The following is a 54,077-nucleotide window of genomic DNA, read 5'->3' on the forward strand; positions in this document are numbered from 1 at the left end:
CCCTTTCTGTGTCGTGCGGCGTTGTTATCGTCTGTCCGTCGCCCCCCCCTCACTTTTACCTTTTACCTTTCACCTTTCACCTTTTTCTGTCGGGTTGCGGCAAAAAAAGAGCAGGTCCTCCGCATGGAGAACCTGCTCTTTGTCATCGGTCGTCCCGGGATCAGTATCCCATGGACTTGGAAGCCGCGTAGGAGATCTTCAGGGCGTTCGCACGACGAAGCTCCTGCTTGACGTCGGTTACGATACCCATCTTCGTGCTCTGATCGGCCTTGAGGCAGATCGTCATCGAGGCACGGTCCGACTCGTTGAGCTTGTCGCGCTCGGCGGCGACGAAGTCACCGATGTCCCTTGCGGTTTTGTATGAATCGTTCAGCTGGATGCGCGGCGCGGTACCGAACTTTGCCTGCATGGCCAGCGACGGCTGTCCGATGTGGATGTAGCTGACGAGCGATTTCTTCTCCAGCTTCTGCACCTCGGTAGCCTCCGGGAGTTTGTATCTCACGAGCAGTTCCTGATCGCGCATGGTCGTCGACACCATGAAGAAGAAGAGGATCATGAAGATCACGTCAGGAAGCGATGCGGTCGAGATAGGGGGCAGACTCTTGTCGCCCTTCTTTTTCATTACTGCCATGGCTCTACTTCTTGATGTTACGCGGTTCGGCCTCCGAAATCTTCATCGGCACTGCTTTGGACACTGCATCGCGCTCGTCGGCGTTGAGTTCCGAGAACTTCGCGCCGAATTTGCGGACGGCTACTTCGTCGCGCACTTCGTTGAAGGCGCGGGTGAGTTCGTTCTGAACCATGATGTACGACTGGTAGTTCGTATCACGGGTCGTCTGGAGGGAGATTACGCCCTGGCTTTCGGGATACACCCATGTACCGCCATCTGCGAGCTGGATCTCCTTGTCCACCTTTTCGGGCAGGTTTTCGTCGTCCATCGGGTTGAGGATGAACTCCTTGGCCTTGTCCTTGAGCTGGCGGAGACCAATCACCTCCTGCTGAGTGGGGGTTCCTGCCATGATATTGCCGCTACCCGACACGAGCACCAGGAAGAGGTTGCGCTCCTTGACCTTGACATCCTCCTGTTTCTGGTCCTCGGGGGGCAGAGGAGGAAGCATACGCGCCAGTCCGGTGTCGGTATTCATGGTAGTGGCCACCAGGAAGAAGATCAGCAGCAGGAAGGCAATGTCGGCTTGTGAACCCGCATTGATATCCGGAGTTTTTCTTTTGTTGATTGCCATTGCCTGTCTGTGTTTCTACTTGAAAGCTCTCCAAATTTCGGTACCGATGGCTGTCAGGAAAGCTGCAGCCATGGCTACATAGGTTACGATGATGCTGGCCTCGGTCAGCACGGTTTCGCTGTGACCGAAGAAGTCGTTGTTGGCCAGGTCGGGGATCTGTACCGTGTGGCTGGCCGAGATGAAGTACGCGGCGCCGATGATGACAACGACCAGCACAAGGGAGAGGATGGTCCCCTTGATGCCTGCCGGGTTTTTGGCCATTCCGTAGACGGCGCATCCGAGGGCTGCAACGATGGCGAGCGCAAAGAGGATGTATCCCCAGATCAGATTTGCGCTGATCGCGGCGTTGAGCGTAGCCTCGGTCCCGTTTGCACCAGCGACAATTGCATAGATTAGCAAGACTACGGTGATGACCATCAGAACACCCAGCAATATGTTCAATATCTTTTTCATGTTTGCTTGTGACTTTTCTGCGTTGGATTATTTCTTGTTGTAAGCCGTCAGGATATCCATCAGCGTGATGGACGAATCCTCCATATCGTTTACGAGCGAGTCGATCTTCGAAACGATATAGTTGTAGAACAGCTGAAGAATAACCGCAGCGATAAGACCCAAGAGGGTCGTCAGAAGGGCCACCTTGATACCACCTGCAACGAGCGTCGGGCTGATGTCACCGGCTGCCTGGATGGCGTCGAATGCATCGATCATACCTACTACGGTACCCATGAATCCGAGCATCGGGCTGAGGGCGATGAACAGGCCGATCCACGGCAGACCCGACTCCATCTGGCCGGTCTGAACCGAACCGTAGGATACGACTGCCTTCTCAACGGCGTCCAGACCCTGGTCGTAGCGGTCCAGACCCTGATAGTAGATCGAGGCGATCGGGCCGCGCGTGTTGCGGCAAACCTCCTTGGCAGCCTCGATGCCGCCCTGCTTCAGAGCCTCCTCGACCTTGTTGACGAGCTTCTTCGAGTTGATCGTCGAGAGCGCCAGGTAGAGAATGCGCTCGATGGCTACGGCCAGACCGATCACCAAGCAGAGCAGGATCGGGAGCATCCAGCCCCAGCCGCCCTCGAGGAACTTCTGCATCAGGATGTGGTGCATGCTTTCACCTGCGATTTCGGTTTCTGCAACGACAGCGGTCTCAGCTACGGCAGCAGCCTCCTGTGCGAATGCACCTACGGCGCCCAACAGAGCAACCGACATTAAAAAAGTTTTTTTCATAGTTGTGTTAGATAAAATTAGATTTTGACAGTTGTTTTTTATTAGTTTGTGTTTTGGTTTTGCTCAACTTTTTTTGAAAAAAAATCTTTTTTTCTTGTCATTTTTCCCTCTTTTCCTGCGTTTCCCGCATCGGAGCCGTTCGCTGCAAGAGTTCCCGACACGTGTGTGCGAATCCGGAAAAGGGGTTCTCGGATTCATTTAATTCTCTGTCTGTCAATGTGTTTTACTCAGCATCTCACTCCGATGGCCGTCCGGTGGCAGGCCGTAGGGGTACATTTGCAGTGCGAAATATAGAAAAAAAAATCCATCCGTGCAACGTATCAGGCCGTAAATTCTCCGCGCAACGGGCTTCGCAGCAGATCGCGGGTCGTTTGCCCGTCGAGTTCCAGTCCGAGCACGTACATGAGTTTCGTCACGGCCGCTTCGGTGGTCATGTCGTGTCCGCTCAGCACGCCGATCTTCTGCAGCTTCAGCCCCGTTTCGTAAATCTCCATCGAGACGCGTCCGCCGCGGCACTGCGTGACGTTGAGGAGGATGATCCCGCGGTCGATGGCCTCGCGCAGCACGCGCAGGAACCATTCGCTCGTCGGGGCGTTGCCCGCGCCGTAGGTCTCGAGCACCACGGCCCGCAGTCCCGGTGCCGAGAGCATGGCCCGCAGGATGCCTTCGTTCAGCCCCGGGAAGAGCTTGATGACGGCGATGCCGTCGGCCAGGCGGGTGGCGATGCGCAGCTCGGGCGACGTCTCCGCCGGCTGCAGGATGGCCGGCAGGTTGTAGGCGATGTTGACGCCCACCTCGGCCAGCGGCGGGTAGTTGTACGAACGGAAGGCGTTGAGCGCCTCGGCGCTCCCCTTCGTCGTGCGGTTGGCGCGGAACAGGCGGTTCTGGAAGTAGAGCGACACTTCGGGTACCTCGGGGCGTCCGCCGATGCGTGCCCCGGCGATCTCGATCGCCGTAATGAGGTTCTCGCGCCCGTCCGTGCGCAGCACGCCGATCGGGATCTGGCTGCCGGTGAAGACCACCGGTTTGGAGAGGTTCTCGAGCAGGAAGCTGATCGCCGAGGCGGTGTAGGACATCGTGTCGGTGCCGTGCAGCACGACGAACCCGTCGTAGCGCGCGTAGTTGTCGCGGATTAGGCGGGCCAGCGCGAGCCAGTTCTCGGGCGAGACGTTCGAGGAGTCGATCACGGGGTCCATCGTGTAGACGTCGATGTCGACGTTCAGCCGCTTGAGCGAGGGGAACTCCTCGTAGATGCCGCTGAAGTCGAAGGGTACGAGCGCGCCGGTCTCGGCATCGGTCTTCATGCCGATGGTGCCGCCCGTGTAGATGATCAGAATGGAGGATCGCATATCGTTTCGTTTGCAGTTCGTTTGCAGTGTTTTTTTGCTTGTCAGTCGTCGAGCGCCTCGATGAGGAAGCTCACGGGGCGGAATCCGTCGTTGCAGGAGAGCATCGCCGAGGCGGGATTCTTCATCCAGCCGTCGTAGAGGTCCGTGGCGCCGTGCGCCAGCGCCATGACGAAGGGCGAGAGGGTCTGCCAGGCGCTTTCGCACAGCCCCTCGGGCTTCTGCCACCCCTCCGAGACGAAGACCTGCCCCTCGCAAAGGTCGCAGGCGTGCTCGATCGGATTTTCGTAGCGTGCGATAAGGTCCCGGTGGCAGGCCTTGCGCACGACGGTGATGCGTACCCGTTTCATGGCCGGAATGGATTGTTCGGTTCGTGATCCGTTCCCTGCCGCGTGCCGGATGCGGAGGCGTCGTCGCAGCCGGTTGCCCGCGCCGTTCCGGCGGCGGGGGCGGAGGAGCTTCCGGCGGTCCGGCCGAACATCCGCATGGCGTTGGCCGTCGTCGCCGCGGCGACCTCTTCGGGGTCGATCCCCTTGATCTGGGCGATCTTCTCGCAGACCAGACGCGCGTAGGCCGATTCGTTGCGCTCGCCCCGGTGCGGCACGGGCGTCAGGTAGGGGCAGTCGGTCTCCAGCACGATCTCGTCGAGCGCCATCTCGCGGACCGTCTCGGCCACCTTGCTCTTCTTGAAGGTCACCACGCCGCCGATGCCGAAGAGAAAGTCCCCTGCGGACCGCAGCGCGCGATAGGTGTCGGCATCCTCCGAAAAGGCATGGAAGACACCCCGCAGCCGTTCGCCGCGCGCCCGGGCGGTTTCCGCTTCCTCCCTGACGATCCGGCGCATGTCGTCCCACGCCGCACGGGTGTGGATCGCCACCGGAAGGTCACGTGCCGCGGCTAGGCGGCACTGCACCGTGAAAGCCTCGATCTGTTCGGCGGTGAAGCGGTCGTCCCAGTAGTAGTCCAGTCCGATCTCGCCCACGGCGCAGAAGGGCGGCACCCCTTCGGGCGGGTTGTCGAGGCTGCGGGCCACGCGGCCGAGCTCCTCGCGCCAGCGCGGGTTGTCGTTGACCGACGTGGGGTGGAGCCCCATCATCGGACGGCAGCGGTCGGGATGGCGGCGGCACAGCGCGAAGAGCCGCTCGTCGCTCGCCGCATCGATGGCCGGGAGGAGCAGCAGCCCGACCCCGGCGTCGAGCGCCCGGGCGAGGGCCTCCCCGCGGTCGGCGTCGAACTCCGGTTCGTAGAGGTGTGAGTGTGTATCGATCAGATTCATAGCGTCTTCATGTAACGGTTTTCGGGCAGTTGCCGCACGGCGCCCGAGAGCTCCAGCCCGATGAGCAGCGTCGCCAGCTCCCCGGTGCCTAGGCCCGTGAGCGAGGTCAGCTCCTCGACCGACAGCGGATCGGAGGTGCGGAAGCAGGCGAGCAGTCCCGCCTCGTCCTTCGTCAGCTCCGGGGTCGGTGCTCCGGCCCGCAGCGTGGCCGGATCGGTTCCGAGGTCCCACATCAGGGCGTCGATGACGTCCCCGGCCGAGAGGACGAGCTGCGCCCGACGGTTGCGGATCAGGTGGTTCGTCCCGGCCGACGTGCGGTCCGTCGCACGCCCCGGCACGGCCATGACCGTGCGGTCGTAGCTGTCGGCCTGGTGCGCCGTGACGAGCGAGCCGCCGTTGTCGGGCGACTCGACGACGATGCACCCGGCGCTCAATCCGGCGATGATGCGGTTGCGCGCGAGGTAGAAATTGCCGTTCTGCTTCGACTGCGAGTGCAGTTCGGTGACGAGGGCGCCGCCTTGCGCGAGGATGTCGCGGGCGACGCCGGCATGCTGTGCGGGGGTCACCTCCGGCAGGGCGTTGGCCAGCACGGCGACGGTCGGTACACCGGCCGCGAGAGCTGCACGGTGGGCCGCCGTGTCGATGCCGAAGGCCAGGCCGCTGACGATGCAGAGCCCCGGCACCCGTTCGGCAAGCCCCTCCACGAGGCGGTTGCACATCGTCTGTCCGTAGGGAGTGGCGCTGCGGGTCCCGACGATCGAGAGACAGCGGGCCGTGAGCGCCCCGGCATCGCCCATGAGGTAGAGGACATGCGGCCGGTCGGGAATTTCGCGCAGCAGCGGCGGGTAGGCCTCGTCGGTGGCGGCAACGGGGGTGATGCCGTGGCGGCGGCAGTAGGCCATCTCGCGCTCCGCATCGGCGAAGGCGCGCCGGCGGACGATCTGCCGGGCCGGTTCGGGCCGCAGTCCGGCGCGGGCTGTCAGCTCCTCTTCCGAGGCGGCGAAGACGTGCTGCGCATCACCGAACGTGTCGGTCAGGTGCGCGGCGCCCTTGACGCCGATTCCGGGTGTCATCTGCAAGGCGATATCCTCGATGGTCATGGCCGCAAAATGTCGTTTCGATCGTATAAAGATAGTGAATTTTGCGCAAAGACGAGGTCGCGGAGCAAAAAACCGCGAACAAAAAGAGGAAAGTAGGGCTTAAGTTTTGGATTTATGGGAAATGTTCGTATATTTGCACTCCCGAAGAGCCCCGGATGATTCTTTTTCTTCCCGTGCCGGCCGTGAGGATTTGGCCTTGTTGGCGATGCGTGTGAACGTGTCCGTACCGGCGGGAGGAGGATGAAAGGTTGGGTTAGTGTTGCAGGGGTTCGGGATGATGATACTGGTCTGATGGCCGAGTGGCTAGGCAAAGGTCTGCAAAACCTTGTACAGCGGTTCGAATCCGCTTCAGACCTCAAAAAAGGCTTCTAATCAGCTAATTATTAGCGATTAAGAGGCCTTCTTTCATTTACGGGGGCGCAGATGGGGGCGCAAGCGGTCCGAATTTTCAATATACAGTTAATCACCGCACTATTGAATAATCGAGGATTGAAAGGATTTTCGGTCTCTTATTCACGGAACAGTTCATAGACCATCCTCCCGAATTCCCGCCGCCCACTAATAACTGACAAGGCCAGCGGCCAATCATCACTCCGCTATTATCCCCGATTCCCCGGCATTCCTTGAATAGCAGACGGACTTATTCCCGATCCAATCGTATTGCCGGTTTCGACGACATCCCGTTTCAACGGAAAAAGCGCCGATATCCAAGCATTATTGACGGGAGATAGGCGCATATTCGTCCGACGGAAGCGGAATCCGGAAATCGGTCCCGCCATAAGAATAATCGGGACAGGTCGAATTCGGCCGAACAGCGGCACGCCGAACTCCCCCGGTCAATCGGTCGAACAGGATTTCGATTTTCGCCTATTAGAATATCTTCGTAATAACTAATTTACTTCTCGTTATTATAAGCTATCTATTATCTACCCTTTTAGGTATATAGCTTACTTATTCCTCTTATTATTAGAGGCAGGACGGCCGATAAAGAGCTCCCGGAGGGTTTCAGTCAGGTTCAGCGCAGGATCGTGCTTACTTATTCTTACGAGATTCCGCCCGAGGTCGATTCGGAACTGACGGCTTCCGTAATCTCCCGTATCGTAGCGGTCGATCACGCGGATTAAATCCTTCCGAACTTTATAGCGTGCGGATTTCAATCCCTTAACCGTTCGTGAGCGACACGTCTCCCGGCATCTTTCAAGATATTCCGTATATCCGTATTCGTTCAGTCCTTCGGCGATTAGACGCTCTTTCGGGGTCATTCGCTCCGTAATTCCGATTCGTTCGAACAGCACGAAATTCCGGGCTTCGCGTGCCAGAAACCGGTAGAGTTCTTCGTATCCGGCTACGAGGTCGGAGACGGTACGGATATCGAGGCCGTTTTGAGAAAGGGCCTGACGGTCGGCGAGTTTGAATTCATACCGCGGGAAGAAGTAACCGTGCCGGGCCAGCACCTCAAAAATCTCCTCTTGACGGAAACGCTTCCGAAGAGGCATCCTGGCAACAATCTCGGCGGTTTTATCGTAAAGCATCACCTTCTTATAGCCTACGCCGCGGGTTCGATCTCCGAAGTAGAGGGTTTCATTCTTAATCGAGTTTCGCGGGCGGGTCTTATATCCGGCTATCAGACCGAATAACCGCTGACACGAGATTCGCGTGCGTAGATTCAGCCCGGCCTCGACCTGGGTAACACGGCCGCGGCTCAATTCTTCGTAGGAGATCTTCAAGCGTCCGGCCAACAGCTTAAAGGCGTGAAGAAGCGTTCCGGAGGTAAAGTCGAGCAGGGAAGCTCTTCCATAATACCACTTCCGGAGGCTATTTACGATATAGAGAGTTCCCGACCGTTTCGCCAAAATCAAGGTAAGCGGGTGCGGAGTGGTCAAGGAGAGGCCTTTCAGTCGATATATCGCGATATTACCGTTCTCCTTGACACGCTCGCAGTTCTCAAAGGAGCCCGAAAATCCTTCCAAACGAATCGTTAAATTATCTATCATAACACAAATAGCTTTTCTACAAAGATAACGATTCTATACCTCTTATTTTCTATTTCTCAACCGTTTAAGAGGAAAATCGGACTCCTTCGCTTACAGAATCCCTATGAATAGCTGGTTTTCGAGGCCTATTATATTTTCTTATATAAAACCGGAAAACCATTAACTATTCGCGCGATTATATTTTGGGAAGAGAGGCGCAAACGGGCAGCGGGCATTATACCTCTTTCAAATCCGCTTCCGATACGTTCATATAATCGTTATCCTCATCCATCTCCTTTCGGGCCATCCTTTTCTGGGTTTCCATCCACTCCCACTCTTCAAACCTCTTTTCGAGCGTCTTACCCAGGGCCGCCAACCCGATAATGGCAACTATCGGCGAGAAGAAAATCGCGATCAGCAGCCATTCGGCTACCGAGCGACCGTAGTTTTTAGCCATTCGGCAGACAATACTTATACAAACGAGTATCCCAATGATACACCAAGCGATAAAAAAGCCTCCGAAGAGATCAACCAAAGCGTAGTAGTTCATCGTTTTATAAAGATTAGTTTATAGAAATTAGTCGGTTCTTTTTCTTATATATATACGTCCCGAAGCCTTATCCCGGAGGTTATTCGGGCGGTCGCAGCGAGATCGGAAATATCCTATTCTTTCAGCGCTTTTATGACAGCATCGAATCCGTCATCCGCGCAATTATTCGGTGAAAGATAGGGCCGTCGGTAATTATTCAGGAGCACCAGATTCGCATAGTTCTCCAACCCTTCAACGGCAGCAAACCATCTTTTTTTACTTCGGCAAATCACGATCAGCACCCCCTTATTCATCAGATACCGAACCAGCCTTACGGCAAACTCCTGGGTGGGGAGCAGCCCCGATTCCGAGTGAATCCGTCGTTTCCCGATATCCTTATATTTTTTAGAGTGATACCCAAGGTATTGAATAATCGTCAGGTAGTTCGGAGCATCGGGGCATCTATTCAGTACTTCGTTAAGCAGTTTATTCCAATAGTCGGTATCAATGGCACGCAGCGTTTTATTTTTAGTCGGGAAGGGACGCCCTTTCAACAACATCGCTTCGGCCTTCTGTTGCAGGAAATACCGTCGGTCTTCGGAGGTCATTTCTTTCAACGTGCCATCGTTTCCGGATTGCTTATCGGTGCATTCCACCCACCCGGGATTCAGTGTCAGAAGGGCCACTTTCGCGTCAAAGAAATTACCTTGTACAGGTTCGGGAACCCCTTCGAGCCGGATTTTATGCAGTTCGTCGGCCGTTTCGTTAAAGGCTTCGATCGCGGTCCGGTCGCCGCTGCAAACGAGAACATCCGGAGATCCGCGGTAATCGCTATTCTTCAAATTTTCAGCCAGTTCGAGCCAAGGGTTCTCCTTCAATAAGGTCTCTTTCGTTTCCATAGTAAAAGGTTTTATAGTCAGGTTCCCAAAGATAAGAAATTCACGGCCTCGCTCCACACCCAAAGCCATCGCCTTCTCCATCATCCTTTTTTCGCCTTCGTAGTCGATCCGCACCGTCCAAGCACGGTTCGCCGCACCGTCCCATCGGAAAAACTCCTCCAGCCGTTCGTGTAACTCGGCGGAGAGCAGAGCCGCCAACCGCTGCTCGGGAAGAGCAACGCCTCTCCATAGAAAATCATTCAACACGGAGATCGCACGGCCCGTCCGCAGGTAGCTGATATAATACGCCAACGAGAAGGGAACCCGGTCGGCGTAATCGGGGTGGCTCGCTTTATAGCGGGTCAAAACGGCCTCCAAATCCCCACCGTAGTAAAGATACAAGGCCAGGTTCCGCAGTTTCTCCTCCCAGCCGATCCGTCCGAACTCACTGCACAGATCGTCCCAATAGGCTCGTCGCGCGATTCGGTCGTCGTCAATTTCCCGCTTCTCGACGCCCGGTATCGTCGGATCGCCAACGGGTTCCGGAGCCGGGGCCGATTCTTCCCGGTATTTTTTAACGGTCAGGTCGTCCTCGCTGACAGAAGCGGCCTTCATCCAATCCCGCAGCCACCTCGACTTCTCCACCTCGTTCCACGTTTCGAAATCGTCCCCCGTTACTTCGTATCTCGACAGGTAGTGGCGGAAATCTTCCTCCAGCCGCGCTATCCGACTCCCTTCGGCGGCGGCATACCGCAGTTTCTGCGGCAGCTCCTCGATCCACATCGTCGAACGGATCGCCTCCCGGAATCGCTTCGTCTCGATCGTATCCAGCAGGGGGAATTCTCCCCGGAAAGGGATCAGCCGGGAGGGGACTTCCCGGTCTATAAACCATCGGGCCATTCCACCGGCCACGGAACACATCCGGTCCCTCGTCGAAAGTTCACTCTTTTTCATCATTCGATCCCGGTTACAGTCTCTTTCCGGCAAAATTATCAGTCACTTCCGCCAACTCCCGGCGCAAGGTCCGCCTATTTTTGCCATCGAACCATTCCTGCCCAACGCCCGAACCGGCAGGGGATTAAACAAAGAAAGCGTGGCGCTGAAGGCTTATTTCATACGGCAGGTTCTGGAATACCCGAATACTAAAATAAGCAACAGCCCACGCCCTTTTTCAAGGACACGGGAATAACCGCGCTTATTCTCGTATTCGTAGGAATTTTCCAGATTCGCCGTAGAGAATAAACTTACGCTTTCGCGTCTATCGATATGTCATAGACAAAAGTACGAAGATTTCGCGGATTTCCAACAAAAAAGGCTTCGAACAAATCGAAGCCCCTTCAAAGTCCATTCATCGTCTCTAAATAATAGATCGTTTCAGTTTTATGGCATTCTGCAGGTGTCTTGATCCGTATTAATTTATCTCCCCAATCGCATCCCTTTTCAGGGAACATGTGCCATAAAACAAAAACTATTAAATTCAAGTCTTTCGCCATTTTCATCACCTCTGAATAGAAATTTTCATCTTTTCTCTTTTTCAAAAGGAAATTCGGCAAAGTCCAGTCATCAAGAGAAATTATAATCGCTTTCATGCCATTTATAACGGCAAGGTTTCGCATCCCGTATAATCCTATAACATAGTTTTTTATAGCACGATGACCCATTCTAGCGAACGGATAGCCGCAGTCCCAATGGAACAGCCCCGCAGATATTCTATTTTTCTCTAACAAGGAATATAACATGGGGCCTAATATCGGCGGTGTCCTTTCATCATCATAATCATAAAGCTGTATCCTTTCATCATCATAAATTGGTTTAGGCGTACAAATCGTGATTACCTCCGAATATTTACAGACAATAGAACGAATATTTCCCGCATCAAAAGTTAGATAGACTCCTTTCCTACACGAGCGAACAGATATATTTTCTATATTTTCGGGTCTTAATTTTACAGTAATTTTTTTACTCATATCTATCCCTCATTTTCGTAACCACATTTTTCACCTCTTCCCGAAACCACGCGGGCTGCAGTACCTCCACGTCAGCACCGTGCGAGAGCAGTTCCATCCGGAAATCATAGGTCGGGGCCAGCCGGTATTCGAATACCGAATATTCCGCGGTCCGTTCCATCTCCCGCTGGGTAGGATGCAGTGGCAGGGCCCGAACATAGTTCGCCTGCTTCCCATAGACCCGAATTTCAATCCGTTCGGCGGATTGCCCCGGAATCCGGATAATTCCGAAGGCGTCGGCATAGAACTCCGCACAATCAAAATCCAAGGGGATTTCAGCCTCTTTCGCCGTCGGAGTTATATCAACTACCCGATCGAGGGCAAACGCATAAATTCCGCCCATCTCCACGCTTTCGGCGATCAGATACCAGCGCCGTCGAAAGGCCTTCAACCCGTAAGGTTCAACCTCGTAGCGCTTTTCCCGCTTTTCATCGTAGGTATGACGATAGATGATTTCCAGGCATCGGTTCTCTTCCATCGCCCGGAGGACGGTCGTCAGGTAGGTGTAGCCCGAGGGAATCGGTTCCAATGCGATCCGTCGGCGCAGGCGTTTACTATTTACCAAGAGATCGTTTACAGCGAAGGTTTCCAACAACCAGCGTCGCAGATCGTCCCGTTCGAGGTCATCGCCGTATTCGATAAAGTATTCGTTCGTCCGGCGGTCGCAGGCGATATTGACATCGAAGAGCGTTTCGACGGCTTTCCGGTGATTCTCGAAGGTCTTTCGAGGAAGTTCCTCTCCGCCCGACCATTCGTTCCGGAGCCAGCGGCGGCGGATTTCATCCAGCGTGATTCTTCCCGCGGAATAGATCGTCTCCAGGAGCCACAGGTAGCGGCGCAGCAACATCGCCGTATTATTCGTCAAGGCATTCATCGTCCAAAGTTTTTTCACAAAGATAAAAATAGCTTCCGCCAGAATTCGGCGGAAGCTTCGATTTATTTCTTTTTTTTCGTCCGGTGTACGATCTTCTTTATATCAATCAAGTGGTTTTTCTCCGCCGATTCAAGAGCCAATTGCTTACTCCATTTCATATAGCGTTCAGACATCGTTACGCTCGAGTGTCCCAAATAGTTCTTAATCGTATAGGTATCCGCACCCTCCGCTGCAGTTAAGGTCGCAAAGGTTCTTCGGGAGGCGTGATAAGTCAGGTTCTTATCTATCCCTGCCATTTTCGCCAGCTTTTTCAACGTCGGATTTACCGTCGACGCCGATGAGATTCGGAACATTCGGTTTTCACGTTCGACCTGACTTAAAGGGATTCCGTCATCATCAGCGGCAATCCACTCGATCATTCTTTCGCCGAAGGTCGATAGAGGAATATGAACTTCGCGGTTCCGTTTCCACGGCTTATCACCCTTTTTAGGAATCAAGTGTACGATAATCGTTTCTTGCGTTACGTCCAGCGCACCCCAAGTTATACAAAGCGCATCACTCAATCGGATTCCTACGGCACAAGAAAACAGGAACATGACCAATACCCGGAACTCGGTCGATCCGATTTCGGCATCGAGTCCCAAAAGCTGGTACATTCTTTTCAGTTCGTCATATTCGAGGAACGTATCGTTTTCGGCAGCTTTGGGAACCTCGCATTCACGGGTCCGGTACGGATTCTTTATCGGAATACCACGCCGTTCAATATCAAGAACAATCGTCCGGACGTGCTTCAACCGGTTCGCTCTCGTTCCCAAAACATCTCCAAGGCCGTGTTCACGACCCCGCTTTACCAAAAAGCGTTCGAAATCATTGATAAACTTCGCGTCAATATCCTTTATCCGGATTTTTTCGCGAAACTCTTTCAAGGCTCGCCGGGTCGTATCATACCCCTTTTCCGTCGAGCGGGTCATCTTTCCGGCCTGTCTCCGCTCCAAGACGTATTTATCGAAATATTCGTAGAATGACGCATCGCCCGGATCTTTCGGTTCTTCATTCGCTACAATCTCGCGCAGGTACGTTTTCGTCAACTTCTCGCCATTTACCAGAACATTATATATCCGGGTTCTAATTCGCGTCAACTCCTTCTCGATAATCAGTTTCAGCGCGTCGTCGATCGGTTCCTTCGTCTTATCATCCCACTCTTCGGGCAATAAGTCGATACCCATCGGATATTTCGGCTCTTCGCCATCAATTCGAGGGAATCGGATATATAACGGCATTCGGCCGTTCTTTTTTCGTTTATCGCTCCGAAGATATAAAGTCGGGGTCGGCAGTTTAATCATTTCGGTAGAATTTTCTCACAAGATAGCTTTTTTTATCCTTTTCTACCAGAGAACGTTTTGATATTCTTCGCCGATTCCTTGGCTATCGAGAGGTCGTATTTCAGATAGCGCTGGGTCATATTCACGGACTTATGACCCAAATACTTCGAAATCATATATATATCCACTTTATCCAGCACCAACAGCGTAGCAAAGGTGTGGCGGGAGGAGTGGTAGGTTACGTGCTTATCGATTCCGGCCCGTTTCACGTGTTCACGAAGCGTTCGATTTACGGTCGGTTCGGTATAGGGATAGAAGATTTTATCACCGCTTCCCACCAAACGCCCGTTTTCGGATTTTTCTTCCAATATCTCCCGCGCCATCGGGAAAAGCGGGGTTATCACCTCGGATTTCGTCTTAATCATCCGCTTTTTTATCAATCCATTCGAAAAATCCACGTCTTTCCAACATAAATCGCGTACGTCGGAGAAGCGGAGACCGCAGAAGCACGAGAATTGATACATTTTCAAAATCCGGTACTCTTTCGTATCTCTTGCAAACTTATCGGAGTAGTCGATCAAATGCAGGAGTTCGTCTTTCTCCAAATAGACCTCTTTTACCGCGGAATTCGGCATCTTGAACCACTTATACGGGTTTTCAACCGGGATATTCCGTTTAAGCATATCGAGAATCACCGTCCGCAGATTTTTATGCTTCGGGTTCCGACCTCCGGCCGAATTCCCGTTTACTTCGCGCATATAGTTATCAAAATCTTCGATAAACGGGAGCGAAATATCGGAGATGCGGAGCTCCGATCGAAACTCTTTCAAGACGTGAAAGGTCGTCATATAGACCCGGATCGTTTCGGGATTCAAGCCCTCTTTTCGTTTTCGTTCTACAAAGTCGAGGTAATAGTCGTAGAATGATCTATTTTCGGGTTTCACACGTCGTTTCCCGTCGTAGAACTCTTTTACCAGATCCATCGACAACTCCGTACCGTCGGCCAACAGCCGATTGATATAGAGATCGAGCTCCATAATTTTCCGGTTCAACTGGATAGCGAGGGTTTTATCCTTCGGTTCCATCCGTTTAGCATCCCAGCGACCGTCCCATACCTCCAAGCCCGTCGGAATTTTCGTACTTCGGTCTCCGACTCTTATTCGCAGGTAAATCGGATACTTTCCGTTCCGTTTCAAGGGCTTATCATTTCGGATACATTTACAAATCGAGTAGTTCGCCATTTAAATCCCCAAAACAAGTGTAATATTCAGGGACTAAATAAGTTACAAAACATCAGATTATAAAGAATTTACAATAAATAATTATCTTTTTCTTAAAAAGACGAGCAGAAGGCCAATCGAGGAGATATAGACCGATTTAAGATTCGGGGGGCGCAAATAGGGGCGCACCGGTATAAATAGCTCTATTTTTCAGTGTATCTTTACTTTACAATAGTCTTTATATTCAACTATCCAACAGGGTAAAATATCGTAAGTATCATATAATCAACGAATAGTGAGCTTCGCTTCAGACCTCACAGAAACCGCGTTGTAGATGTCTGCAACGCGGTTTTCGTTTTGTTATATGGTTATGCGGTCGGCCTCTCCTTGTTGTTCGGAACATGAGCCTGCAGTTGGCAGAATACATTGGTGTGTTCGGAATGGAATCCGCCAATCCGAATGCCTTGTTGCAAGCCTGTGCTGCATGGCTTGTGTTTGTCGGTATTGCTTCCTTGTCGTGTGATATTTCCCCTCCCCTGTTGCCGTAAGTTCTGGGAAATATCGGGAGATGTATGTGTTGACTCGTCTATTACAAATTGATTTGCATCAATAATTTGATTGTTGGGATTTTATAATTTTGTCTTGGGATTTGTGATGTCGGCATTGTTCCGCTTCCGGTATCGTTAATTGGTTGGATTGCGTCCGGCGTGTATCTCTAAAACAGTGAAAAAATGAAAACGGTAGTTTCTGCTATTATTTTGTCGACGGCAATGACCTTGAATCTGTCGGCTCAACATTTTACAATCAAGGGCCATTTTACCGATATGGCCAATGATACGTTGTCGATCGAGTATGTCCGGCGTGACCCTGAAAAGCGAGTCGTGGATGTCGGTGTTCCGGTTGATGCGAGCGGATACTTCACTTACAGCTGCGATATAGGGCAGGCTTGCCAGGCGGAATTGACCATTGGGTCCAAAGGCAAAAAGGCGCATCTTTTTTTTGTCCCTGACGAATGTATGGAGATCGAGGGGCCGTCTGCCTCAATGAACGATTGGAACATCAGCGGTACGTCATTTTACCAGAGACAGGACAGCGTCCGACAGATGCTGCTGCCTTTCTACCGGGAGTTCGACGCTGTACGAGCCAAGTATGACAAGGGGATGGCCGACGGACTTGACCGCGGAAGGCTTGACAGCATCCGGGAGGCTGTCTCGTTGACAGGATTTGTCGACCGGGCTCTTTCGTGACGACCGTTTCTTGTGTCGGCACTCTGTAGTCACAGCCAATCCGTTTCTGCCGGCATTCCGGTCGATGTGCGGCTCAACTCTTCTCCGACGGCATTTCGGTGCTTTCATGGAGTTTCCTGTCTTATGTGGATATTGATTTTTTTCGTATCTTTACCCGACCGTTGTCCCGGCAGCGCCGGGCGAAACCCGATCCGAACAATGAAAACCAAGGATATCTTCACCTTCCGCGACGCCGAGAAGCAGGCGGGCCCCGTGGCCTTTGCGACGATGCTCAAGCCGGCGGGATCGACCTGCAACCTCGACTGCCACTACTGCTACTACCTCGACAAGGCGGTGCAGTACGGCGGACGGCAGGCCGTGATGAGCGACGAACTGCTCGAACGCTACATCAAACAATACATCACGGCCAACGAGGTGTCGACGGTGCAGTTCTGCTGGCACGGCGGCGAGCCGCTGCTGCTGGGGTTGGACTTCTACCGCCGGGCGATGGAGCTCCAGAAGAAGTATGCCGACGGCAAGCGCATTGAGAACACGCTCCAGACCAACGGCACGCTGGTCGACGAGGCGTGGTGCGACCTTTTCGCCTCGAACAACTTTCTGGTGGGCGTCTCGCTCGACGGACCGGAGGATATTCACGACGCCTTCCGCGTGACGAAGGGCGGGCAGCCGACCTTCGCGCGCGTGATGCGGACGATCGAGCTCTTCCGGCACGGCGGCGTCGAGTACAACACGTTGAGCGTCGTAAACCGGCGCTGCGAAGGGCGCGGCGCGGAGATCTATCGCTTCTTCCGCGATACGGTGCACAGCCGCTACATGCAGTTCCTGCCCGCCGTGGAGCACGTCATCGACAAGCCCGGCTTCCACCGCCCGCTCATCGTCTCGCCCGAGCACGAGGGGGCGCGACTGGCCGAGTGGTCGGTCTCGGCCGAGGGGTACGGCAACTTCCTCTGCGATGTCTTCGACGAGTGGGTCGTGCGCGACGTGGGGCAATACTTCGTCCAGATGTTCGACGCGACGCTGGCCCAGTGGTGCGGCGTGCAGCCGGGCGTCTGCTCGATGGGCGAGACGTGCGGTGACGCGCTGGTCGTCGAGCACAACGGCGACGTCTACTCGTGCGACCACTTCGTCTACCCCGAATACAAGCTGGGCAACATCCGCGAAACCACCCTTGCGGAGATCTACCGCTCGAAAAAGCGTGTCGACTTCGGCCTTGCCAAGCGCAATGCCCTGCCGGCCGAGTGCCTGCGCTGCAAATACTACTTCGCCTGCCGCGGCGAGTGCCCCAAGCACCGCTTCGAGACCGGGGCGGACGGCTGCCGCAAGAATTCGCTCTGCGAGGGGCTGAAACACTACTTCCGACACGCCGAACCCTACATGGACTACATGCGCGAGCTGCTCTCCAAGGAGCAGTCCCCGGCCTGGGTCGTGCCCTTCGCCCGCCGCCGCATGGGGCTGATGTAGGGACCGGGGCTCCGTACCCGCAGCGCGCAGCGGATTCGGGCGTGCGGCAAAACGGAAAGACGCCCGGGGAGCGGCGGCGAAGCGTCCGGGTGTCCGGCATGGTCCGATGCGACATGAAAAAAAGGGGTGTCCCAATTTGGGACACCCCTTTGCACGTGCAGGCCCTGTAAGCCGGGTTCTGTTCCCGGAGCGGACTCCGGACCCCTGTCATTTATCTACGACGGCAGTCACCTGCCGCCTCAAGCAACCTACCCCCCGGCATCGGACGAGCAACCCTTGATTGCCGGTATACATGGTCTTGCAACCCACGGGACGTACTGCCGGGCGACATCACTGCCCCCGCGGTGGGCTCTTACCCCGCCTTTTCACCCTTACCTGCCGGCGTTCCTTCGGGGACCCGGCGGGCGGTTATTCTCTGTTACGCTCCCATACCCTCACGGATATCAAGTCGTTGGCTTGCGTGGCGCTCTGCGTTGCCCGGACTTTCCTCCCCCGGCCGACGGCCGGCAGCGACAGGGCGGGCCTGCGTTGCAAAGGTACGCAATCGGAAGCAGAAATCAAAACCCCGCCGCGCGTCAGAGGATTTTTTTCACCCAGCGGAACATCCGGTAGGGCATGTAGCGGAACGGCGGGTCCGCCCACGTCGGGGTCGAGACGACGGCCCGGCGGTGCGTGAAGGCGTCGAAGCTCTCGCGGCCGTGGTAGCGTCCCATGCCCGAGTTGCCCACGCCGCCGAAGGGCAGCGCCTCGTTGGCGATGTGCATGATCGTGTCGTTGAGGCACGCGCCGCCCGAGAGGGTGCGTCCGAGCATCCCGGCGGCCTCCTTTTCGGGCCCGAAGCTGTAGAGGGCCAGCGGGTGTTCGCGGCTGTTGATCAGGCGCACGGCCTCCTCCCGCTCGTCGAAGAGCAGCACGGGGAGCACGGGCCCGAAAATCTCCTCCTGCATGACCGGCGACGAGGGGTCCACGCCGCCCAGCAGCGTGGGTTCGATGTAGCGCTCCGCAGCGTCGGTGCGCCCGCCCGTGAGGACGGTGCCCTGCGTGAGGTAGCTGCTGACACGGGCGAAGGCGCGGTCGTCGACCAACCGCACGTAGTGGGGGCTTTGCTGCGGATCGTCGCCCAGCATCTCCCGCACGGCGCGGGCGAAGGCCCCGACAAAGGGCTCCAGCAGCGGGCGGTGCAGCAGCAGGTAGTCCGGGGCGATGCAGGTCTGCCCGGCGTTGAGGACCTTGCCCCAGGCGATGCGGCGCGCGGCGATGCGGATGTCGGCCCCGCGGTCCACGATGACGGGGCTCTTTCCGCCGAGCTCCAGCACGACGGGCGTGAGGTGCCGTGCGGCGGCCTCCATGACGACGCGCCCCACGGCCGGGCTGCCCGTGAAGAAGATGACGCCCCAGTGTTCGGCAAGCAGCACCGCGTTGACGTCGCGGTGCCCCTGCACCACGGCGACGTACTCCTCGTCGTAGATTTCGGCGATCATCCGCGCCAGCGTCTGCGAGACGTGCGGCGTGGCGGGCGAGGGCTTCAGCATCGCCGTGCAGCCCGCCGAGATGGCCCCGACAAGGGGGTTGAGCAGCAGCTGCACGGGGTAGTTCCACGGTGCGATGACGAGCGCCGGGCCGAGCGGCTGCTTGAGGATGCGGCTCGTCGAGGGCCAGAGCTTGAGCGGCGTCGGCCGCCGCTCGGGTCGCATCCACTGCCGGAGATGGCGCAGGTGGTTGCGGATTTCGCCCCGCACGATGCTCAACTCCGTGAGAAAGGCCTCTTCGGGTGATTTGTGCAGGTCCTGCCACAGCGCCTCGCAGAGGGGCTGCTCCCACTGGCGCAGCGCCTGGTCGAGACGCCGCAGCATCGTGCGGCGGAAAGCGGCCGTGAGGGTCTCGCCGCGGTTGAAAAAGTCGCGTTGGGCGGCCGCAAGGGCCCGGATGCGTGCGGCAGGGGTGCTTTCGGAGATCATGGCGGTATGGGGTTGTCGGTGGGGCACCGCAGTCCGGCCCCGCGGAGCGGCCCGGATTCCCGGCCTGCGGAGGGCCGGTCAGCGGTGCGGGTGCGGGGCGGATTACGCCCCGGCCGGGTCATTGCTTTTCGCGAAAGATGTTCAGGTGCGCCAGCAGCGGGTTGCGGCGTCCGAGCAGGAAGAACTCGGCGACGAGCAGCACGAGGGCCGCGATGAGCAGGTACTGGTACTGCTCGTTGAACTCCTCGAAGCGCACGGTCGAGAGCTCGCTCTGCTCCATCTCGTTGATGCTGCGCACGATCTCGCCCAGACCGATGTCCTGCTTCGTGGCGCGGACGTAGGCGCCGCCCGTCACGTCGGCGATCTGTGCAAGCATCTCCTCGTTGAGCTTCGAGACGACCATTTCGCCCTGCTCGTCGCGGATGAACTCGCCGTCGATCTCGATCGGGGCGCCCTCGGGCGTGCCGATGCCGATCGTGTAGATGCGGACCCCCTGCTCGGCGGCCCGCTTCGCCACGGCCAGGGCGTCGTCATCGTGGTTCTCGCCGTCGGTGATGAGGATGATCGCGCGGCTGCGCTGCTCGTCCGTCTGGCTCGAGAAGGCGAGCAGCGCCTGTTCGAGCGCCTTGCCGATGGCCGTGCCCTGCACGGAGACCAGTGACGGGTCGATGCGGCGCGCGAAGGCCTTGGCCATGCGGTAGTCCGACGTGATGGGCAGCTGCACGCGGGGTTCGCCGGCGAAGACGATCAGCCCCACGCGGTCCTGCTTCAGCCCGTCGAAGAGTTTGTTGATGGCATATTTGGTCCGTTCGAGGCGGTTGGGCTCGAAATCCTCGGCCAGCATCGAGTTCGAGACGTCCACGGCGAGCATCATCTCGATGCCCTGGGCCTTCTCCTCGCGGAGCTTCGAGCCGAACTGCGGGCGGGCGGCGGCCAGCACGACGAGCGCCACGGCGCAGCAGAAGAGGATGAACTTCAGCGCGACGCGCCCGTTCGACACTTCGGGCATCAGCTCCGCGAGCGTCTCGGGGTTGCCGAAGCGGGCGAGGCGGCGGCGACGCTGCGCCGCCGCGGCGGCGAAGAGCGCAACGAAGAGCGGAATGAGCGTCAGCAGCCAGAGGTATTGCGGATTTGCGAATCGGAACATGTCGGATGGAAATTTAGGGGATACGTTTCAGCACGAGGCTCGAGAGCAGCAGCTCGGCCGTGAGCAGCGCCAGCGCCGCGAGCACCCACGCAAGGAACAGTTCGTGGTAGGTGATGCGTTCGGTGACCTCGACCTTGCTCTTCTCCAGCTGGTTGATCTCGTCGTAGATCGCCTTGAGCTTCTCCTTGTCCGTGGCGCGGAAGTATCGGCCGCCCGTCAGGCGGGCGATCTCGGTGAGGGTCTTCTCGTCGATCTCGACCTGCTGGTTGATGAAGGTCGTGTTGCCGAACATGTCCACGGCCGGGTAGGGGGCCGTGCCGCGCGTGCCGACGCCGATTGTGTAGACGCGGATACCCTGCGCCCGGGCGATCTCGGCGGCCGTCATCGGAGTGATCTCGCCCCGGTTGTTGATGCCGTCGGTCAGCAGGATGATGACCTTCGACTTGGCTTCGCTCTCGCGCAGGCGGTTGATCGCCGTGGCCAGCCCGTTGCCGATGGCCGTGCCGTCCTCGATCAGGCCGCTGCGGATGCGGGCCAGCAGCGTCTGCAACGTACTCTGGTCGGTGGTCAGCGGGCTCTGCGTGAAGGCTTCGCCGGCGAAGACCACCAGTCCGAGCCGGTCGCCGACGCGGTCGCTGATGAACGACGCCGCGACCTCCTTGGCGGCGGTGATGCGGTCGGGCTTGAAGTCCCGGGCCAGCATCGAGCCGGAGACGTCGATCGAGAGCATGATGTCGATGCCCTCGGTCGAGGTGCGGACGTTCTGTTCGATGCCCTGCGGACGGGCCAGCGCCACGACTAACAGCGCATAGGCCGCCGTGCGCAGCACGAAGGGCAGGTGCCGCAGGTAGTAGCGCACGCTCTTCGGGGCGCGCAGCACCCCTTCGACGGTTGAAATCTGAATGGCTGCGCCGCCCTGCCTTACGCGCCAGACGTAGTAGGCGATCATCGGGACGATGAGCGCGAGCAGCCACAGGTAGTATGGTGATGCGAAGTGCATGGTTGTATGTGTTTACCAGTTTTTCCGGCCCCGGACGACGACGCCCTGCTTCTCCTTGAGCTTCTCCTGCGTGCGGTCCTCCTGTGCCTGGATGGCGTCGAGGATCTGCTGCTGCTCCTGCTCCGAGATGCCGCTCTCGACGGGCTGCTCCCCGCCCTCGCCCTGCTGCGGGTCCTGTTGCGGGTTCTGCTGTCCGTCACCCTGCTGCGGGTCCTGCTGGCCGTCCTTGTCCTGATCCTGGTTCTGATCCTGATTTTGATCCTTGTTCTTGTCCTGATCCTGCTGTCCCTGCTGGTTCTGGTTCTGGTCCTGCCGGTTCTGCTGATCCTGGTCCTGCTGGTCGTCTCCGCCGCCACCGCCCTGGTTGTCCTTGTCGAGCAGCCGCTTGGTGTAGGCGTAGTTGTACTTGGCCTCCATGTCGTCGGGGTTCAGCCGCAGCGACTGGCGGTAGCTTTCGAGCGCCTCCTGGTACTTCTGCTGCTTGAACCGCGCATTGCCCAGGTTGTACCACGCCTCGGCCCGTTCGGCATCCGAACGCAGCGTGTCGGCCGCGGCCTGCATCATCGTCTGCTCGGCGCGGTCGTACATCTCGGCCTTGTAGAGGGCATTGCCCAGGTCGTAGGTCGCCTCGAACTGTCCCGGGACGAGCGTCAGGGCCGATTCGTAGCGCTTGATGGCCTCCTCGTAGTTACCCTTGTGGTATTCGCGCGTGCCCTTGCGCACCTGCGCGCGTTCGGGCATGCGCTGCGCCACGGCTCCGGTCGCCACGAAGAGCATCAGCAGCAGGATATGTAACGCTTTGTACATGGCCGTCTAATTTTTCATGATTTCTTCTCCCTCCGACTCCTCGACCTGCTCGCTCGCGGGCTTGGTCTCCTCGACGAAGTAGTAGGCCTTCAGGTAGTCGTTCTCGTTCTGCTCGGCATCGGGTGCCATCTTGGCGAATTTTGCCAGGTCGGCCGTGCGCAGCAGCGCCGTGAGGTCCATGCGGGCCTTGTCGGGCAGCTCGATGCCGCGCATCGCGGCGATGATCTCGTCGGAGGTCATCTCCATGGCCCCGACGCCCCAGCGGCCCGCGATGTAGGTGCGCAGGATGTCCGTCAGCCCCGAGTAGTACTGCTTGTGACGGTTGTTCTGCCAGAGCTTCTGGTTGTGGAGCGTCTCCAGCGCGCGGATCGCCTCGACGTGCGGCGGCAGCGGGGGTGTCGGCCGGAAGAGGTCGCCGAGCCGCTTGCCGCGGCTGCGCAGGTAGCGGATCACGCCCCAGAGCCCCACGATCAGTATCCACAGGATTGCCGCGATCCACCAGAGATACCCGCTGATCTCGCCGAAGCGGAACGGCAGGGTCTTCTGCGGCTTGAGGTCGTAGATCGACTGCGACGTCGAGTCGATCTGGAAGGTGTTGACACGCAGGTAGACCGGGTCGCGGCTGCGCAGCGTGTCGAGGATGTTCTTGTCGGCGTAGAGCACCTTGGCCGTCCCGAGGTTGAAGTCTCCCTCCTCGAAGGCCGCCATGCGGTAGCGCTTGCGCAGCTTCAGGAAGCGGCCGTCGCGCAGGAGCGTGTCGACGGGAAACTCCTCGACGAGCTCGAAGTCGCCGTCCGGCGAGCCGGTGAACGAGGGGAACTCCACGACCTGCACGAGGTCCTTCTCCACGTCGATGATGTAGTCGAAGCGGTCGCCGATCATCACGCTGTCGGGCTCGACGTGCGAGCGCACGACCGGCTCCTGCGCCGCACAGGGGAGTGCGGCGAGGGTAAGTGCTGCGGCGGCGATTGCGGAAGTGATGCGTGTCATCGTTGTCTGAAGAGTTTGATGAGCTCGGCCACGTAGTCGCCGTCCGTGGGGATGAGGACCGAGTCGATGCGGTTGTGCTTGAGTGTGGCGTCGATCTCGTCGCTGCGCCGCCGCCACGTGGCGGCGTAGTGCTCGCGCACGGCGCGCGAGGAGGTGTCGACCCACACCTTGCGGCCCGTCTCGGCGTCGCGCAGCTCGATGATGCCCACGTCGGGCAGCTCCGCCTCGCGCGGGTCGCAGACGCGGATGCCCACCAGGTCGTGCTTGCCCTGCGCGATCTTGAGCGCATCGTCGAGGGCCTCGCGGTCGGCGGACGAATCCATGAAGTCCGAGAGGATGAAGGTCGTGCAGCGCTTCTTGTTGACGTTCGTCAGGAAGCGGATAGGCTCCGAGAGCTTCGTGCCCCGCGATTCGGGCCGGAAGCCCACCAGCTCGCGGATGATCGTCAGGATGTGGCTGCGCCCCTTCTTCGGGGGGATGAACTTCTCGATGCGGTCCGAGAAGAAGATGCAGCCCACCTTGTCGTTGTTCTGCGACGCCGAGAAGGCCAGCACGGCGGCGATCTCGGTGATGATGTTCTTCTTGAGCCGCTCCGTCGTGCCGAACATGCGCGATGCCGAGACGTCGACGACGAGCATCATCGTCAGCTCGCGCTCCTCCTCGTAGACCTTGATGTGGGGCTTGCGCGAACGGGCCGTGACGTTCCAGTCGATGTCGCGCACGTCGTCGCCGGCCCGGTACTCCCTCACTTCGGAAAACGACATGCCCCTGCCGCGGAAGGCCGTGTGGTACTTTCCGGCGAAAATCTCGTTGGAAAGGCCGCGGGTCTTGATCTCGATCTTGCGGACACGTTTCAGAATATCGTTTTCGGTCTGCTGCATCTTTAGGGAACGATTACGTTGTTGAGGATGTCGGTGATGATCTCCTCGGTGGAGATGTTCTCGGCCTCGGCCTCGTAGGTGAGCCCGATGCGGTGGCGCAGCACGTCGTGGCAGACGGCGCGCACGTCCTCCGGAATGACGTAGCCGCGGCGGCGGATGAAGGCGTAGGTGCGGGCGGCCTTGGCCAGCGAGATCGACGCACGCGGCGATCCGCCGTAGGCGATCAGGTTCTGCAGCCGCTGGAGGTTGTATTCGGCCGGCTCGCGCGTGGCGAAGATGATGTCGACGATGTACTTCTCGATCTTCTCGTCCATGTAGACGTCCTCGACCACCTTGCGGGCCTTGACGATGTCCTCGGGCGTGATGACCTTGGCCACCTGCGGCATGCCGGCGCCCGAGATGTTCATGCGCACGATGTCGCGCTCCTCCTGCTTCTTGGGGTAGGAGATGCGCACCTTGAGCATGAAACGGTCGACCTGCGCCTCGGGCAGCGGGTAGGTGCCCTCCTGCTCGAGGGGGTTCTGCGTGGCCAGCACCAGGAAGGGCTGCGGCAGCGGGTAGGTGTTGTCGCCGATGGTCACCTGACGCTCCTGCATCGCCTCGAGCAGTGCCGACTGCACCTTGGCCGGCGAACGGTTGATCTCGTCCGCCAGCACGAAGTTGGCGAAGATCGGGCCCTTGCGGACGATGAAGTCCTCGCTCTTCTGCGAGTAGATCAGCGTACCCAACAGGTCGGCCGGCAGCAGGTCGGGCGTGAACTGGATGCGCGAGAAGTCGGCGTCGACGGCCTTGGCCAGCGTCGTGATGGCCAGCGTCTTGGCCAGGCCCGGCACACCCTCGAGCAGGATGTGCCCGTTCGACAGCAGGCCGATCAGCAGGGTGTCGACCAGGTGGCTCTGGCCGACGATGACCTTGCCCATTTCGGTGCGCAGCGTATCCACGAAGACCGATTCGCGTTCGATGCGCTCGTTGAGTTCCTTGATGTTGATGACTTCACTCATTGTTTTGTATCGTATGTTGTTGTTCTGTCGCCGAATGTAATCCAATAAACGATTCAACGTGCAAAGATATTATTTATTCGCCAAAAAATCTTCCTCAAATCTTATTAACTTTGCGGGCATGGAAACCAATGAATCACCCATTCTTGCGGGGCTCAATCCCGCGCAGCGCGACGCCGTCGTGCACTACGACGTCCCCTCGCTCATCATTGCCGGGGCCGGCTCGGGCAAGACGCGCGTGCTCACCTCGCGCATCGCCTACATGATCGAGCAGGGCGTGGCGCCCGAGCGCATCCTCGCGCTGACCTTCACGAACAAGGCCGCCGAGCAGATGCGCACGCGCATCGCGCAGATGCTCCCCGACAACCGCGCGCGCCGCATCCGCATGGGCACGTTCCACTCGGTCTTCTCGCGCATCCTGCGCGAAAACGCCGAGCTGATCGGCTTTCCGCAGTCGTTCACGATCTACGAGCCGGCCGACAGCCGCAACCTCCTCAAGACGATTGTCCGCGAGCTGAACCTTGCCGACGAGAAGTACAAGCCCAACATGCTCGCCTCGCGCATATCCTATGCCAAAAACTGCCTGGTGACGCCCGGGGCCTACCTCGCCGCGGCGAACTACGCCGCCGAGGACCGGCAGGCGCAGATTCCCGAGTTCGGCAACATCTACAACATCTACTGCCAGCGCTGCAAGCGCAACGGCGCCATGGACTTCGACGACCTGCTGCTGCAGACCAACATCCTGCTGCGCGACTTCCCGGAGGTGCTCCGCCGCTACCAGGAGCAGTTCGAGTACATCCTCGTCGACGAGTACCAGGACACGAACTACGCGCAGTACATCATCATCCGGCGCCTTTCGCAGCTCCACTCGCGGGTCTGCGTCGTGGGCGACGACGCGCAGTCGATCTACTCGTTCCGCGGGGCCAAGATCGAGAACATCCTCTCCTTCAAGAAGGACTACCCCTCGGCGATGGTCTTCAAGCTCGAGCAGAACTACCGCTCGACGCGCACGATCGTCGAGGCGGCCAACTCGGTGATCGCCCGCAACAGCAAGCGCATGGAGAAGCACTGCTTTTCGGAGGGCGACGTGGGCGAGAAAATACGCATCCTGAAGGCCTACACCGACCGCGAGGAGGCCGAGATGGTCGTCACGGACCTGCGCGACAAGGTCCGCGAGACGGGCGACCGCTGGTCGGACGTCGTGATCCTCTACCGCACGAACAACCAGTCGGCTGTGCTGGAGGACAATCTGCGGCGCTGCGGCGTCCCCTACCGCATCTACAAGGGGTCGTCGTTCTACGACCACAAGGAGATCAAGGACCTGCTGGCCTACATCCGGCTGGTCATCAACCCGCGCGACGACGAGGCCTTCCGGCGCATCGTCAACTACCCGGCGCGCGGCATCGGCGATACGACCGTGCAGCGCATCGCGCAGCTGGCCGCCGCGCAGGGCTGTTCGATGTGGGAGGCGGTCGACACGCTGGTCGCCGAGCCCGCGGCGGACCCCGTGCAGCGGACCATCGCCCGCAAGGTCGCCGAGTTCGTGGCGATGATCCGCGCGCTGTCGCTCGCCCGCAACGAGAAGGGCCTCTACGACTTCGGTCTGGAGATCGCCTCGCGCTCGGGCATCCTGGCGGCCTACCGCACGGAGAACACCCCCGAGGCGGCGTCGGCGCTGGATAACATCGAGGAGCTGCTCAACTCGATGCAGCTCTTCAAGGAGCAGCGCGACGCCGAAATCCGCGGCGGCGAGCGGCAGGCCGACGAGGAGGCCACGATCGAGGAGTGGCTGCAGCAGGTGATGCTCCTGACCGACATGGACAAGGACGACCCCGAGGACGACGACAAGGTGACGCTCATGACCGTCCACTCGGCCAAGGGGCTGGAGTACAAATACGTCTACATCGTGGGGCTCGAGGAGAACCTCTTTCCCTCGCAGCGGGCCGTCGAGTCGCCCGACGGCATCGAGGAGGAGCGGCGCCTCTTCTACGTCGCCCTCACGCGGGCCAAGGTGCAGGCGACGATCTCCTATGCCGAGATGCGCTTCAAGTGGGGTAACATGGAGTTCTCGCGCCCGAGCTGCTTCCTGCGCGAGATCGACCCGCGCTACGTCGAGGCCGATTTCGATACGCAGGAGCTGCGCACGCAGCGGCCGCAGGAGCCCGGCGGCCCCTCGGCCATCGAGGAGCTGCGTCGCCGCTTCGACTACCGCTACCAGCAGCAGGGCGCGGGCCGCACGGGCGGCGCTCCGGCGGGCGGATACGGCGCGCGCGGAGGTTACGGCCCTTCGGGTGGCTTCGGGCGCCCGGCGGACGGCGAATCGGACACGGCACGGCGTTATGCCCGCACGGCGGCCGAAGACCCCGGACACGTCGTGTCGCAGCGTCAGGCGTCGCGTCCCGCCGCGCCCGATCCGGCCCTCGTACAGCCGCCGCGCCCCTCGACCGCAGGGATGCGCCGGCTGGGTATCCGCCCGGCGCAGGGCGACGTCCCGGCCGCCGCGGGCGGCTATGCCGTGGGCGACCGCGTCGAGCACGCCACGTTCGGCGTCGGCATCATCCGGCGCATCGAGCAGCTTGCGGGAGACCAGAAACTCGTCGTGGCCTTCGACAATGCCGGGGAGAAGACCCTGCTGGCGAAGTTCGCGCGGCTGACCAGATGCTGATCCGATGCAGACGCCCCTCGTTTCGGTCGTAATGACCACCTACAACCACGCCCCCTACCTGCGGCAGGCGATCGAAGGGGTGCTGGCGCAGCAGACCCCCTTCGGCGTGGAGCTGGTGCTGGGCGAGGATTGCAGCACGGATGCCACGCCCGCGATCTGCCGCGAATATGCCGCGCGGTATCCCGGTCGGGTGCGGCTGGTGACGGGCCCCGCAAACGTGGGGTGGCGGGCCAACTACCGCCGCACGTTCGAGGCGTGCCGCGGCCGCTACGTCGCCTACTGCGACGGCGACGACTGGTGGGAGGACCTGCACAAGCTCCGCCGGCAGGTCGAACGGCTCGAGGCCGATCCCTCCTGCGGGCTCTGCTACACGCGCACGGAGCGCTGCGACCAGGCGACCGGCACCCGCACCCCCTTCCCGGCGGAGTGTTCGACCGATTTCGGCCGCATGGTCTTCCGCAATCCCGTGGACAACTGTTGCGCCGTGGCGCGCCGCGAACTGGTGGCCCGCTACTACGCCGAGGTGCGGCCCGAGGAGCATCCCGAATGGCTGACCGACGACCAGCCCATGTGGCTCTGGTGCGCGCTCCATGCCGGGGTCTGCTTCGTCGACGCCGTGACGGCCGTGCACCGCGTGCTGCCCGCCAGCGTGAGCCACAGCGAGCTCTACCGCCGGCGGATCGCCTTCGTCGACTCGCTCTGCGACATCGGGCTGTGGATGGATGCCCGCTACCACGGCGGGCGGTGCCGCCGCGGGCTGCTGCGCAAACGTTCGTCCGATGCCCTGTGGGTGCTGTCGTACCACGGCGGGGTCGGCGAGTACCTCGCGCGCTGGTGGCGCGACGTGCGGCGCACGCCGTGGCTGCTGCTCTGCCCCGAGGGGTACGGGCTGCTGGTGAAGAAACTGCTGTTCAGACGCAATACCGACACACGATGACAACCAAACAACGTTACGAGGGCGTGATCGCCTGGTTCTCGGAGCACATGCCCGTGGCCGAGAGCGAACTGCACTACGAAAATCCCTACCAGCTGCTCGTCGCGGTGGCTCTCTCGGCGCAGTGTACCGACAAGCGGGTCAACATGACGACGCCGGCCTTTTTCGAGCGCTTCCCGACCCCCTTTGCGCTGGCGGAGGCCACGGCCGAGGAGATCTATCCCTACATCCGGAGCATCTCCTATCCCAACAACAAGGCCCGCAACCTCGCACGCATGGCCCGCATGCTGTGCGACGAGTTCGGCGGTGAGGTGCCCGACGATCTGGAGCAGCTGCAGCGCCTGCCGGGCGTGGGCCGCAAGACGGCCAACGTGCTCGGAGCGGTGCTCTGGCAGCGTGAGGTGATGCCCGTCGACACGCATGTCTTCCGTGTCTCGAACCGCATCGGCCTGACGACCAACTCGAAGACGCCGCTCCAGACCGAGCGGACGCTCGAAAGCAACATCCCCTCGCACCTGCTGCCCGTGGCCCATCACTGGCTGATCCTGCACGGGCGCTACGTCTGCACGGCCCGCGCCCCGAAGTGCGGCACGTGCGGCATCGCCCCGTGGTGCCGCAAGCACGCCGCCGACCTCAAGCGTGCGGCGGGTGCCTCCTCCGCGGAGGCTTCCTCCCCGGCGGCATCCGGCAGAAGCCGGGCCGCGGCCGCGAAATCCGCTGCGGGGAAGCGCTGACCCCTCCCCGATCCCCTTTTCCGATACGGATGCGGTGCGTTGTCACCCTCTCTCCGGGCAGGGCGGCGGAGTGCTGTGATACGGGCCCTTTTTCTATGCCAAACGGCCGCAGAGGACACTTTGCGGCCGTTTGGTTTTGCCGGGTGGGAATTTTGTGCTATCTTGCCGGAAAAAGCAATACGATGGAACCGCAACTGCAATTCATTCCGCTCCGTTCACGCACGGATGCCTTGTGGGCCGAGGCGTGGCACCTGTATCAGAACTCGTTTCCTGCCTGCGAATGCTGGCGCGAGGAGAGCTACGACCGAGCTTTCGGCGACCCGGCGTTCGAGGCCGATGCCGTCTGCTGCGACGGCCAGTTTGTCGGGCTGCTTTTCCATTGGAATGCCGGAAGTTACCGCTACGTCGAGCATCTGGCCGTCTCGCCCGCGCTGCGGGGGCGGCGTATGGGTTCGCATATCCTTTCGTCCTTCTGCGCGGAGGCCGGGCGCGTGGTTCTCGAGATCGACCCGCCCGTCGACGACATCTCGGTCCGGCGTCAGCACTTCTACGAGCGGCTGGGGTTCGTCACGAACGCCTACGACTACATCCACCCCTCCTTCTCGCGGCCGTTCCATGCCCACCAGCTGGTGCTCATGAGCCGTCCCGATCCCCTGACAAAAGAAGAAGCCCGCGTTTTCGCGGACTTCGTGCGCGAGCATGTGCTGCGCTATTCGGATCACCTGCAGCCGGAACTTCCCCGCATCCTCTGACGCCCGATTCACTCTTTCACCTGCCGGTGCGGGGCGCTGCAAGGACCCTTACATCGTTCCGACAAGGTATTTCGTCAGGAAATATCCGCCCGCGACCAGCCAGACGTAGAGCAGCCCCGCCAGCACGAAGGGCCTGGCTCCCGCCTGCCGGAACTTGTCGAGACTGGTCTCGGTGCCGAGGGCCGTCATGGCCATCGTGAGCAGGAAGGTGTCGATGTATTCGATCGCGCCGTTGAGCGGGATCTCACGCACGCTGGCGGCGCCGCACAGGTGCTGGAGCAGCGAGTTTAGGCAGATCACGCCGATGAATCCGAAGGCGAACCACGGAATCGTGATGCGGCTCTTCTGCGTCTGTCCGGCGGCTTCGGCGGCATTTGCATCGGCTCCGGCAGCGGCCGCACGGCGGCGCCGTCCGGCCAGCGCGAAGCTCATCACGACGAGCACCGGGGCCAGCAGCATGACGCGGATCATCTTCGTGATGGTCGCCGTGCCGGCGATGCCCAGCGCATCGGTCGGGTCCATGGCGTTGCCCGCCCCGGCCACGTGGGCCACCTCGTGGAGCGTGCTGCCCGTGTAGATCGCCACACCCGTGTCCGTGAGCCCGTCGAGCATCCCCGTGCGGTACATCACCGGATAGAGGAACATCGAGAGCGTGCCGAAGATCACGACCGTCGAGACGGCGATGGCGGTCTTGTACCCCTCGCACTTGACGACCGGTTCGGCGCCCAGCACAGCCGCGGCGCCGCAGATGGCGCTGCCCGTGGAGGTCATCAGCGCCGTGTCGGCGTCGATGCGCAGCAGGCGGCCCAGCGCGACGCCGCCCAGGATGGTCACCGTCACGACGATCAGGTCGACGGCCAGTGCCGGGAGCCCGACGGCCGCCACCTGGGCCAGCGTCAGGCGGAATCCGTAGAGGATGATGCCCCAGCGGAGAATCTGCTTCGTGCAGAACTTGATGCCCGGAACCCACGTTTCGGGCAGTTTGTTGCGTAGGCTGTTGGCATAGAGCATGCCCAGGATGATGCCGACGATCAGCGGGCTGAACGAGAGCCGCCTGACGACGGGCTGTTCGGCGATGTAGAATGCCGCGAATGAGAAGAGTGCGATCAGCAGGATGCCGTGCAGGGCGTTTGCCCGGTTGCCTTTTTCCAACATGCGATAACTTTTTTTAATTCGGCCGCAAAGATCGCACCTTTTATCGAGTTGTGAAATAGGCTTTTTGTTATCCGGAATAACCTTCGGTTATGGATGCGCTTCCGCATTTCGCGCTGCCGCCCGGGTCGGATTCGGCGTGCGGGCCTGCGCAGCCGGCCCTCTTCCGGGATTCTCTCCGGGGATGTCCTTCGGAACGGTCTTCTGCTGCATGGCCGTGCAGCCGTCGGCGGCTGTCAGAGGTTGGCGCGGGCGAAGTCGATGAACTGCCCGGCAAGGGGTGCGGGCGTGGCTTCGGCGTGCACGAACGAGAAGTCGCGCCGCATGGCGAGGTCCTCGATGTCCACGATCCGCAGCGTGCCGCTGCGCAGGCTGTCGACGACCGAGATGACCGAGACGATGGCCATCGCGTCGCTGTTGCGGACGAAGGACTTGATCCCCTCGGTCGTGCCGAGCCGCATGACGACGTGCAGCTGCGAAAGGCGGATGCCCGCCGCGGCGAGGGCCGCGGCGATGACCTCGAGCGTGCCGGACCCCTCCTCGCGCAGGACGAGCGGGATGTGCCGCAGGGCGTCGGCCGTGAGCGATTCGGTGCGGGCGTATTTGCCGCCCGTGCGGGTGATGAGGACCAGTTCGTCGTGTGCGAAGAGCGTGTAGTGGAGTCCCTGCCGGCGGCTCACGCTCTCGACGATGCCCAGGTCGATGGCGTGCTCCTCGAGGGCGCGTTCAACCTGTCCGCTGTTGCCCGAGAGCACGGAGACGCGGATGCCCGGGAAGCGGGCGGTGAAGCGGGCGAGGATCGGCGGCAGCAGGTATTGGGCGACGGTCGTGCTGGCGCCGAGGCGCAGCTCGCCCTCGGTCTGGCCCGTGCAGAGACTCACCTCGTACTCCATGCGGCGGTAGTCGTCGAGGATGCGCTCCGCGGCGTCGAGCAGCGTGCGCCCCGCGTCGGTGAGTTCGAGGCGGCTGCCGCGCCGGTTGAAGAGCTGGACCCGGTAACGGTTCTCCAGCTCGCCGATGTGTTTGCTGACCGCCGGCTGCGAGATGCACAGCTGTTCGGCGGTCCGGGTGAAGCTCAACGTCCGGGCCGCCGCGATGAAGACCTTGAGGCGGAAGTCGTCCATGGCGTCAGCCGAGGTGTCCCTCCTCGGCGAACTCCTTGACCGAGCGGATGTAGTGGGCGATCGTCTCCTCCATCGAGACGAACGACTTGCCGCCCGCGGCGTTCTTGTGGCCGCCGCCGTTGAAGTATTTGCGGGCGAAGAGGTTGACGTCCACGTCGCCGCGCGAGCGCAGCGACACGCGGATGAACCTGCGGTGGGCGAGGAACATGGCCGACATCTTCATCTTCTTGATCGTCAGCGCGTAGTTCACGAACCCCTCGCTGTCGCCCTGCTGGAACTGGAAACGCCGCATCTCGCTCTCGAGCAGCGACATGTAGGCCACCGTGCCGTCCTGGATGATCTCCATCTTGCGGTTGATGGCGTAGCCGAAGAGCCGTGCGCGCCCCTCGGTATAGGCGTTGTAGACGTTGTTGTGGATCGTCGGGATCGAGATGCCCCGCTCGACGAGCACTGCGACGGCGCGGAACAGCCCGGGCGTGAGGAACGAGAAGGCGAAGTTGCCCGTGTCGGTCATCATGCCCACGTAGAGTGCCTCGGCCATGCGCCGCGTGATGGCCTCGGTGCCGCAGAGCGCCTCGATGACGGAGTAGACCACGTAGCAGGTCGACGAGGAGTCGGGGAATGAGAGCGCGAGGTCGAACCCGCCGTCGGGCGAGAGGTGGTGGTCGATCAGGATGCGGCGCGCCGTGGTGTTGGCCTCGATCGTCTCGCTGAGAATCTCCAGACGCGACACGGCGTTGAAGTCGAGGCAGAAGATCGCGTCGGCCTCCTCGATGGCCCGCACGGCGCGCCCTTCGGTGTCGGTCTTGAAGACGACGATCTCGTCGATGCCCTCCATCCAGTCGAGAAAGTAGGGGTATTTGTTCGGCACGATGCAGGTCACCTCGTGGCCCATGCCGCGCAGAATCTCGGCCCAGGCGAGCGACGAACCCACGGCGTCGCCGTCGGGATTGGTGTGCGACACGATGACGAACCGTTGTCCGGGCCGTGCCAGCAGAGTGCGCAGTTTCTCGATATGTTCTCCGGTGATCTTCATGTTCGGGACGATTTATTGGACAAAGATAAAAAATAATCGGCAAACGCCAACGTCCGGGGCCCAAAACGACGCAAGGATGACCCGTCGGTCATCCTTGCCTGTGTCATTCGCCTTTCTGTGCCTGGAGCCGCACTGCGAGCCACTCCGTGACGGCCTGCTGCCACTGCGCCCGGTAGCGGAACGTGTCGCGGATGCCCCAGCCGTGGCCGCCCGAGGGGTAGACGTGCAGCGAGGCGGGGATGCCGTGCTGCTTGAGCGCCATGTAGTAGCGCGTGCCGTTGGTCGGGGGGACCGAGCGGTCGTCGTCCGAGAGCAGCAGCAGCGTCGGCGGAGTAGCGGGCGTGACGCGCCGCTCGAGCGAATAGGCCGCGTCGCGCTCCGGCGTGCGCTCGCCCAGCAGGTTGTCGAACGACCCTTCGTGCGCCTCGCCCGGTGCGGCGGTGATGACCGGGTAGAAGAGGATCGCGAAGGCGGGACGCACGGCCCCGAGCGTCGAGGCCATGGCCGCGAGGTGTCCGCCCGCCGAGCAGCCGACGATTCCGACGCGCTCGGGCTGCGGCAGCAGCTCGTGCGGCAGCCCCGGCACGTCGCCGCGCAGCAGCCGCAGCGCCTGTTCGGCATCCTCGAGCGGCACCTCGGGATGGTGGTTCGGCATGCGGTACTTGAGCACCGCCGCCGTGATGCCCTGCGAGGCGAACCAGCGGGCCAGGAGGAACCCTTCGTGGTCCATGGCCAGCCGCGTGTAGCCCCCGCCCGGGCAGATGACGACCCCCTGTCCGGTGGCTTTCGACGCCTCGGCCGGGAAGAGGTAGAGCTCGGCCTCGGAGGTCCGGGCGATGCGGTAGGGCTCCTGCTCCTCTTCGGGGGCGGTGATGCCGTTGCTGTGGGGCGCCGTGGCGTTGTCCCAGATGCGGACGGTGGCGGCCTGCCCGTAGTCGGGCGTCCGGGCCGCGGCGGAGGCTGTCGTGAGCAGCATGGCAAATGCGATGGCGAGGTGGCGTTTCATGTCGGTTCGGTCGGGTGTAGGGCGATGGGGACGGCAGGTGGCCGGGTTGCGGCCGGTGTTTCGGCAGTGTTTCAGCGTTTCGGCGGCGTTTCGGCGAAGCGGGCCCTGCGCAGGCAGGGCCCGTCTCCGAATGCCTGGGGCAGGGTCAGATCACGATGTTGATGATCTTGCCCGGCACGACGATCACCTTCTTCGGGGCCTTGCCGTCGAGCCACTTCTGCGCCTCGGGCGCCGTGACGACGGCCGCCTGAATCTCCGCCGGGGTCATCGCCGTGGCGTACTCCTTCCTGAAGCGGAGCTTGCCGTTGACCGAAACGGGGTATTCGAACGTGCTCTGCGCGAGGTGTTTCTCGTCGCAGACCGGATACGTGGCGTCGCATACCGAGGTCGTGTGTCCGGCCTGCGCCCAGAGCTCCTCGGCGATGTGCGGGGCGAAGGGGGCCAGCAGCACGACGAGCGGCTCGAGCACCTCGCGCTTGGAGCAGTCGCCCAGCTCGTTCAGGCAGATCATGAAGGCCGCCACGGAGGTGTTGAACGAGAAGTTCTCGATATCCTCGGTGACCTTCCTGATCGTCTTGTGCAGCGTGCGCAGCTCCTTTTCGGTCGCCGGCTCGTCCGTCAGGCGGAACCGCCCGTCGCGGTCGAAGAAGAGGCGCCAGAAGCGGCGCAGGAACTTGTGCACGCCGTCGATGCCGTTCGTGTCCCAGGGTTTCGACTGTTCGAGCGGCCCGAGGAACATCTCGTACATGCGCAGCGTGTCGGCGCCGTAGTTCTCGACGATGTAGTCGGGGTTGACGACGTTGTACATCGACTTGGACATTTTCTCGATGGCCCAGCCGCAGATGTACTTGCCCTCCTCGAGGATGAACTCCGCGTCGCGGAACTCCGGACGCCACGCCCGGAAGGCCTCCAGGTCGAGCACGTCGTTGCGGACGATGTTGACGTCGACGTGTATCTCCTGCGTCTCATACCGGTCGCGCAGCCCCAGCGAGACGAACTTGTTGGTGCCGACGACGCGGTAGACGAAGTTCGAGCGGCCCTGGATCATGCCCTGGTTGACGAGCTTGCGGAAGGGCTCCTCCTCGCAGACATACCCCAGGTCGTAGAGAAACATGTTCCAGAAGCGCGAATACATGAGGTGGCCCGTGGCGTGCTCGATGCCGCCGACGTAGAGGTCCACCGAACGCCAGTACTCGTCGGCTTCGCGGCCGACCAGCGCGCGGTCGTTGTGCGGGTCCATGTAGCGCAGGTAGTAGGCCGACGACCCGGCAAAGCCCGGCATCGTCGAGAGCTCGTAGGGGTATCCTTCGGCCGTGCACCACCCCTTGACGCGGGCCAGGGGCGGCTCGCCCTCCGCCGTGGGGCCGAAGTCGGCGACGGGCGGCAGTTCGAGCGGCAGCTGTTCCTCCCCGAGCGGACAGGCCGTGTCGTCCTTGTAGTAGATCGGGAAGGGCTCGCCCCAGTAGCGCTGGCGCGAGAAGATGGCGTCGCGCAGGCGGTAGTTCACCAGCCGCCTGCCCAGGCCGCGACGTTCGATCTCGGCGAACATCGTCGGGATCGCCTCCTTGACGTCCAGTCCGTTGAGGAAGTCCGAGTTGATGAGCTTGCCCGACTTGGCGTCGTAGGACTCCTTCTCGACGTCGCCGCCCTCGACCACCGGGATGACCTCCAGCCCGAAGTGGCGGGCGAAGGCCCAGTCGCGCGAGTCGTGGGCCGGAACGGCCATGATGGCCCCCGTGCCGTAGCCGGCGAGCACGTAGTCGGAGATGTAGATCGGAATGGCCCGGCCCGTGAAGGGGTTGATCGCACAGGAGCCCGTCGCCACGCCGCTCACGCGCTTCGTGTCGGCGATGCGGTCACGCTCCGAACGCTTCTTCGTCTGTTCGATATAGGCGGCCACGGCGGCGCGGTTCTCTTCGGTCGTCAGGTAGTCGACCCACTCGTGCTCGGGGGCGATGACCATGAACGTCACGCCGAAGATCGTGTCGGGACGCGTCGTGAAAATCTCCAGCCTGCGGTCCGAACCCTCGATGTCGAAGAAGACCTGCGCACCCTCCGAGCGGCCGATCCAGTTGCGCTGGATCTCCTTGAGCGAGTCGCTCCATTCGAGCTTCTCGAGCCCGTCGAGCATCCGCTGTGCGTAGGCCGTCACGCGCAGCAGCCACTGCTTCATGCGCTTCTGCTCCACGGGGTAGCCGCCGCGCACCGACAGCCCGTCGTGCACCTCGTCGTTGGCCAGCACCGTGCCCAGCTTCGGGCACCAGTTGACCATCGTGTCGGCGCGGAAGGCCAGCCGGTAGTTCTGCAGCACCTGCTCGCGGCGCTTCGTGTCCCAGGCGTTCCACTCGTCGGCCGTGAAGTGCAGCTCCTGCGTCGAGGCGGCGTCGATCCCCTCGGTGCCCGAAGCGGCGAAGGCGGCCACGAGCTCCCCGATCGGCCGGGCCTGCTGCCGGCGGTTGTCGTAGTAGTGCGAGAACATCTTGAGGAAGGCCCACTGCGTCCACTTGTAGTAGGCGGGGTCGCACGTGCGCACCTCGCGGTCCCAGTCGAACGAGAAGCCGATCTTGTCGAGCTGCTCGCGGTAGCGGGCGATGTTCTGCTCGGTCGTCACGGCCGGGTGCTGCCCCGTCTGGATGGCGTACTGCTCGGCCGGCAGGCCGAAGGCGTCGTAGCCCATCGGGTGCAGGACGTTGAAACCCTTGAGGCGCTTGTAGCGCGAGTAGATGTCCGAGGCGATGTATCCCAGCGGATGCCCCACATGCAGGCCTGCGCCCGACGGATAGGGGAACATGTCGAGCACGTAGAACTTCGGCCGCGCGGGGTCGATCTCGACGTGGTAGGTCTTCTCGTCGCGCCAGCGCTGCTGCCAGCGGGCTTCGATCTCCTTGAAATTGTAGTCCATATCTGATATGTTGATTGTCGAATTTCCTGCAAAAATAAGCAAAACTTTCCGTTTCCGGACCGCCTTTCCGATTTCTTTCGAAAAAACCGCTCCGGCGGACGCAGTAATTCGGCTTTTTTCTCATTTATTCAATGGAATAACGGGTGAAAGACGGCTGCCCGCGCAATCCGAAGTCGACAACCACCAAAACCGATAGAGCCTATGAAAAATCGAATGACACGTTGTGGAAAACGGCTGGCGGTGTTTGCTGCCGCCGTGCTGTCGCTGGCCGGATGCTCCGATGACAGGAAGTCGGAACATCCCGCGATCTGGGATTTTGTCAACCCGTCGGTCCGCTTTGTCGTGACCGATGCCGAAACGGGTGAGAACCTGCTCGATCCGGCTTCGGAGAACTTCATCGGGGAAGAGTCCGTTGCGGTTTCCTACAAGGGCGAACGCTATGGGATCGTCACGGAGCCTTCCGCTCCCGCCAGCCGCTTTAACATGCCGCGTCCGCTGGCCCTGCGGCTGGAGCGCGACCCCTATTATTCGTCCCTGGAGGAGCTTCAGGGGTGGCATCTCTCCTTCGGCGAGTTCTCCCCGACGGACAACTATCGCAATCAGCGGTTTACCGTCGAGTGGGAGGACGGATCGACGACCGAGGTGGAGTTCGACCTCTACATCGTCTGGCATGGCGACGAGCCCGACGTGAAGAGCTTTGTCCGGGTTGACGGCGTCGACCACGGATCGGGCTACGATAACGGCTGGGTAGTCCGCATATCTCGTTGATGTACAGTGTATACGGAACGGCAGGGCCGCGGGAGGACTCTCTCCTGCGGCCCGCTTTTTCGTCTCCGCGCCGCACGCCGTTTAACAGGCTTGCTGACAGCGTATTCCGAAAACATATATAAGTGTTTTCTTATATGTTTGCTAAATATATAGGCAAAAAGTATCCACAAGAGGCTAAATCGCTGAAAAAGGCAAAAAAAGATGGAGGGAATTATTGGATTTCCAAAAAAATGCGTACCTTTGCAGTCCATTTTGGACAATGGAGATAGATTTTTTAACACTTAAAGGACAGTTTTAAAATGCCAACTATTCAACAGTTAGTGAGAAACGGCCGCGTGTCGCTGGAGGACAAGTCGAAGTCTCCCGCACTGGCCGCGTGTCCCCAGCGCCGAGGCGTTTGTACGCGTGTGTACACGACGACCCCGAAGAAGCCTAACTCGGCCATGCGTAAGGTGGCACGTGTACGTCTGACCAACGGCAAGGAGGTCAACGCCTACATCCCCGGAGAGGGCCACAACCTGCAGGAGCACTCGATCGTGCTCGTCCGCGGCGGTCGTGTCAAGGACCTCCCCGGTGTACGTTACCACCTCGTGCGCGGTGCGCTCGACTCGGCAGGTGTCGACGGACGCCGCCAGCGCCGCTCGAAGTACGGTGCAAAACGCCCCAAGGCAGGCAAATAGTTTTAGGGAAGCCAAGAAACAACATTTAATCTGAACATTTTTCAATAGCAATGAGAAAAGCTAAGCCAAAAAAGCGAATTCTACTTCCGGATCCGAAGTTCGGTGACGTGGCTGTGACCCGTTTCGTGAACAACCTCATGCTGGATGGTAAGAAGAGTATTGCCTACTCGATTTTCTACGACTCGCTCGAAATCGTGGGCAAGAAGATGAAGGATGCTGATAAATCTCCGCTGGAAATCTGGAAACAGGCTCTGGAGAACATCACGCCCCAAGTCGAAGTGAAATCGAAGCGTATCGGTGGCGCGACTTTCCAGGTTCCTATGGAGGTTCGTCCGGAGCGCAAGATTTCTATTTCCATGAAAAACCTTGTCCTCTATTCCCGCAAGCGCGCCGGCAAGACGATGGCTGATAAGCTCGCAGCAGAGATCGTGGACGCCTACAACCAGCAGGGTGCCGCCTTCAAGCGCAAGGAGGAGATGCACCGCATGGCAGAGGCCAACAAGGCATTCGCACACTTCAGATTCTAAAACACGGACTCAACGATGGCAACCAGAGATTTACACTATACTCGTAACATCGGTATCATGGCCCACATCGATGCCGGTAAGACCACCACGTCCGAGCGAATCCTTTTCTACACGGGTAAGACCCACAAGATCGGCGAGGTGCACGAAGGCGGCGCTACGATGGACTGGATGGTCCAGGAGCAGGAGCGCGGCATCACGATCACCTCGGCTGCAACCACTGCTTTCTGGAACTACAAGGACCACCAGTATCAGATCAACCTGATCGACACCCCGGGACACGTCGACTTCACCGTCGAGGTGGAGCGTTCGCTGCGCGTGCTCGACGGCGCAATCGCCACGTTCTGCGCCGTGGGCGGTGTGGAGCCCCAGTCGGAGACCGTATGGCGTCAGGCCGACAAGTACAACGTTCCCCGTATCGGCTACGTCAACAAGATGGACCGCACGGGTGCCGACTTCTTCTCGGTCTGCGCACAGATCAAGGAGCACTTCGGCGCTACGGCCCTGCCGGTCGTCCTGCCCATCGGTGCCGAGGACAAGTTCGAGGGACTGGTAGACCTTATATATAATAATGCGATCTACTACTTCGACGACAAGACCGTCCGCGACAACTTCGAGCTACGCGAGATTCCCGAGTCGATGAAGGCCGAGGCCGCCGAGTGGCGCGCCAAGCTCATCGAGGAGGTCGCCGCTACGGACGATGCCCTGATGGAGAAGTTCTTTGAGGACCCCGATTCGATCACGCCCGACGAACTGCTGGCCGCCATCCGCAAGGCCACGATCTCGATGCAGATCGTGCCGATGCTCTGCGGCTCGTCGTTCCACAACAAGGGCGTGCAGAAGCTGCTCGACTACGTGATGGCCTTCCTCCCCTCGCCGCTGGATGTTCCCGCCGTAACCGGTACGAACCCCAAGACCGATGCCGAGGAGGTGCGCCACGCTTCGGAGGACGAGCCCTTCTGCGGCCTGGCCTTCAAGATCGCTACCGACCCGTTCGTCGGCCGTCTGGCATTCGTGCGCGTCTACTCGGGCAAGCTCGATGCCGGTTCGTATGTGCTGAACGCACGCAGCGGCAAGCGCGAGCGCATCAGCCGCATCTACCAGATGCACGCCAACAAGCAGAACCCCATGGAGAGCGTTACGGCCGGTGACATCTGCGCAGCCGTCGGCTTCAAGGAGATCCGCACGGGCGATACGCTCTGCGCCGAGAACGCCCCGATCGTGCTGGAGCAGATGACCTTCCCCGAGCCGGTGATCGGTCTGGCCGTCGAGCCCAAGACGCAGAAGGACCTCGACAAACTCGGCATCGCACTGGCGAAGCTCGCCGAGGAGGACCCCACCTTCACGGTACACACCGACGAGGATTCGGGTCAGACGGTCATCAGCGGTATGGGTGAGCTGCACCTCGACATCATCGTCGACCGTCTGCGCCGCGAGTTCGGTGTGGAGATCAACCAGGGTGCCCCGCAGGTCAACTACAAGGAGACGCTTACCAAGACGATTCAGCACCGCGAGGTCTTCAAGAAGCAGACCGGTGGTCGTGGTAAGTTCGCCGACATCATCTTCGAGATCGGTCCTGCCGAGGACGGCAAGATGGGCCTTACGTTCGTCGATGAGGTGAAGGGCGGCAACATTCCCAAGGAGTTCATCCCCTCGGTTCAGAAGGGCTTTGAGTCGGCCATGGCCAACGGTGCACTGGCAGGCTATCCGATGGACTCGATGAAGATCACGCTCAAGGACGGTTCGTTCCACCCCGTGGACTCGGACCAGCTGTCGTTCGAAATCGCCGCCCGCAACGGTTACCGCAACGCTGCGCCCAAGGCCGGTTCGGTGATCCTCGAGCCCGTGATGTCCGTGGAGGTCGTAACCCCCGAGGAGAACATGGGCGACATCATCGGCGACCTGAACAAGCGCCGCGGCCAGATCACCGGCATGGAGTCGAAGGGTACGGCCCGCGTCGTGAAGGCCAAGGTGCCGCTGTCGGAGATGTTCGGCTACGTCACCGTGCTGCGTACCATTTCGTCGGGTCGCGCAACCTCGTCCATGGAGTTCTCGCACTTCGAGGAGGTTCCCGCAAACCTGGCCAAGGAGATCATCGAGAAAGCGAGTGGTAAACGTAAGGATATAGAATAAGCAAACATATGAACCAGAAGATTAGAATCAAGTTAAAGTCATTCGATCACAATCTCGTGGACAAGTCGGCCGAGAAGATTGTGAAGACCGTGAAGAGCACGGGCGCCGTCGTGAGCGGCCCTGTGCCCCTCCCCACGCACAAGCAGATTTTCACGGTGAACCGCTCGACTTTCGTCAACAAGAAAGCCCGCGAGCAGTTCCAGCTCTGCACCTTCAAGCGCATCCTCGACATCTACTCGTCGACGCCCAAGACGATCGACGCGCTGATGAAGCTCGAGCTCCCCTCGGGCGTCGAGGTCGAGATCAAGGTGTGATAGGGAGGCTTCAGCAGCAGAATAGCACTCAATCACTTTATTCATAACAAACAAACGACAACAAATGTCAGGACTTATTGGAAAGAAAATCGGAATGACTTCCGTTTACAGTGCCGAGGGTAAGAACATACCATGCACTGTCATTGAGGCTGGTCCGTGCGTTGTTACGCAAATCAAGACCGTGGAGAAGGACTCCTACGAAGCGGTCCAGATTGCCTATGACGAGAAGAGTGAAAAGCACACCAGCAGCAGTTTGTTAGGTCACTTCAAGAAAGCCGGCACGACCCCGAAACGCAAGTTGGCGGAGTTCAAGGGCATGCCCGAAGTGAATCTCGGCGACACGCTGACCGTGGACATCTTCACCGAAGAGGACTGGGTCGACGTGACCGGGATATCGAAAGGTAAAGGCTTCCAGGGCGTTGTGAAACGCCACGGCTTCGGCGGCGTGGGCGGTCAGACCCACGGCCAGCACAACCGTCAGCGCAAGCCCGGTTCGCTGGGTGCGTCGTCGTATCCTTCGCGCGTCTTCAAGGGCAAGCGTCTGCCCGGCCAGATGGGCGGTGAGCAGGTCAAGGTACTGAACCTGCGTGTATTGAAGGTAATTCCCGAGAGCAACCTCATCCTCGTGAAGGGTTCGATTCCGGGTGCAAAAGGTGCTTATTTAACAATTGAGAAGTAGTATGGAATTAGCTGTATTGAACACACAGGGACAGGAAACGGGTCGTAAGGTAGTTCTTTCCGATGCCGTCTTCGGCGTGGAGGCTAATGACCACGCTATCTACCTCGACGTGAAGCAGTATCTCGCTGACCAGCGTCAGGGTACGCACAAGTCGAAGCAGCGCAACGAGGTTGCCGGTTCGACGCGCAAGCTCAAGCGTCAGAAGGGCACCGGCGGCGCACGCTGCGGCAGCATCCTCTCGCCCCTCTTCCCGGGTGGCGGCCGCGTATTCGGTCCGGTACCGCGCGACTACAGCTTCAAGCTCAACAAGAAGCTCAAGCAGCTGGCCCGTCGCAGCGCCCTGACCTACAAGGCTCAGGCCGGCGCTATCTGCGTGCTGGAGAGCGTGAAGATGGATGCTCCGAAGACCAAGTCGGTCGTAGCGCTCACCGAGGCGCTGAAGGTTGCGGACAAGAAGGTCCTGCTCGTACTCCCCGAGACGAACGTCAACCTGCAGCTCTCGTGCCGCAACATCCCCAACGTACTCCCCGTACTGGCGCAGAACGTCTGCGCGTATGACGTGATGAACGCATCGGCCATCGTGATGGTGGAGGGTGCCGAGAACGTGTTGAACACTTTGTTAGCTTAAAATACGCAAGTTACCATGGAAATTATTATTAAGCCGGTTTTGACCGAGAAAATGACGATTCAGGGCGAAAAGTTGAATCGCTACGGTTTTATCGTTGACGTGCGGGCTAACAAGCTGCAGATTCGCAATGCCGTAGAGCAGATGTACAACGTCGTCGTAACGGACGTGAACACCGTGAACTACATGGGCAAGCTCAAGAGCCGTTATACGAAGGCAGGTCTTCTCGAGGGCCGCGCCAACAACTTCAAGAAGGCGATCGTCACCTTGAAGGACGGAGACAAGATCGATTTTTACAGTAATATCTAACGAAGATGGCAGTAAAAAAATTCAAGCCTGTTACCGCAGGTACAAGACATAAGATTATCGGCACGTTCGACGAGATTACCAAGTCGACGCCTGAAAAGTCGTTGTTGAGCCCCAAGAAGAGCACGGGCGGCCGTAACAGCTCCGGTAAGATGACGGTCCGCTACATCGGCGGAGGCCACAAGCAGATGTACCGCAACGTGGACTTCAAGCGCTCGAAGGACGGTATCGCCGCAACTGTGAAATCGATCGAGTACGACCCGAATCGTACTGCACGCATTGCACTCCTGGTATATGCCGACGGTGTGAAGAGCTACATCATCGCACCCAACGGACTCCAGGTGGGTCAGACCGTGATGAGCGGCGCAGGTGTCGCTCCCGAGGTCGGAAACACGCTCTTCCTGAGCGAAATCCCCCTGGGTACGGTGATCCACAACATCGAACTCTACCCCGGTCAGGGTGCCGCGATGGCACGTTCGGCCGGTTCCTACGCCCAGCTGCTGGCTCGTGAGGGCAAGTTCGCCGTCATCAAGCTGCCTTCGGGCGAGACTCGTATGGTACTCGTAACTTGCCGCGCTACGGTGGGTGTCGTGTCGAACCTCGACCACAGCCTCGAGAGCTCGGGCAAGGCCGGCCGCGAGCGCTGGCTCGGCCGTCGTCCCCGCAACCGCGGTGTCGTAATGAACCCGGTTGATCACCCGATGGGTGGTGGCGAAGGTCGTGCGTCGGGTGGTCACCCGCGTTCGCGCAAGGGTCTTCTGGCCAAGGGTTACAAGACCCGCAACCCGAAGAAGACTACTTCGAAATTCATTATCTCCAAGAAGAAAAAGTAATTAAAAAGAGTACATAATGAGCCGTTCATTAAAAAAAGGACCGTTTATCGACCCCAAGCTTGAGGCCAAGGTGGTAGCTCAGGCCGAAGGCAACAAGAAGTCGGTAATCAAGACATGGTCACGAGCAAGCATGATCTCCCCTGACTTCGTAGGTCAGACGATCGCCGTACACAACGGAAACAAGTTCATTCCGGTGTACGTTACCGAGAACATGGTAGGACACAAACTCGGCGAGTTCGCTCCTACGCGCAACTTCCGTGGTCACGCAGGTAACAAGAAAAAATAGGTAGAAAATGGGTGCAAGAAAAGCAATAAGAGCCGAAAAAATGAAGGCTGAAAAGAAGCAGAAGGCCATTGCCATTATGCGTGATTGCCCGACCTCTCCCCGTAAGATGCGCCTGGTGGCCGACATCATCCGCGGCGTGGAGATCAACAAGGCACTGGGCATCCTCCGTTACTCGAAGAAGGAGGCCTCGATCCGTATGGAGAAGCTCCTCAAGTCGGCGATCGCCAACTGGGAGGCCAAGAACGAAGGCGAGCGCCTCGAGGATACGAAGCTCTGCGTCAAGGAGGTATTCGTCGACGGCGGCCGCATGCTGAAGCGTATTCAGGCTGCGCCCCAGGGTCGCGCACACCGCATTCGCAAGCGTTCGAACCACGTGACGATCGTAGTTGACAAAATGGTAACCGTAGAAAACAAGTAAACAGAAGATGGGACAGAAAGTTAATCCGATAGCAAATCGTCTTGGTATCATCCGCGGTTGGGATTCCAACTGGTTCGGTGGCAAGGATTTCTCCGACAAGCTCGTCGAGGACGCCAAGATCCGCAAGTATCTGAACGTCCGTCTTCAGAAGGCGTCGATCTCGAAGATCATCATCGAGCGCACGCTCAAGCTGGTTACGGTGACCATCTCGACGGCCCGCCCGGGCATCATCATCGGCAAGGGCGGCCAGGAGGTCGACAAACTCAAGGAGGAGCTCAAGAAGCTCACCGGCAAGGATATTCAGATCAACATCTTCGAGGTGAAGCGTCCCGAGGTGGATGCCGTGATCGTGGGTCAGAACATCGCCCGCCAGCTCGAGGGCCGCGTGTCGTTCCGCCGTGCCGTGAAGACGGCCGTGGCATCGACCATGCGCATGGGCGCCGAGGGCATCAAGATCCAGGTTGCAGGACGTGTCGGCGGCGCCGAGATGGCCCGCACCGAGACGGTCAAGGAGGGACGTATTCCGCTGCACACGTTCCGTGCCGACATCGACTACTGCCTGACGGAGGCGCTCACGAAGGTGGGTATCCTCGGCGTGAAGGTGTGGATCTGCCAGGGCACGGTCTACGGCAAGCGCGACATCTTCGAGATCGCAGGTGCTTCGGCACAGGCTCCCTCGGGCGACCGCGGGGAGCGCGGCGAGCGCCGCGGCCGCGGAGACCGTCGCGGTGGCCGTCGTCGCGGCAACAAATAAGTAAGTAGGACCTTTTTAAAGCAGAACTAACATGTTACAGCCGAAAAAGACCAAATTTAGAAGAATGCAGAAAGGCCGTATGAAGGGTATCGCTCAAAGAGGTAACCAGCTTGCATACGGATCGTTCGCAATCAAGGCACTTGAATCGTCCTGGATCACAGGTCGTCAGATAGAGGCAGCACGTCAGGCCATTACCCGTTACATGAAGCGTGAGGGTCAGCTCTGGATCCGCATCTTCCCCGACAAACCCATCACGAAGAAGCCCGCCGAGGTGCGTATGGGTAAGGGTAAGGGTAATCCCGAAGGCTTCGTGGCACCCGTCACCCCCGGACGTATTCTCTTCGAGGCAGAGGGTGTGCCCCTGGCCGTAGCGCAGGAGGCGCTTCGCCTGGGTGCGCAGAAGCTGCCCATCACCACCAAGTTTATCGTAAGACGTGACTACGTCGAAACCACAATCTAACGGAACGAAGATGAAAAGTGCAGAAATCAGGGATATCGCCGTCAAGGACCTGCAGGAGCGCATCGAAACCGAGAAGGCGCAGCTCGCGAAGCTGAAGGTGCAGCACGCAGTCTCCCCCGTCGAGAACCCGTCGATCATTAAGAAAAACCGCAGAGACATAGCTCGCATGCTGACAATTCTGCGTCAAAAGAACGCCAAATAAGGAACAACTATGGAAAGAAATCTTAGAAAAGAGCGTATTGGGGTCGTTGTCAGCAACAAGATGGAGAAGACCATTGTGGTTGCAGTAGCCCGCAAGGTGAAGCATCCGATCTATGGCAAGTTCGTCAACAAGACGACCAAGTTCGTCGCCGAGTCGCTGGACGAAACCTGCAAGGAGGGCGATACCGTGCGCATCATGGAGACGCGTCCGCTGAGCAAGACGAAGCGTTGGAGATTAGTACAAATCATTGAAAGAGCCAAGTAATTATGATACAACAGGAAAGTAGACTCGTAGTAGCTGACAACAGCGGTGCCAAAGAGGTTCTTTGCATCCGGGTGCTTGGCGGCACGAAGCGTCGTTACGCATCCATCGGCGACAAGATCGTAGTCGCTGTCAAGAGCGCCTCTCCCTCGGGCGATGTCAAGAAGGGCGCCGTATCGAAAGCCGTCGTCGTAAGAACGACCAAGGAGATCAGACGTGCCAACGGTTCGTACATTCGTTTCGACGACAACGCCGTGGTGCTGCTCAACAACCAGGGTGAAATGCGCGGTACTCGTATATTCGGCCCCGTAGCTCGTGAGCTGCGCGACCAGTATATGAAGATTATCTCCCTTGCACCCGAAGTATTGTAATCATAAAAAACGATTTCGGATATGTCAGTGAAATTGCATATTAAGAAAGGGGATATGGTTCAGGTCATCGCCGGCGACAACAAAGGCAAGCAGGGCAAGGTCCTGAAGGTCGAGGTGTCGAAGCAGCGTGCCATCGTCGAGGGCGTGAACATCTGCAAGAAGGCCACCAAGCCCAATGCCCAGAATCCCCAGGGCGGTATCATCGAGAAGGAGGCGCCTATCCACGTTTCGAATCTCATGGTACTCGACCCCAAGAGCGGCAAGCCGACGAAGGTGGGCCGCAAGGCAGATGCCAAAGGTAAATTAGTTCGTTACGCTAAAAAGTCAGGGGAGGAGATCAAATAATGGCATACGTACCTACACTCAAGACACAGTATAAGGAGCAGATCGTTCCTGCCCTTATGAAGGAGTTTGGCTATTCGAGCATCATGCAGTGCCCGAAGCTCCTCAAGATCGTCATCAACCAGGGTATGGGTCAGGCCGTCGCCGACAAGAAGCTCATCGACGTGGCCCAGGCCGAGTTGACGCAGATCGCAGGCCAGAAGGCCGTCCAGACCCGTTCGCGCAAGGACATCTCGAACTTCAAGCTGCGTCGCGGCATGCCCATCGGCGTGCGTGTCACGCTGCGCGACACGAAGATGTACGAGTTCCTGCAGCGTCTGATCGCCGTGGCGCTGCCCCGTATCCGTGACTTCAAGGGTATCAACGAGAAGTTCGACGGCAAGGGCAACTACACCCTCGGTATCGCCGAGCAGATCATCTTCCCGGAGATCGACATCGACAAGATCACCAAGATTTTCGGTATGGAGATCACCTTCGTAACGACGGCCAGGACCGACGAGGAGGCCTATGCGCTGCTCCGCGAGTTCGGCCTCCCTTTCAAAAACGCTAAAAAGAACCAATAGTTATGGCAAAAGAGTCAATGAAGGCGCGCGAGGTGAAGCGTGAGAAGCTCGCAAAGCGTTACGCTCACAAGCGCGAGGAGATCGCCGCAAAGGTAAAGAGCGGTGAGATGGACCACGAGGAGGCCTGGATCGCCCTGTCGAAACTGCCCCGCAACTCGAATCCCATCCGCCAGCACAACCGTTGCAAGATCACGGGCCGTCCCAAGGGCTACATCCGCCTGTTCGGCATCAGCCGTATCCAGTTCCGCGAGATGGCCTCGAAGGGTCTGATCCCGGGCGTTACGAAGGCCAGCTGGTAACAACTTTCGCAGAGGCGGGGTCCGCCCCGCACTCTGTGATTGTCTCACACACAAGGTTCCGCATTCCGAGGGTGTAACAGCCTGTGGAAGGACCGGACGGCGGTTGCGCCGTGCGGGCTTTCGGAGGAATCGGGGCCGATACGGGTACTGAATCCGTGTAGATACGTCACAGTGTCGGGGAAAGTGCCGCCGCAAGCGGTAACTTCCCGATATGTGGGGCGTAGCGAAAGATCCGGTACTTGGTCGCAGATTTCCCGGGCTCCGCGGAGCCGCCGGGATTCGTCCGACGCCGCGCATGCGGCGCACGGGACCGGGGAGGGGTGGGCCCGCAGGGGTCATTCCTTTTCGTGTGCCGTCGGCGGGCGGAAAAACGGCGTGGCGCGGCGGGGTACGCGGGGATGCGGCAGCCGTTCCGGAGGTGCTCCGGAGGGCGTCGCGGACCGTGGAACGGGAGGATTTGCGCGGACAAATGTTGGCTGCGAAGGCATGCCGACATGGTCCGTATACCGCAAGTGGGGCTTAAAATGCTAAAAATTAGGCGCTAACTTGCTTTTTTATGAAATAATGCGTATATTTGCGCGCTTTAAGTTTAACCAAATCATTAATTTTTAACTTCTTATTCGTTATGACTGATCCTATTGCGGACTTTCTGACCAGAATTAGAAACGCAGTGAAAGCCAACCACAAGGTGGTTGAAGCTCCTGGCTCAAAAATTAAGCAGGAAATCACGAAGATTCTCTACGAGCAGGGTTACATCCTCGCTTACAAGTTCGACACCGACGAGAAGGGACACCCCTCGATCAAGATCGCGCTCAAGTGGGATGCCGCCACGAAGACCAACGCCATCAAGGACCTCAAGCGCGTCAGCCGCCCGGGTCTGCGCCGCTATGCCTCCGTATCGGACATGCCCCGCGTGCTGAACGGACTGGGAATCGCCATCGTGTCGACCTCGAAAGGTATCATGACCGACGCCAAGGCCCGCAAGGAGAACGTGGGCGGCGAGGTGCTGTGCTACATCTACTAATCGGAAATCATTAAACATCAACGCAATGTCAAGAATTGGTAAATTACCTGTAAACCTGCCCGCCGGCGTTACCGTAGAGGTTGCCGCCGACAATGTGGTAAGCGTGAAAGGGCCACTCGGGACGCTGAGTCAGAAGGTAGACTCGGACATCAAGGTAGAGGTCGGCACGCACAAGGACCCGCACACGGGAGCCGAGATTCCCGCCGTGCTCGTATCGCGTCCTACGAACCAGCCCCGCCACCGTTCGCTGCACGGTCTCTACCGCGCGCTGATCAACAACATGGTCATCGGTGTTTCGAAGGGTTATGAAATCAAGCAGGAGCTCGTCGGCGTCGGCTTCAAGGCCGAAGTCAAGGGCCAGGTGCTCGAAATGAGCCTCGGCTACTCGCACGACACCCACTTCCTGCTTCCCAAGGAGGTGACCGCCACCGCCGTTACGGAGAAGAAGGGCAACCCGATCGTGACGCTGAAGTCGATCGACAAGCAGCTCATCGGCCAGGTCGCCGCCAAGCTGCGCTCGCTGCGCAAGCCGGAGCCGTACAAGGGCAAGGGTATCAAGTTCGTCGGCGAACAGCTGCGTCGCAAGGCCGGCAAGTCGGCAGGTGCTAAATAGTGTAAAAGTCTGAAGTTATGTCACTGAACAAGATAGAAAGAAGAGAGAGGATCAAGATGCGTATCCGCAAGATCGTGAGCGGAACGCCCGCACAGCCTCGCATGACTGTATTCCGTAGCAACAAGCAGATCTACGTGCAGTTTATTGATGACCTCGCAGGTGTAACCCTGGCTACGGCCTCCTCGCTCGACAAGGAGGTTGCCGAGGCAGCCGCCGGCAAGACGAAGTGCGAGGTGGCAGCCCTCGTGGGCAAGCTGGCCGCCGAGCGTGCCGCCGCCAAAGGCATCACGGCCGTTGCCTTCGACCGTAACGGCTACCTGTATCACGGAAGAGTTAAACAGCTGGCCGAAGCAGCACGCGAAGGCGGACTTAAATTCTAAGCGATCATGTCAAATACCAACATAAAGAAAGTACGCACCAGCGACCTCGAGCTCAAGGACAGACTCGTAAGCATTCAGCGTGTTACCAAGGTAACCAAGGGAGGTCGCACCTTCAGTTTCTCGGCCATCGTCGTCGTGGGTAACGAGGACGGCGTCGTAGGCTACGGCCTGGGCAAGGCTTCGGAGGTTCAGGCCGCCATCGCCAAGGGCGTGGAGGATGCCAAGAAGAACCTGGTGAAGATCCCCGTCATCAAGGGTACGATTCCCCACAAGCAGGAGTATCGCTACGGCGGTTCGCTCGTGATGATCCGTCCGGCCGCTCCCGGTACGGGTATCATCGCCGGCGGTGCCATGCGTGCCGTGCTGGAGTCGCTGGGCATCAAGAACGTGCTCGCAAAGAGCAAGGGCTCGTCGAACCCCCACAACCTGGTGAAGGCTACCATCGGCGCCCTCTGCGAACTGCGTGACGCACGCAGCGTCGCCCAGCTGCGCGGCATCTCGATGGACAAGGTGTTTAACGGTTAATTCTCAACAAGCAATGGCAAGATTGAAAATCACCCAGGTGAAAAGCCGCATCGGCGCCACGGAGCGTCAGTGCAAGAACCTCGACGCGCTGGGCCTGAAGCGGATCAATGCCGTCGTCGAGCACGATGACTCGGCGATCATCAAGGGCATGATCGAGCGCGTGAAGCACCTGGTCAAGGTCGAGCAGGTCGCAAAATAAGTTTAACGGCTAACGGAATTTTTAAGCATGGAACTCAATAATCTCAAACCCGCAAAGGGTTCAACGCACCACGACAAGCGTATCGGCCGCGGTGCCGGTTCGGGACACGGTGGCACGGCCACCCGTGGTCACAAGGGTGCTCAGTCGCGTTCGGGTTACTCGCGCAAGCTGGGCTTCGAGGGCGGTCAGATGCCGCTGCAGCGTCGTCTTCCCAAGTTCGGTTTCACGAACCTGAAGAGAGTCGAATTCAAGGCCATCAACCTTTCGACGCTCGAGGAACTCGCAGCCAAGAAATCGCTCGCTGAGGTTACGTTCGATACGCTGGTGCAGGCCGGATTCGTCTCGTCGAACGACAAGGTGAAGATCCTGGGCAACGGCCAGCTGGCCAAAGCACTCGTCGTGAAGGCTCACGCATTCTCGAAGAGCGCCGAGGCTGCCATCACGGCCGCCGGCGGCAGTATCGAAAAACTGTAAGCAACCTTAGAACCCGAAAATTATGAATCAGTATCTCGTTGTTGGTATCGTCTTTTTAGTGGTCATCGCTCTTTTGGCGACCAACAAGAAATTGGTAGAAACGCTCAAGAACATCTACAAGATCGAGGAGCTGCGCAAGCGTGTGCTGTACACGATCGGGCTGCTGCTGGTCTACCGCTTGGGCTGTTTCGTTGTGATTCCGGGCATCAATCCCAACGCCCTGGGCGAGGGATCGGCTTACGCGGGTCAGTTGGAGGGCAACAGTCTTCTGGGACTGCTGGACGTCTTCTCTGGCGGTGCATTCGGTAATGCCGCCATCTTCGCGCTCGGAGTCATGCCGTACATCACCGCCTCGATCGTCATCCAGCTCATGGGCATGATGATCCCGTATTTCCAGAAAATGCAGAAGGAGGGTGAGAGCGGCCGCCGCAAGATGAATCAGTGGACAAGGTTGCTGACAATCGGTGTCCTGCTCCTTCAGGGCCCGGCCTACATCACCAACCTCTACCACCAGGCTTCCTCCGCCTTCGTCTACGGCAATTCGACGGGATTCGTCATGTATGCGACGACGATCCTCATCGCCGGCACCATGTTCATCATGTGGCTCGGTGAGAAGATCACGGACAAGGGTATCGGCAACGGTATCTCGCTCATCATCATGATCGGCATCGTGGCGCGTCTTCCGCACGCGCTGCTGGCCGAGGTCAACGCCCGCTTCCAGACGGCAACGGGCAGCGCCATCATGCTGATCCTCGAGCTGGTGCTCCTGTTCCTCGTCTTCATGGCGACGATCGCCCTCGTGCAGGCTGTCCGCAAGGTACCTGTGCAGTATGCCAAGCGTATCGTCGGGAACAAACAGTACGGCGGTGTACGTCAGTACATCCCGCTGAAGATGAATGCTGCGAACGTGATGCCGATCATCTTCGCGCAGGCTCTGATGTTCATCCCGGCGCTGTTTACCGGTACGGCCTTCGCGGCTGCCTTCAGCTCGATGACCGGTTTCTGGTACAACCTCACGCTGGCCGTGCTGGTAATCGCGTTCACGTACTTCTACACCGCGATTATCATCAACCCTCAAATGATGGCCGATGACATGAAGCGAAACGGCGGCTTCATCCCGGGCGTGAAACCCGGCAAGCAGACCGTGAACTACATCGACACCATCATGACGCGCATCACGCTTCCCGGATCGTTCTTCCTTGCCATCGTGGCCATCCTGCCGGCGCTGGCGATGAAGTTCCTGGGCATCCAGCAGTCGTTCGCCTACTTCTACGGCGGTACGTCGCTGCTGATCATGGTCGGCGTGGTGCTCGACACTCTCAAGCAGATAGAGAGCTACCTGTTGATGCGCCATTACGATGGTCTGATGAAGACCGGACGTATTCAGGGTCGTCATTAGGAAGTTTTCCGACAGAGAATCTTAGCGAAGAGAAATGATATATCTGAAGACAGACGAGGAGATCGAACTGCTCCGCGAGAACAACATCCTGGTGTCGCAGACGCTGGCCGAAGTGGGTCGCCACATCCGGCCCGGCGTCACGACCAAGGAGTTGGACCGCATTGCCGAGGATTTCATCCGCGCGCACGGGGCAGTTCCCGCTTTCCTCGGGTATGAGGGCTATCCGGCTTCGTTGTGTATTTCGGTAAACGAACAGGTAGTTCACGGTATCCCATCCTCGACGTGCGTCCTCAAGGAGGGCGACATCGTTTCGGTCGATTGCGGTACGTTTATGAAGGGGTTTGTTGGTGATTCGGCGTATACGTTCGCCGTGGGAGAGGTTGCCGAGGAGGTACGGCAGCTGATGGACGTCACCAAAGAGGCTCTTTATAAGGGTACCGAACAGGCGAAGGCCGGCAACCGCGTAGGCGACATTTCGGCCGCCGTGCAGGAGTATGCCGAGCGCTTCGGTTACGGCGTGGTCCGGGAATTGGAGGGACACGGTCTGGGTCGGAAAATGCACGAAGACCCGGGTGTACCCAATTACGGAGCGCGTGGCAGAGGGCCCCTGCTGAAGGAGGGCATGGTCATCTGCATCGAGCCCATGATCAACATGGGGACCAAAGCGGTGGTTTTCGAACGGGATGGCTGGACGGTCCGCACGCGCGACCGCAAACCGGCGGCGCACTACGAGTTCGCAGTGGCTGTCCGCCGCGGCGGCCCCGACGTGCTGACGGATTTCAGTATCATCGAACAGGCAATAAACAACTAAGACTCTATGGCAAAACAGGCTGCTATTGAAAGGGACGGGACGATCATC

61 protein-coding genes, 1 tRNA gene and 1 other RNA gene (1 of these 63 running past the window's edge) are annotated in these 54,077 nt (G+C 59.3%); 35 read left to right on the forward strand and 28 right to left on the reverse strand.

Annotated features, from left to right (window positions below):
- Positions 1–160 precede the first annotated feature (160 nt).
- From Q1Y33_RS01855 to dprA, 8 genes are all read right to left on the reverse strand, one after another.
- A complete protein-coding gene (locus Q1Y33_RS01855; protein WP_300797797.1) occupies positions 161–622 on the reverse strand; it encodes a biopolymer transporter ExbD in 462 nt (153 codons plus the stop codon).
- A 13-nt stretch (positions 623–635) separates the two neighbouring features.
- Entirely contained in the window at positions 636–1,241 is a 606-nt protein-coding gene (locus Q1Y33_RS01860) for a biopolymer transporter ExbD (protein WP_300797694.1), read from the reverse strand.
- 15 nt (positions 1,242–1,256) lie between these two features.
- Entirely contained in the window at positions 1,257–1,694 is a 438-nt protein-coding gene (locus Q1Y33_RS01865) for a hypothetical protein (protein WP_300797696.1), read from the reverse strand.
- 27 nt (positions 1,695–1,721) lie between these two features.
- Positions 1,722–2,468, reverse strand: coding sequence for a MotA/TolQ/ExbB proton channel family protein (locus Q1Y33_RS01870; protein ID WP_300797698.1), 747 nt, complete (start codon positions 2,466–2,468; stop codon positions 1,722–1,724).
- Between the two features lie 320 nt (positions 2,469–2,788).
- Complete coding sequence (locus tag Q1Y33_RS01875; protein WP_300797700.1) at positions 2,789–3,817, reverse strand: type I asparaginase; 1,029 nt, start codon at positions 3,815–3,817, stop codon at positions 2,789–2,791.
- Positions 3,818–3,858: 41 nt separating this feature from the next.
- Positions 3,859–4,164, reverse strand: a complete 306-nt coding sequence (locus Q1Y33_RS01880; protein WP_300797702.1) for a TIGR04076 family protein — start codon at positions 4,162–4,164, stop codon at positions 3,859–3,861.
- Positions 4,161–5,090, reverse strand: a complete 930-nt coding sequence (locus Q1Y33_RS01885) for a TatD family hydrolase (protein WP_300797704.1) — start codon at positions 5,088–5,090, stop codon at positions 4,161–4,163. The genes Q1Y33_RS01880 and Q1Y33_RS01885 overlap by 4 nt, the downstream gene beginning before the upstream one ends.
- The gene (gene dprA, locus Q1Y33_RS01890) at positions 5,087–6,190 is read right to left on the reverse strand and encodes a DNA-processing protein DprA (RefSeq protein ID WP_300797706.1); all 1,104 of its coding nucleotides are present in this window, start codon (positions 6,188–6,190) and stop codon (positions 5,087–5,089) included. The genes Q1Y33_RS01885 and dprA overlap by 4 nt, the downstream gene beginning before the upstream one ends.
- Positions 6,191–6,475: 285 nt before the next feature.
- Here dprA and Q1Y33_RS01895 point away from each other — a divergent pair.
- A tRNA-Cys gene (locus Q1Y33_RS01895) sits at positions 6,476–6,546 on the forward strand.
- Between the two features lie 591 nt (positions 6,547–7,137).
- On the opposite strand, the gene Q1Y33_RS01900 is transcribed toward Q1Y33_RS01895, so the two are convergent.
- From Q1Y33_RS01900 to Q1Y33_RS01930, 7 genes are all read right to left on the reverse strand, one after another.
- Complete coding sequence (locus Q1Y33_RS01900; RefSeq protein WP_300797708.1) at positions 7,138–8,184, reverse strand: hypothetical protein; 1,047 nt, start codon at positions 8,182–8,184, stop codon at positions 7,138–7,140.
- A gap of 214 nt (positions 8,185–8,398) precedes the next feature.
- Positions 8,399–8,713, reverse strand: coding sequence for a hypothetical protein (locus Q1Y33_RS01905; RefSeq protein WP_087404477.1), 315 nt, complete (start codon positions 8,711–8,713; stop codon positions 8,399–8,401).
- A gap of 113 nt (positions 8,714–8,826) precedes the next feature.
- On the reverse strand, positions 8,827–10,527 hold the full coding sequence (locus Q1Y33_RS01910) for a hypothetical protein (protein ID WP_300797712.1): 1,701 nt from the start codon (positions 10,525–10,527) through the stop codon (positions 8,827–8,829).
- Between the two features lie 380 nt (positions 10,528–10,907).
- Positions 10,908–11,537: a hypothetical protein gene (locus Q1Y33_RS01915; protein WP_296110692.1), complete on the reverse strand. Its 630-nt coding sequence runs from the start codon at positions 11,535–11,537 to the stop codon at positions 10,908–10,910.
- Entirely contained in the window at positions 11,530–12,450 is a 921-nt protein-coding gene (locus tag Q1Y33_RS01920; protein ID WP_300797714.1) for a WYL domain-containing protein, read from the reverse strand. Before Q1Y33_RS01920 ends, Q1Y33_RS01915 begins: the two co-directional genes overlap by 8 nt.
- Before the next feature lie 62 nt (positions 12,451–12,512).
- Positions 12,513–13,793: a site-specific integrase gene (locus Q1Y33_RS01925; protein ID WP_300797716.1), complete on the reverse strand. Its 1,281-nt coding sequence runs from the start codon at positions 13,791–13,793 to the stop codon at positions 12,513–12,515.
- A 32-nt stretch (positions 13,794–13,825) separates the two neighbouring features.
- A complete protein-coding gene (locus tag Q1Y33_RS01930) occupies positions 13,826–15,013 on the reverse strand; it encodes a site-specific integrase (protein ID WP_300797718.1) in 1,188 nt (395 codons plus the stop codon).
- Between the two features lie 710 nt (positions 15,014–15,723).
- On the opposite strand from Q1Y33_RS01930, the gene Q1Y33_RS01935 reads away from it, so the two are divergent.
- Together Q1Y33_RS01935 and Q1Y33_RS01940 are read left to right on the forward strand one after the other, a co-directional pair.
- The gene (locus tag Q1Y33_RS01935; RefSeq protein WP_300797720.1) at positions 15,724–16,239 is read left to right on the forward strand and encodes a hypothetical protein; all 516 of its coding nucleotides are present in this window, start codon (positions 15,724–15,726) and stop codon (positions 16,237–16,239) included.
- 198 nt (positions 16,240–16,437) lie between these two features.
- Positions 16,438–17,700, forward strand: coding sequence for an anaerobic sulfatase-maturation protein (locus tag Q1Y33_RS01940; protein ID WP_300797722.1), 1,263 nt, complete (start codon positions 16,438–16,440; stop codon positions 17,698–17,700).
- 151 nt (positions 17,701–17,851) lie between these two features.
- Here the strand turns inward: Q1Y33_RS01940 and rnpB are convergent.
- The 8 genes from rnpB to Q1Y33_RS01980 all read right to left on the reverse strand — a co-directional run bounded on the left by rnpB (position 17,852) and on the right by Q1Y33_RS01980 (position 25,484).
- Positions 17,852–18,229, reverse strand: an RNA gene (rnpB, locus tag Q1Y33_RS01945) — RNase P RNA component class A.
- A gap of 46 nt (positions 18,230–18,275) precedes the next feature.
- A complete protein-coding gene (locus tag Q1Y33_RS01950; protein WP_300797724.1) occupies positions 18,276–19,685 on the reverse strand; it encodes an aldehyde dehydrogenase family protein in 1,410 nt (469 codons plus the stop codon).
- Positions 19,686–19,776: 91 nt separating this feature from the next.
- A complete protein-coding gene (locus tag Q1Y33_RS01955) occupies positions 19,777–20,805 on the reverse strand; it encodes a VWA domain-containing protein (RefSeq protein WP_300797726.1) in 1,029 nt (342 codons plus the stop codon).
- Positions 20,806–20,818: 13 nt separating this feature from the next.
- Positions 20,819–21,805, reverse strand: coding sequence for a VWA domain-containing protein (locus Q1Y33_RS01960; protein ID WP_300797728.1), 987 nt, complete (start codon positions 21,803–21,805; stop codon positions 20,819–20,821).
- A gap of 12 nt (positions 21,806–21,817) precedes the next feature.
- Complete coding sequence (locus Q1Y33_RS01965) at positions 21,818–22,612, reverse strand: tetratricopeptide repeat protein (RefSeq protein ID WP_300797730.1); 795 nt, start codon at positions 22,610–22,612, stop codon at positions 21,818–21,820.
- 6 nt (positions 22,613–22,618) lie between these two features.
- Positions 22,619–23,602, reverse strand: coding sequence for a hypothetical protein (locus Q1Y33_RS01970; protein ID WP_300797732.1), 984 nt, complete (start codon positions 23,600–23,602; stop codon positions 22,619–22,621).
- Positions 23,599–24,483 (reverse strand): DUF58 domain-containing protein, encoded by an 885-nt coding sequence (locus Q1Y33_RS01975; protein ID WP_300797734.1) that lies wholly within the window; start codon positions 24,481–24,483, stop codon positions 23,599–23,601. The genes Q1Y33_RS01970 and Q1Y33_RS01975 overlap by 4 nt, the downstream gene beginning before the upstream one ends.
- A gap of 2 nt (positions 24,484–24,485) precedes the next feature.
- The gene (locus tag Q1Y33_RS01980) at positions 24,486–25,484 is read right to left on the reverse strand and encodes a MoxR family ATPase (protein WP_300797735.1); all 999 of its coding nucleotides are present in this window, start codon (positions 25,482–25,484) and stop codon (positions 24,486–24,488) included.
- A 118-nt stretch (positions 25,485–25,602) separates the two neighbouring features.
- On the opposite strand from Q1Y33_RS01980, the gene Q1Y33_RS01985 reads away from it, so the two are divergent.
- The 4 genes from Q1Y33_RS01985 (at position 25,603) to Q1Y33_RS02000 (ending at position 30,566) form a co-directional block, all read left to right on the forward strand.
- On the forward strand, positions 25,603–28,146 hold the full coding sequence (locus Q1Y33_RS01985; protein ID WP_300797737.1) for a UvrD-helicase domain-containing protein: 2,544 nt from the start codon (positions 25,603–25,605) through the stop codon (positions 28,144–28,146).
- Positions 28,147–28,150: 4 nt separating this feature from the next.
- Positions 28,151–29,083, forward strand: a complete 933-nt coding sequence (locus Q1Y33_RS01990; RefSeq protein WP_300797739.1) for a glycosyltransferase — start codon at positions 28,151–28,153, stop codon at positions 29,081–29,083.
- Positions 29,080–29,814: an endonuclease III gene (nth, locus tag Q1Y33_RS01995; protein WP_300797741.1), complete on the forward strand. Its 735-nt coding sequence runs from the start codon at positions 29,080–29,082 to the stop codon at positions 29,812–29,814. The genes Q1Y33_RS01990 and nth overlap by 4 nt, the downstream gene beginning before the upstream one ends.
- 182 nt (positions 29,815–29,996) lie before the next feature.
- Positions 29,997–30,566 carry a GNAT family N-acetyltransferase gene (locus Q1Y33_RS02000; protein ID WP_300797743.1) on the forward strand — a complete coding sequence of 190 codons (570 nt, stop codon included), beginning with the start codon at positions 29,997–29,999 and terminating at the stop codon, positions 30,564–30,566.
- Between the two features lie 48 nt (positions 30,567–30,614).
- Here the strand turns inward: Q1Y33_RS02000 and Q1Y33_RS02005 are convergent, their stop codons facing one another.
- From Q1Y33_RS02005 to leuS, 5 genes are all read right to left on the reverse strand, one after another.
- Positions 30,615–31,721, reverse strand: a complete 1,107-nt coding sequence (locus Q1Y33_RS02005; protein WP_300797745.1) for a YeiH family protein — start codon at positions 31,719–31,721, stop codon at positions 30,615–30,617.
- A gap of 233 nt (positions 31,722–31,954) precedes the next feature.
- A complete protein-coding gene (locus Q1Y33_RS02010; protein ID WP_300797747.1) occupies positions 31,955–32,842 on the reverse strand; it encodes a LysR substrate-binding domain-containing protein in 888 nt (295 codons plus the stop codon).
- Between the two features lie 4 nt (positions 32,843–32,846).
- A complete protein-coding gene (locus tag Q1Y33_RS02015) occupies positions 32,847–33,878 on the reverse strand; it encodes a DHH family phosphoesterase (protein ID WP_300797749.1) in 1,032 nt (343 codons plus the stop codon).
- Positions 33,879–33,981: 103 nt separating this feature from the next.
- Positions 33,982–34,884 carry an alpha/beta hydrolase gene (locus Q1Y33_RS02020; protein WP_300797751.1) on the reverse strand — a complete coding sequence of 301 codons (903 nt, stop codon included), beginning with the start codon at positions 34,882–34,884 and terminating at the stop codon, positions 33,982–33,984.
- A 145-nt stretch (positions 34,885–35,029) separates the two neighbouring features.
- On the reverse strand, positions 35,030–37,786 hold the full coding sequence (gene leuS / locus Q1Y33_RS02025; RefSeq protein ID WP_300797753.1) for a leucine--tRNA ligase: 2,757 nt from the start codon (positions 37,784–37,786) through the stop codon (positions 35,030–35,032).
- A 201-nt stretch (positions 37,787–37,987) separates the two neighbouring features.
- Here leuS and Q1Y33_RS02030 point away from each other — a divergent pair, with 201 nt between their 5' ends.
- The 28 genes from Q1Y33_RS02030 to infA all read left to right on the forward strand — a co-directional run.
- A complete protein-coding gene (locus tag Q1Y33_RS02030; protein ID WP_300797755.1) occupies positions 37,988–38,554 on the forward strand; it encodes a hypothetical protein in 567 nt (188 codons plus the stop codon).
- Positions 38,555–38,853: 299 nt separating this feature from the next.
- Complete coding sequence (rpsL, locus tag Q1Y33_RS02035; RefSeq protein WP_148468457.1) at positions 38,854–39,234, forward strand: 30S ribosomal protein S12; 381 nt, start codon at positions 38,854–38,856, stop codon at positions 39,232–39,234.
- 50 nt (positions 39,235–39,284) lie between these two features.
- Positions 39,285–39,761 (forward strand): 30S ribosomal protein S7, encoded by a 477-nt coding sequence (gene rpsG / locus Q1Y33_RS02040; protein WP_300797757.1) that lies wholly within the window; start codon positions 39,285–39,287, stop codon positions 39,759–39,761.
- A 15-nt stretch (positions 39,762–39,776) separates the two neighbouring features.
- Positions 39,777–41,891: an elongation factor G gene (gene fusA, locus Q1Y33_RS02045; RefSeq protein WP_300797759.1), complete on the forward strand. Its 2,115-nt coding sequence runs from the start codon at positions 39,777–39,779 to the stop codon at positions 41,889–41,891.
- 8 nt (positions 41,892–41,899) lie between these two features.
- Entirely contained in the window at positions 41,900–42,205 is a 306-nt protein-coding gene (gene rpsJ, locus Q1Y33_RS02050; protein ID WP_004329464.1) for a 30S ribosomal protein S10, read from the forward strand.
- A 64-nt stretch (positions 42,206–42,269) separates the two neighbouring features.
- Positions 42,270–42,884, forward strand: coding sequence for a 50S ribosomal protein L3 (rplC, locus tag Q1Y33_RS02055; RefSeq protein WP_300797761.1), 615 nt, complete (start codon positions 42,270–42,272; stop codon positions 42,882–42,884).
- A 1-nt stretch (position 42,885) separates the two neighbouring features.
- Positions 42,886–43,512 (forward strand): 50S ribosomal protein L4, encoded by a 627-nt coding sequence (rplD, locus tag Q1Y33_RS02060; protein WP_300797763.1) that lies wholly within the window; start codon positions 42,886–42,888, stop codon positions 43,510–43,512.
- A 15-nt stretch (positions 43,513–43,527) separates the two neighbouring features.
- Positions 43,528–43,818 (forward strand): 50S ribosomal protein L23, encoded by a 291-nt coding sequence (rplW, locus tag Q1Y33_RS02065; protein ID WP_018696467.1) that lies wholly within the window; start codon positions 43,528–43,530, stop codon positions 43,816–43,818.
- A 5-nt stretch (positions 43,819–43,823) separates the two neighbouring features.
- Complete coding sequence (rplB, locus tag Q1Y33_RS02070) at positions 43,824–44,648, forward strand: 50S ribosomal protein L2 (RefSeq protein ID WP_296111982.1); 825 nt, start codon at positions 43,824–43,826, stop codon at positions 44,646–44,648.
- A gap of 16 nt (positions 44,649–44,664) precedes the next feature.
- Positions 44,665–44,934 (forward strand): 30S ribosomal protein S19, encoded by a 270-nt coding sequence (gene rpsS / locus Q1Y33_RS02075; protein WP_009597568.1) that lies wholly within the window; start codon positions 44,665–44,667, stop codon positions 44,932–44,934.
- A gap of 7 nt (positions 44,935–44,941) precedes the next feature.
- On the forward strand, positions 44,942–45,352 hold the full coding sequence (gene rplV, locus Q1Y33_RS02080) for a 50S ribosomal protein L22 (RefSeq protein WP_300797767.1): 411 nt from the start codon (positions 44,942–44,944) through the stop codon (positions 45,350–45,352).
- A gap of 7 nt (positions 45,353–45,359) precedes the next feature.
- Positions 45,360–46,106, forward strand: a complete 747-nt coding sequence (gene rpsC, locus Q1Y33_RS02085; protein WP_300797769.1) for a 30S ribosomal protein S3 — start codon at positions 45,360–45,362, stop codon at positions 46,104–46,106.
- A gap of 31 nt (positions 46,107–46,137) precedes the next feature.
- Complete coding sequence (gene rplP, locus Q1Y33_RS02090) at positions 46,138–46,566, forward strand: 50S ribosomal protein L16 (RefSeq protein WP_295907929.1); 429 nt, start codon at positions 46,138–46,140, stop codon at positions 46,564–46,566.
- 10 nt (positions 46,567–46,576) lie between these two features.
- Complete coding sequence (gene rpmC / locus Q1Y33_RS02095; RefSeq protein WP_300797772.1) at positions 46,577–46,768, forward strand: 50S ribosomal protein L29; 192 nt, start codon at positions 46,577–46,579, stop codon at positions 46,766–46,768.
- Between the two features lie 9 nt (positions 46,769–46,777).
- Entirely contained in the window at positions 46,778–47,032 is a 255-nt protein-coding gene (gene rpsQ / locus Q1Y33_RS02100) for a 30S ribosomal protein S17 (protein ID WP_009597655.1), read from the forward strand.
- Between the two features lie 2 nt (positions 47,033–47,034).
- Positions 47,035–47,400, forward strand: coding sequence for a 50S ribosomal protein L14 (gene rplN, locus Q1Y33_RS02105; RefSeq protein ID WP_087311260.1), 366 nt, complete (start codon positions 47,035–47,037; stop codon positions 47,398–47,400).
- 21 nt (positions 47,401–47,421) lie between these two features.
- The gene (gene rplX / locus Q1Y33_RS02110; RefSeq protein ID WP_295907937.1) at positions 47,422–47,745 is read left to right on the forward strand and encodes a 50S ribosomal protein L24; all 324 of its coding nucleotides are present in this window, start codon (positions 47,422–47,424) and stop codon (positions 47,743–47,745) included.
- Positions 47,745–48,305, forward strand: a complete 561-nt coding sequence (gene rplE, locus Q1Y33_RS02115; RefSeq protein WP_300797774.1) for a 50S ribosomal protein L5 — start codon at positions 47,745–47,747, stop codon at positions 48,303–48,305. Before rplX ends, rplE begins: the two co-directional genes overlap by 1 nt.
- A 2-nt stretch (positions 48,306–48,307) precedes the next feature.
- Positions 48,308–48,604 (forward strand): 30S ribosomal protein S14, encoded by a 297-nt coding sequence (rpsN, locus tag Q1Y33_RS02120; protein WP_022307370.1) that lies wholly within the window; start codon positions 48,308–48,310, stop codon positions 48,602–48,604.
- Positions 48,605–49,229: 625 nt separating this feature from the next.
- Entirely contained in the window at positions 49,230–49,628 is a 399-nt protein-coding gene (gene rpsH / locus Q1Y33_RS02125) for a 30S ribosomal protein S8 (protein WP_300797776.1), read from the forward strand.
- 25 nt (positions 49,629–49,653) lie between these two features.
- Positions 49,654–50,241, forward strand: coding sequence for a 50S ribosomal protein L6 (rplF, locus tag Q1Y33_RS02130; protein ID WP_300797778.1), 588 nt, complete (start codon positions 49,654–49,656; stop codon positions 50,239–50,241).
- Positions 50,242–50,258: 17 nt separating this feature from the next.
- A complete protein-coding gene (gene rplR, locus Q1Y33_RS02135) occupies positions 50,259–50,621 on the forward strand; it encodes a 50S ribosomal protein L18 (protein ID WP_300797780.1) in 363 nt (120 codons plus the stop codon).
- A 6-nt stretch (positions 50,622–50,627) separates the two neighbouring features.
- Positions 50,628–51,146 (forward strand): 30S ribosomal protein S5, encoded by a 519-nt coding sequence (rpsE, locus tag Q1Y33_RS02140; RefSeq protein ID WP_300797782.1) that lies wholly within the window; start codon positions 50,628–50,630, stop codon positions 51,144–51,146.
- Positions 51,147–51,159: 13 nt separating this feature from the next.
- Positions 51,160–51,345 (forward strand): 50S ribosomal protein L30, encoded by a 186-nt coding sequence (rpmD, locus tag Q1Y33_RS02145; RefSeq protein ID WP_295907959.1) that lies wholly within the window; start codon positions 51,160–51,162, stop codon positions 51,343–51,345.
- A 27-nt stretch (positions 51,346–51,372) separates the two neighbouring features.
- Entirely contained in the window at positions 51,373–51,819 is a 447-nt protein-coding gene (gene rplO / locus Q1Y33_RS02150) for a 50S ribosomal protein L15 (RefSeq protein ID WP_300797785.1), read from the forward strand.
- Positions 51,820–51,841: 22 nt separating this feature from the next.
- Positions 51,842–53,218, forward strand: coding sequence for a preprotein translocase subunit SecY (secY, locus tag Q1Y33_RS02155; protein ID WP_300797787.1), 1,377 nt, complete (start codon positions 51,842–51,844; stop codon positions 53,216–53,218).
- Between the two features lie 34 nt (positions 53,219–53,252).
- Positions 53,253–54,029, forward strand: coding sequence for a type I methionyl aminopeptidase (map, locus tag Q1Y33_RS02160; RefSeq protein ID WP_300797789.1), 777 nt, complete (start codon positions 53,253–53,255; stop codon positions 54,027–54,029).
- A 6-nt stretch (positions 54,030–54,035) separates the two neighbouring features.
- Positions 54,036–54,077, forward strand: partial view of a translation initiation factor IF-1 gene (infA, locus tag Q1Y33_RS02165; protein ID WP_009597667.1) — the beginning only. 177 nt of this gene lie beyond the right edge of the window; only the first 42 of its 219 coding nucleotides appear in the window; its start codon is at positions 54,036–54,038; its stop codon lies beyond the right edge, outside the window.

Origin of the sequence: uncultured Alistipes sp., assembly GCF_949296715.1 — a bacterium.
Classification (GTDB): Bacteria; Bacteroidota; Bacteroidia; order Bacteroidales; family Rikenellaceae; genus Alistipes.

What these genes read in the sequence shown, in the direction of transcription:
- Q1Y33_RS01855 (WP_300797797.1), bottom strand. Translation starts at nt 622, where the DNA reads ATGAAAAAGAAGGGCGACAAGAGTCTGCCCCCTATCTCGACCGCATCG.
- Q1Y33_RS01860 (WP_300797694.1), bottom strand. Translation starts at nt 1,241, where the DNA reads ATGGCAATCAACAAAAGAAAAACTCCGGATATCAATGCGGGTTCACAA.
- Q1Y33_RS01865 (WP_300797696.1), bottom strand. Translation starts at nt 1,694, where the DNA reads ATGAAAAAGATATTGAACATATTGCTGGGTGTTCTGATGGTCATCACC.
- Q1Y33_RS01870 (WP_300797698.1), bottom strand. Translation starts at nt 2,468, where the DNA reads ATGAAAAAAACTTTTTTAATGTCGGTTGCTCTGTTGGGCGCCGTAGGT.
- Q1Y33_RS01875 (WP_300797700.1), bottom strand. Translation starts at nt 3,817, where the DNA reads ATGCGATCCTCCATTCTGATCATCTACACGGGCGGCACCATCGGCATG.
- Q1Y33_RS01880 (WP_300797702.1), bottom strand. Translation starts at nt 4,164, where the DNA reads ATGAAACGGGTACGCATCACCGTCGTGCGCAAGGCCTGCCACCGGGAC.
- Q1Y33_RS01885 (WP_300797704.1), bottom strand. Translation starts at nt 5,090, where the DNA reads ATGAATCTGATCGATACACACTCACACCTCTACGAACCGGAGTTCGAC.
- dprA (WP_300797706.1), bottom strand. Translation starts at nt 6,190, where the DNA reads ATGACCATCGAGGATATCGCCTTGCAGATGACACCCGGAATCGGCGTC.
- Q1Y33_RS01900 (WP_300797708.1), bottom strand. Translation starts at nt 8,184, where the DNA reads ATGATAGATAATTTAACGATTCGTTTGGAAGGATTTTCGGGCTCCTTT.
- Q1Y33_RS01905 (WP_087404477.1), bottom strand. Translation starts at nt 8,713, where the DNA reads ATGAACTACTACGCTTTGGTTGATCTCTTCGGAGGCTTTTTTATCGCT.
- Q1Y33_RS01910 (WP_300797712.1), bottom strand. Translation starts at nt 10,527, where the DNA reads ATGATGAAAAAGAGTGAACTTTCGACGAGGGACCGGATGTGTTCCGTG.
- Q1Y33_RS01915 (WP_296110692.1), bottom strand. Translation starts at nt 11,537, where the DNA reads ATGAGTAAAAAAATTACTGTAAAATTAAGACCCGAAAATATAGAAAAT.
- Q1Y33_RS01920 (WP_300797714.1), bottom strand. Translation starts at nt 12,450, where the DNA reads ATGAATGCCTTGACGAATAATACGGCGATGTTGCTGCGCCGCTACCTG.
- Q1Y33_RS01925 (WP_300797716.1), bottom strand. Translation starts at nt 13,793, where the DNA reads ATGATTAAACTGCCGACCCCGACTTTATATCTTCGGAGCGATAAACGA.
- Q1Y33_RS01930 (WP_300797718.1), bottom strand. Translation starts at nt 15,013, where the DNA reads ATGGCGAACTACTCGATTTGTAAATGTATCCGAAATGATAAGCCCTTG.
- Q1Y33_RS01935 (WP_300797720.1), top strand. Translation starts at nt 15,724, where the DNA reads ATGAAAACGGTAGTTTCTGCTATTATTTTGTCGACGGCAATGACCTTG.
- Q1Y33_RS01940 (WP_300797722.1), top strand. Translation starts at nt 16,438, where the DNA reads ATGAAAACCAAGGATATCTTCACCTTCCGCGACGCCGAGAAGCAGGCG.
- Q1Y33_RS01955 (WP_300797726.1), bottom strand. Translation starts at nt 20,805, where the DNA reads ATGTTCCGATTCGCAAATCCGCAATACCTCTGGCTGCTGACGCTCATT.
- Q1Y33_RS01960 (WP_300797728.1), bottom strand. Translation starts at nt 21,805, where the DNA reads ATGCACTTCGCATCACCATACTACCTGTGGCTGCTCGCGCTCATCGTC.
- Q1Y33_RS01965 (WP_300797730.1), bottom strand. Translation starts at nt 22,612, where the DNA reads ATGTACAAAGCGTTACATATCCTGCTGCTGATGCTCTTCGTGGCGACC.
- Q1Y33_RS01970 (WP_300797732.1), bottom strand. Translation starts at nt 23,602, where the DNA reads ATGACACGCATCACTTCCGCAATCGCCGCCGCAGCACTTACCCTCGCC.
- Q1Y33_RS01975 (WP_300797734.1), bottom strand. Translation starts at nt 24,483, where the DNA reads ATGCAGCAGACCGAAAACGATATTCTGAAACGTGTCCGCAAGATCGAG.
- Q1Y33_RS01980 (WP_300797735.1), bottom strand. Translation starts at nt 25,484, where the DNA reads ATGAGTGAAGTCATCAACATCAAGGAACTCAACGAGCGCATCGAACGC.
- Q1Y33_RS01985 (WP_300797737.1), top strand. Translation starts at nt 25,603, where the DNA reads ATGGAAACCAATGAATCACCCATTCTTGCGGGGCTCAATCCCGCGCAG.
- Q1Y33_RS01990 (WP_300797739.1), top strand. Translation starts at nt 28,151, where the DNA reads ATGCAGACGCCCCTCGTTTCGGTCGTAATGACCACCTACAACCACGCC.
- nth (WP_300797741.1), top strand. Translation starts at nt 29,080, where the DNA reads ATGACAACCAAACAACGTTACGAGGGCGTGATCGCCTGGTTCTCGGAG.
- Q1Y33_RS02000 (WP_300797743.1), top strand. Translation starts at nt 29,997, where the DNA reads ATGGAACCGCAACTGCAATTCATTCCGCTCCGTTCACGCACGGATGCC.
- Q1Y33_RS02005 (WP_300797745.1), bottom strand. Translation starts at nt 31,721, where the DNA reads ATGTTGGAAAAAGGCAACCGGGCAAACGCCCTGCACGGCATCCTGCTG.
- Q1Y33_RS02010 (WP_300797747.1), bottom strand. Translation starts at nt 32,842, where the DNA reads ATGGACGACTTCCGCCTCAAGGTCTTCATCGCGGCGGCCCGGACGTTG.
- Q1Y33_RS02015 (WP_300797749.1), bottom strand. Translation starts at nt 33,878, where the DNA reads ATGAAGATCACCGGAGAACATATCGAGAAACTGCGCACTCTGCTGGCA.
- Q1Y33_RS02020 (WP_300797751.1), bottom strand. Translation starts at nt 34,884, where the DNA reads ATGAAACGCCACCTCGCCATCGCATTTGCCATGCTGCTCACGACAGCC.
- leuS (WP_300797753.1), bottom strand. Translation starts at nt 37,786, where the DNA reads ATGGACTACAATTTCAAGGAGATCGAAGCCCGCTGGCAGCAGCGCTGG.
- Q1Y33_RS02030 (WP_300797755.1), top strand. Translation starts at nt 37,988, where the DNA reads ATGAAAAATCGAATGACACGTTGTGGAAAACGGCTGGCGGTGTTTGCT.
- rpsL (WP_148468457.1), top strand. Translation starts at nt 38,854, where the DNA reads ATGCCAACTATTCAACAGTTAGTGAGAAACGGCCGCGTGTCGCTGGAG.
- rpsG (WP_300797757.1), top strand. Translation starts at nt 39,285, where the DNA reads ATGAGAAAAGCTAAGCCAAAAAAGCGAATTCTACTTCCGGATCCGAAG.
- fusA (WP_300797759.1), top strand. Translation starts at nt 39,777, where the DNA reads ATGGCAACCAGAGATTTACACTATACTCGTAACATCGGTATCATGGCC.
- rpsJ (WP_004329464.1), top strand. Translation starts at nt 41,900, where the DNA reads ATGAACCAGAAGATTAGAATCAAGTTAAAGTCATTCGATCACAATCTC.
- rplC (WP_300797761.1), top strand. Translation starts at nt 42,270, where the DNA reads ATGTCAGGACTTATTGGAAAGAAAATCGGAATGACTTCCGTTTACAGT.
- rplD (WP_300797763.1), top strand. Translation starts at nt 42,886, where the DNA reads ATGGAATTAGCTGTATTGAACACACAGGGACAGGAAACGGGTCGTAAG.
- rplW (WP_018696467.1), top strand. Translation starts at nt 43,528, where the DNA reads ATGGAAATTATTATTAAGCCGGTTTTGACCGAGAAAATGACGATTCAG.
- rplB (WP_296111982.1), top strand. Translation starts at nt 43,824, where the DNA reads ATGGCAGTAAAAAAATTCAAGCCTGTTACCGCAGGTACAAGACATAAG.
- rpsS (WP_009597568.1), top strand. Translation starts at nt 44,665, where the DNA reads ATGAGCCGTTCATTAAAAAAAGGACCGTTTATCGACCCCAAGCTTGAG.
- rplV (WP_300797767.1), top strand. Translation starts at nt 44,942, where the DNA reads ATGGGTGCAAGAAAAGCAATAAGAGCCGAAAAAATGAAGGCTGAAAAG.
- rpsC (WP_300797769.1), top strand. Translation starts at nt 45,360, where the DNA reads ATGGGACAGAAAGTTAATCCGATAGCAAATCGTCTTGGTATCATCCGC.
- rplP (WP_295907929.1), top strand. Translation starts at nt 46,138, where the DNA reads ATGTTACAGCCGAAAAAGACCAAATTTAGAAGAATGCAGAAAGGCCGT.
- rpmC (WP_300797772.1), top strand. Translation starts at nt 46,577, where the DNA reads ATGAAAAGTGCAGAAATCAGGGATATCGCCGTCAAGGACCTGCAGGAG.
- rpsQ (WP_009597655.1), top strand. Translation starts at nt 46,778, where the DNA reads ATGGAAAGAAATCTTAGAAAAGAGCGTATTGGGGTCGTTGTCAGCAAC.
- rplN (WP_087311260.1), top strand. Translation starts at nt 47,035, where the DNA reads ATGATACAACAGGAAAGTAGACTCGTAGTAGCTGACAACAGCGGTGCC.
- rplX (WP_295907937.1), top strand. Translation starts at nt 47,422, where the DNA reads ATGTCAGTGAAATTGCATATTAAGAAAGGGGATATGGTTCAGGTCATC.
- rplE (WP_300797774.1), top strand. Translation starts at nt 47,745, where the DNA reads ATGGCATACGTACCTACACTCAAGACACAGTATAAGGAGCAGATCGTT.
- rpsN (WP_022307370.1), top strand. Translation starts at nt 48,308, where the DNA reads ATGGCAAAAGAGTCAATGAAGGCGCGCGAGGTGAAGCGTGAGAAGCTC.
- rpsH (WP_300797776.1), top strand. Translation starts at nt 49,230, where the DNA reads ATGACTGATCCTATTGCGGACTTTCTGACCAGAATTAGAAACGCAGTG.
- rplF (WP_300797778.1), top strand. Translation starts at nt 49,654, where the DNA reads ATGTCAAGAATTGGTAAATTACCTGTAAACCTGCCCGCCGGCGTTACC.
- rplR (WP_300797780.1), top strand. Translation starts at nt 50,259, where the DNA reads ATGTCACTGAACAAGATAGAAAGAAGAGAGAGGATCAAGATGCGTATC.
- rpsE (WP_300797782.1), top strand. Translation starts at nt 50,628, where the DNA reads ATGTCAAATACCAACATAAAGAAAGTACGCACCAGCGACCTCGAGCTC.
- rpmD (WP_295907959.1), top strand. Translation starts at nt 51,160, where the DNA reads ATGGCAAGATTGAAAATCACCCAGGTGAAAAGCCGCATCGGCGCCACG.
- rplO (WP_300797785.1), top strand. Translation starts at nt 51,373, where the DNA reads ATGGAACTCAATAATCTCAAACCCGCAAAGGGTTCAACGCACCACGAC.
- secY (WP_300797787.1), top strand. Translation starts at nt 51,842, where the DNA reads ATGAATCAGTATCTCGTTGTTGGTATCGTCTTTTTAGTGGTCATCGCT.
- map (WP_300797789.1), top strand. Translation starts at nt 53,253, where the DNA reads ATGATATATCTGAAGACAGACGAGGAGATCGAACTGCTCCGCGAGAAC.